A 41,693-nucleotide genomic window follows, 5' to 3' on the forward strand; every position below is an offset into this window, starting at 1 on the left:
TTATAAAACGGCTTAACTTATAATTGCTTTTATAATGAAAATGTCACGAAATATAGAGGAACAGGCGCTAAATCAGCATTAAAAATAAATTTTAAAATTACTATTGTACAATTAAAAAATAGTCTTTACCTTTGCGGCACGAAATCGGGCAGGGTAACAGGCACAATTTCAAAGAAAAATGGCAAAAGCATCAGAAGTAAAAAGTGGAAACATCCTTCGGTTTAACGGAGAATTGGTACAGGTAGAGGAGTTCCTTCATCGTACCCCCGGAAATTTACGGGCTTTTTATCAGGCAAGAATGAGAAATGTGAAATCCGGGAAACTGGTTGAATACAGATTTCGTGTGGATGAGGAAGTAGAGATTTGCCGCGTTGAAACCAGTGATTACCAGTACTTGTATGAAGATGGGGATGCATTGGTGGTGATGGATAACAGTACTTACGAACAGTTTAACATACCAAAGATATTGTTTGGTAAAAGTGTTCGGTTTTTGAAAGAAGGAATGAATGTGATCATTGCGTTTGAAAGCGATGAGCCAATTATGGCACAGACACCTTCTCATGTTGAATTAGAGATTACGTACTCGGAGCCTGCTGTTAAGGGCGATACTTCTACAAATGCGTTGAAATATGCAACTGTGGAGACCGGGGTTGAAATAAAAGTGCCGATGTTTATCAATCAGGGCGATAAGGTTAAGATTGATACACGTACAGGTGATTACGTTGAAAGAGTAAAATAAGAATTTTCATAGTTTAGTTTTAGGTTTAGGTTGATTGAGGCTTCGGAGTGGTTCCCGAAGCCTTCTTTTTTTATGCGGTTTTTTGTGGGGGAAAATTAATTTGCTCTCGGAGACTAACGTTTCTTTGGGGCGCTGCGCGGCCCGCCTCGAAGCTGAGGCCTCCTCTGCAGAATTATTTTTTTGGGTGCAGGGGTAGCCGCAAAAAGAGGTAGGTTCGGTGATTGATGGGGGGACCGGGTATGATGCAGAGGTTTGAGTTTGAGCAGGGATTGTATGGAGTCGTGGGGAGTTAGGGTTGGTGCCATAGGTTTAGGGTTGGGGTGAGTTTAGAGTACAGGGTTGTTGTTGGTTGGCTTAATAATTATCTTTGTTTTGATGACGAAATCTGAGATTAGAAAGATGGCGCTTCAGGAAAGGAAGATGTTGTCGAAGGATGCGCTAAAGTTGCAGAGTATGGGGTTGCTGGAGCAGTTTGCTTTGATGGATTTTTCTGGTGTGGAGGTGGTTCATGTTTTTTTGCCAATGGAACGTAAAGGGGAACCGGATACATTTCTTTTTATTGATTGGTTGGCGCAAAATTATCCTGCTGTGCGCGTTATTGTACCGCGGGCAGACTTTGGGTCGTCTTTGATGACGAACTATGTTTATAGGGGGGCTGAAGGGCTTGTGGAGAGTTTTTATGGGATATTGGAACCGGTTGATGGGGAGGTTTATTTGGGTAAGGTGGATATGGTGCTGATTCCGCTCCTGGCTTTTGATCTCCGGGGTTATCGCGTGGGTTATGGGAAGGGCTTTTATGACCGTTTTCTGGAGGGTTTAGAGACAAAAAAAGTCGGAATCTCTCTTTTTGGACCTGTTGGGGAGATTGCCGACGTTAATGCATTTGATATTCGTATGGATATTTGTTTGACTCCGGATCGGGTTTACAGGTTTAGCTGAGCCTTGATAAAGTCGGTGATCAGATAAACGATCGTTTTTGCGGTATTGGGGTCTTTTCTTCCATCGCTGAGCTCTATTGCGCCTTCACATAGGTGGAGGTAATGGAATTTTTTCTTGCCGTTGAGGACTAATCTTCTCATGTCGTTCAGGGTAAAACCTGAGGGGGTGGAGGCACTGGAAAGTACATTCTCTATACTGTCCAGGTCTATTTCCAGGCCAAGGTTGTAATCCAGGGGTTGAACAAAATTATGGAGCAGCTGGGTTCTGTCCTTGGTTTTGATGAGCTCATCGAAATAAATGCAGTTGATGTGTGGATTTTCTTTGATTTGCTGGAGGACATGATGGTTGTTGTAGTTTTCGTGGAGCCCAAAAATGCTATAGTTTTTTAGGTAGTTGTCTTTGATGGCATAACTGAAGCCATTTCCGCTGTGCCGGCCATTCGTTTCACGCAGATCGGCGTGTGCATCGATATTTACGACATCTATTTCTTTGCCTTTGGCTTGAGAAACGCCCTTGATGATGGGATAGGCATTGTTGTGGCCACCACCGATGACGATTGGTGTTTTTCCAGCCTCAATGATCTTTTGGATCACTGGGTAGACCAGGTCGTCTATAGCTTCTACTTTTTTGCTGAGGGCAGCCGGATCGGTTTCTTTTGGGTCTTTAAACTTAAAATGGCCCAGAACGAGAAGTTCTGCTCCGTTTAGAAAAGAATTGCTTTGGATATTAAGGAGGGACCTCAGGCTGGCTTCCCAGGCGCTTGCTGTTCCGGCAATACCGTAATTGGCGCGCACTCCAATGTCTTCTGGGATACCCAGCAAGACAAATGGGGCACTGGATTGCTTCAGGTCGTTCAGGCTGGAGAGGGTTTGCACTTTTTCTCCTAATTTGACTTCTCCTTCGCGCTGACGGGTGAGTGCCAGTATATCGGCAGGGGAATACAGTTTTAGTCCTTCCATGTGATATGATTTAGGGTGTGTTATTTCTTTATTTGTGCAATTCTAATGTTTTTTACTGGTTTAGGCATTGAGTTCCAACAAGACCGGACAGTGATCGGAATGGACCGCATCGGGCAGGATTCTGACCTGTTTTAAGCGGTCTAGCATTGGTTTTGTAGCCAGGTGGTAATCGATACGCCAGCCAAGGTTCTTTGCCCTGGAGTTGGCCCGGAAACTCCACCAGGTATAATGGTGGGGATCTTTATTGAAATGCCGGAAGGTATCAATAAAGCCGTTGTTGAGGAACAATTCCATCCACTCGCGTTCTTCCGGAAGGAAACCGGAGGAATTGGCATTGGTTTTTGGATTGTGGATGTCTATGGCGGTGTGACAGATGTTGTAATCGCCAGAGATGATCAGGTTGGGACAAGTGATGCGGAGATTTTCTGTATAGGTGTCGAAAAATTTCATGAATTCATACTTTTTAGCCTGCCTGTCTTCTCCGCTGGATCCGGATGGCAAATAGACACTCATCAGGGAAAAAGTGTCAAAGTCGGCCCTTAAAACACGTCCTTCTTTATCGATCCACTCTTCTCCACATCCGTATTCTATATGAATGGGTTTGATTTTACTAAAGATGGCTACGCCGCTGTATCCTTTTTTTTCTGCAGGGAACCAGTAGTTGTGGTAACCCAGTTGTTCAAGAACAGCTATAATGTCGGGAATTTGTGCTGGCAGTGCCTTTACTTCCTGCAGGCAGACCATATCTGGGTTTTCATTTTTTAACCAGTCCAGAAAGTTTTTTGTGGCTGCGGCGCGGATGCCGTTGATGTTGTAGGATATGATCTTCATAATGGGGTGCTGTATTTATGCGTTTCCTGTATTTGTGTTTGTTTGGCCAGCATTTTTTCCAATTTTTTTGCTGCCCGTTTTTTAAGCAGGATTACGGTCATTTTGATATCTTTTAATGGACGGTTGTTCGAATCGGTTGGACTGGAAGCGATCAGATCGACCAGTTCTATTCCTTGCACTACCTCGCCATAGGCGGTATAATTGCGATCCAGATGAGGGGTGCCGCCTATCGTTTTATAGATTTCCCTTTGCCATTGTGGCAATTTGAAATGAAGGCGGTTAGTTTCCAGGGCATCGAGCTGTTCATCGGTAAATTTTTTGCCTTGTACAATGTAGAACTGACATCCGCTGGAAGCTTTCTGCGGGTTATCGTCCCTGGCGGCTGCCAATACACCTTTTTTATGAAACAGACTGTCTCTGAATTCTGCAGGTATGGTATATCCCACATCGCCTTCACCAAGCAGCTTACCTGCCTCCGCTTTTTTAGAGTCGGGGTCACCTCCCTGGATCATGAAGTCTTTGATGACCCGATGGAACAGGGTATTGTTGTAAAAACCGGCTTTGGTGAGCTTGATGAAGTTGTCTCGGTGTAATGGGGTCTCATTGTAAAGCTGGATGATGCATTCGCCCATTTCCGTTGACACCCTGATGTATTGGTGCTTAGGCTTTTTGGCCTGGGCAGAAAGGATAAACAGGGAGAGGAAGATGGAAAACAGGTATTTCATACGAAAGTTAATTTTGTGCTAATTTAGCTAAATCCCATTAATTTCTTACCATACATCAACAGGGCCGAAGACATAAAAAGGTAAATTTGTATACAACAAGGAGGACGATATGTCAAACTTATCAGATCTAAAAACACTTACAGCAAGCCTTCCCGAGCAGGGGTATACGATGCCGGTTCTTTTTATCGGACATGGTTCTCCGATGAATGGGATAGAAGATAATGAGTTCAGTCGAAAATGGGTGGATATCGCAAAGGATATTCCGCAGCCCAGTGCTGTTCTGGTCGTTTCTGCGCATTGGTTTACCCGGGGAACTTTTGTGACCGCAATGGATTTTCCGCCAACCATACATGATTTTGGCGGCTTTCCGCAGGCATTGTTCGATGTGGAGTATCCGGCGCCCGGCAGTCCTGACTTGGCTGCTGAAACAGCTGCATTGGTAAAGGGGACAGAGGTTCATCTGGATCATGAATGGGGTTTGGATCATGGGGCATGGACCGTAGTGAAGCATATGTATCCGCAGGCACAGATTCCTGTTTTGCAGTTGAGTATAGATTATACCCGGGACGCCAGGTTCCATTACGAGCTGGCTGCAGAATTATTTAAGTTGAGGAAGAAGGGCGTTTTGATCCTGGGAAGCGGGAATATGGTTCACAATCTTCGCATGATGAGTTGGGAGATGATCCATGGTGGTGGTTACGACTGGGCGTTGGAGATCAACGAGAAATTTAAGGAACTGATCCTGAACAATGAGCACCGGCCTTTGATGAATTATCAAAGCCTGGGAAAAGAGGCCATGCTGGCCATTCCAACACCTGAGCATTATCTTCCGCTGATGTATACGCTGGGTTTAAAGCAAGATGATGAGCCGGTACTTTTGTTTAACGATAAAGCTGTTGGAGGCTCTTTAACGATGACCTCGGTTCGGGTTGGTTAAGGGTTTACATGAGTTTTTTAAGCAGCTGCAGTATCCATTGCTTTTTTTTATACGGCGGGTAGACCAGACTTGCGGCATTGATGTCTGATTGGAAAACAACCGCTCTTTCGTGGGAAAAGGTTTTAAATCCAAAAAATCCATGTGAGCTGCCCATTCCGCTTTGATTTACGCCTCCAAAAGGTAGGTTGGGGTTAGAGATGTGAATGAGTACGTCGTTGATACAGGCTCCACCGGAGCTGGTGTTTTTGAGGATTTGGCGGATATGAGATTGATCTTCACTGAAAATATACAGTGCAAGCGGCTTATTCTTTCGTTTGATCAGTCCAATTGCTTCTTCCAGGTTGGTGTAAGGGATCAGAGGGAGCACCGGTCCAAAGATTTCCTCTTCCATGATGGTGCAATTTTCGGGCAGGTACCCGAGCAAGGTTGGATGGATGGTCTGGTGCAATAGGTTGGAAGGGCCACCCCAGAGGATTTTTGCTCCTCGGTCTATTGCTTCTTTGATCAAGCCCTGAATACGGTCGTAATGTTTCTGGTTTATGATTTTGGCAAAAGATTTAAAATCAAGTCGTTTGTCGGTTTTGTCAAAGAACATTTCTACAACGGCCTTTTTATAGGCATCTGTAAATTCGTCCATTTTGGAGGCCTGAATCAGGGCATAATCCGGGGCAATGCAGGTTTGCCCGGCATTGATGAGTTTCCCCCAGGCAATTTTTTCTGCTGCTTTTGATATATTTGTGGTTTCATCTATAATGACTGGTGATTTGCCTCCAAGTTCTAGGGTAACGGAGCTGAGGTGTTTGGATGCGGCTTCCATAACAATTTTCCCAACAGCGGTACTGCCAGTGAAGAAAATATGATCGAAGGGAAGTTTTAACAGGCTTGCAGAAACGCTTGCATCGCCTTCAATACAGGCAATTTCCTGTTCTTCGAATGTTTTTTCCAATAGCCGGAATAAGAGGCTGCTGGTGGCCGAACTGTATTCCGACGGCTTGATCATGGCACAGTTTCCGGCAGCGACGGCAGAGATGAGCGGGCTCATGACAAGCTGGAAAGGGTAATTCCAGGGTGCGATAATGAGGCAAACGCCTTTTGGCTCATAATAGATTCTGTTTTTTGCCAGCAGGTTGCTGATGTTTCTGGCTGCATGTTGTGGCTTCATCCACCCAGATAGATTCTTAATGGTAAAGTCTATTTCACTATAGATGAAAAGGACTTCTGTAACAGCAGATTCAAATTTGTTTTTTCGAAGATCCGTATGCAGGGCTTCATAGATGTCGTTTTCATGGGCTTCTATGCAGCTTTTAAGGGCATTTAATTTTTGTATCCTTTCTGCGGCCGTGCTTAGGCGGACTGCATATTGGTTTTTTTGCTGAGCGTCAAAAATAGCATTGAACTTGTGTATCATGACTTGTTTGCTAAGCGTGATGGATCTTAAATATACAAAATGCAAAGCTTATTCTGAAGAATCGGGGAAGCAAAGCAGGAGATAGAATGAAATGAATGAATTTTCGGTCCTCCAATGGCATTGGATATAGTTTTTGTCTATGGGTGTATCGAGATTTAGTATGTATAATTACCTTCGGATGGTTGGTAATTCTCTGGGATAGCCGTACCTTTGCACCAAGAAAAAAAACATAAAATTATGATAAACATAGGTCAACAATTTCCATCATTTTCCAAAACAGCCGTTGTAAGTTTAGAGAAAGGTAAAGAGTTCGAAACAATTACTTCTGATTCTTTAATTAACGATAACAACGAATGGACTTGCCTGTTCTGGTGGCCAAAAGATTTTACTTTTGTTTGCCCTACAGAGATCGCCGAATTTAACAACAACTACAGCGAATTCCGTGACCGTGATACTAAACTGATTGGCGCATCTACTGATTCTGAATTTGTTCACCTTGCCTGGAGAAATAACCATGATGATTTACGTGGTTTAAAATTCCCTATGCTGGCGGATACTTCTAAATCTTTAGCTGAAGCTTTGGATATTTTAGAACCGAACGAAAAAATTGCTTACCGTGCAACTTTCATTATCGATCCTCAGGGTATCGTACGCTGGGTATGTGTAAACGATTTAAGTGTTGGACGTAACGTAAAAGAAGTAATCAGAGTGCTGGATGCTTTGCAAACTGACGAACTTTGCCCTTGTAACTGGGAAAAAGGTCAGGAAACTTTAAGTGCATAAGCTTCCCTTTTAATCTAATTATCCCTGTAAATGCATTTTTGCAGGGATTTTTTTTATCCTAATATTTGAATATTACCATGAGTGAAATCACAGAAACTATCCAGGAAATACTGGCTGTTGTAGGCCTTGAAGCAGATTACAGAAATGAGAGCCTGTATCTTTTAGAAAAAGGGAACTCCAGGTATGCCCGCGATCTTAAATTAAACTTTACAAGTACCTTTACTTCTAATCATTTAACGGAGAAAGAATGTGCTTTAGTGGCTTTAAGTATTGCTATCAATAACAACAATAAGGTTTTAACTGAATTTTATGAAAAACTGGCGCTTTCTAAAGAAGCGACGGCAGAAGAAATTGCAGAAGCAGCAGGTTGTGCTTCTTTGCTGGCCTTAAACAATGTATTCTATCGTTTCCGTCATTTTACAGGGAAAGAGAAGTATACGCAAATTCCGGCCCGGGTAAGGATGCAATTGATGAGCAGTCCGGTAACAGGAAAAGAATTCTTTGAATTGATGAGTATTGCCGTTTCTGCAGTGAATGGCTGCGAAATGTGTGTGAATGCCCATGAGAAGTCGATTCTTGGATTGGGTGCAACCGAAGAAAGGATCTTTGACGCGGTGAGGATCGCTTCAATTGTAACCTCTGCTGGAAAGATCATTTACTAAGGCCTGTTTATATAAAAAAAGCGAAGCAACAGCTTCGCTTTTTTTATGGCTTTATTTTACTTTAAGCAAGGTTACGGCCGGCATTGACGATACCGTAAACGGTCCTGATGGCCAATTTTTCATAAGCCTGCCGTTTATCTTCTGCAAGGTCTTCATTGCCGAGATGTCCCAGGGCATAATGCTGGATCAATACCAAAGGCAATACAATTTTCTCTCTAACGGCAATAGAACGCCGCTCAACAGGATAATTCTCCATCAAGACACTGTGGTCTGATAATTTTAAAAGCATGGCCTTAGAAAGCTCAAATTCCTCATGGAGGGTTTTCCAGAATGGACCAAATTCCTGATCATTTGCGAAATGTGCGGTAATGGCAAAATCGGATTTGCTCATTGACATCATACAGTTGTCAATGATTGTTTTGAAATAGCCAGACTGGTGATAGGTTTGGTGTACGTTTTCCCAGTTGCCTTTTTCCTCCTGACTTTTTAATGCCGTTCCTATTCCATAAAAACCAGGGATGTTTTGTTTGAGCTGGCTCCATGCGGTTACAAAGCTGATCGCCCTCAGATCTTCGAGCTTTAACGGGCCCCCTGAGTTTCTCTTTACCGGCCGGCTGCTGATGTTGATCTTGGACAACAGGGTGAGCGGGGAGAATTTCTCAAGATAGCGTAAAAACAATGGGTGGTTGCGCAGCGCAACAAAGGCTTCATAGCTTTCATTAGCCATCACATCCAGGATGTCTTTATGTATGGGATCAAGCAGGATGTTGTGCTTTTCTCTAATCCCTGCCGAAATACCCGCATTGATCAGCTGGGCTATATTAAATTCTGCACTGTCTATAGAGCCGTATTGTGAGCTGATGGTTTGACCCTGTATGGTCAGCTGGATATTTTTATTGGCAATTTCTTTGCCCATAGAAGCATAAAAACGGTGGGTTTTACCTCCGCCTCTTGCTGGTGGACCACCTCTGCCATCAAAAAAGGCCAGCTTAATGTTGTGTTCATCTGAGGTTTTGGTCAGGGCTACCTTGGCGTTAAAAATGGACCAGTTGGCCATTAAATAGCCGCCGTCCTTGGTGCTGTCTGAGAAGCCGAGCATGATGTCTTGTTTGTTGCCTCTTTTTTCCAGATGTTTTCTATAAAATGGATGGGTATACAGGGTCTCCATAATTTGTGAAGCACCCTCCAGGTCATTTACTGTTTCAAATAAGGGAACAAAATCTATAGTCAGGTTATCTTCATTCCAGCCGTTCCAAAGGAACAGTTCAACCAATTGAAGGATGTCGCTGGCCTGCTGGCAATTGCTGATGATGAAACGGTGACAGGCCAGTTCTCCATTGCTGGTCTGGATTTCCCTGATCTCGGAAATGGTTTGCAGGGTGTCGTTGATCAGTTCATCGGACTGCTCGGGATAAATCACCTTTGCGCTTTTAAAAGAAAGAATTTTGATCTTTTCTGTTTCAGATAATCCCTCATAGTTTTCCGGGAAGAGAGAAATGATGGGTTTGCTTTGACGGCAAAAGGCATGTACGTCCCGTAGTACACGGCTGTCCTGGCGGATATCAAGCGAAGCAAAATGGCAGCCATAAAGGTTCACCTTGCGGATTAAATCATCTACCAGGTCTACAAACAAGCCATCATGGTCCTTGATAAGGGTGGTTTTGATGTTGTTCAGGTGGGACTGGAGTTCTGCTGCGATGTTTTTGGCTTCTATATTGTTGTCAAAAGCATTCTGATATAGGACTTCCTGTACAACGGCAATGGTATCTTCGACGCCCCTGAAGGTAATTCTGCGCTTCAGGTTCCTGAAATCCCTGTAATAGCAGCGGAACAGAATCTGGCGAAGCATTTTGGCTACTTGTATAGTGTCTTGTGCGTGTACATTCGGGTTTCCGTCGCGGTCACCACCCGGCCAGAAGCCAAGTTCAATGATCTTTTTAGATTCCAGCTGAAATTCATTCAGGCTCTGGTCCACTTCCGACTGGATCTGTGCCGCGGCAAAATAAAAGACATTTTCCATATACCAGGCCAGGCTTAAGGCCTCGTCAACCGGGGTAGGGGATTTTTTATTGAAGAAAGGGGTCTTTCCTAATTGCTGTAACAGTTGATTGATGCTTAGTACATCATTTATCTTAATGGCAGCTGTAAGGTCTGTAATGATGGACAAAACGCTGCCAGGGTAAAATTGAGTGGGATGTGCGGTTAATACCAGTCTCAGGGAGAATTCCTCAATCAGCTTCTCGATTTTATGGCTCAGAACCTCATTGTCTACACCCTTGGACAGATACGAATGAAGAGAACTTTGATCGTCCATGGTGTTGAGCTTGTTAAAAGAGGCATCCTCTACGGCGTCAAAAAGAACGACCTGACGTTCAATGTACTGGATAAACCGGAACAAAAGATCTATTACATCCTTTTCGCTGTTGTTTTGGGTGTACTTATCAAAAAAGCTCCTGATGATTTGTCCTGAATTTTCCCGGGCTTTTACGCCGTCTTCACAATGCTTAATAAAAAGCGGAAGAAGGGTGCCGGTGTCTTTTACTTTGTAAAATGGAAGGGTTAGGAATAAGCTATTGTACAGTTCGAACCTCGATACAACTTCGTTGTTAAAGATGGATTCTTTTTGCCCTGTAGCTTTTTGTTTCTGCATCATGATTAACGGCTATTTTTTTCGCGCTTAATCTAGCAAAAATGATTCACATACGGGGTATGCTGACAAAATATTATTTGGAAAAATTTAAACCATCAGGTGTTGCACTGCACAAGCCGATAAGAATAAATGGGGAGTAGCAGATTTTGTACTAATGAAAAAATAAATTAACTTGCTTCTATTAAAGGTTAAATTAAATCTTTTAAACGTATGTGCCTGCTTGATCGCATCAGATGTGAATGCAGGTTTTAATTGTTAATTTTTTGGTCATAAAAAAGCCGTTAAGTTTTCTTAACGGCTTTTTTGTTTTTAGTGTACGTCTGCAGGAATCTCTACATTTTTCTTGAACTTCTGTAAGAAGACCAGTGGAATGGAACATAGAAGAATCAATCCTACGACCCAGTATGCATCACTGTAAGTAAGGAGCAGGGCCTGCTTGGTCACGGTACCATCGATTGCTCTTATGGCCATTGCCTTTGCATCGAGTAAATTATAGCCTTTGGCTACGAAATTACTGATGTAGGCATTGAATCTTGTTGTAAAAGCAGGATTGTAGTCGTTGATATTGGTGAGCAAGTTGCTCCGGTGAAAGCCTTGACGGGTATGGATCAGCGTGGTTAGCGCTGCAATACCGAAGGATCCACCCAATTGTCTCATCATATTGTTCAAACCGGATCCTTGTCCGACCTCTGCGCCTTTTAAGTCCTGTATCGCCAGTGTGGTTAAAGGGACAAATAGCAGAGCCATTCCAATACCTCTTATGATTAAGGGCAGAAAGAAATCACCGGTTCCTGAAGCCAGGGTCGATTTGCTTAGCATGCTGCAGAAAACAAAGAACAGAAACATCCCCATGGAGGCCATAAACTGAGCTGGAATCCCTTTTTTGAGGAAAATCCCAATAAAAGGCATCATAACGATGGTACAAAGACCACCCGGGAACAGCAATTCACCCGTTTGCAGGGGAGAAAAGCCCAGCAAATTCTGACAGAATACCGGGAATACAAATACAGATCCGTATAGACCAAAACCCAGGATAAAGGAGGTAAACATCCCTATGGAGAAGCTCCTATGCCTCATGATCTTGAAATTCACAATGGGATGGTCTGTAGACATTTCTCTCCAGATGAACAACAAGAGCCCAAAAACGGATGTTACAGCCAATACAGTGATGTAAGGTGTTGAAAACCAGTCTTCACTTTCTCCTTTTTCCAAAACGGTTTGAAGACTACCTACTGCAATGGCCAGTAGCGCAATGCCCCACCAGTCTACCGGTTGGCCCTGGCCATCTCTTGGCGTCTTCTTTATATAGGTGTAGGTACAGTAGGCTGCGAGAATCCCGACTGGAATATTTACGTAAAATATCCAGGGCCATGAACTGATATCTAAAATATAACCACCAATTGTTGGTCCTACAGTTGGCCCAACAACAGCGCCTAAACCAAATAATGCTGTTGCGATACCAATATCTTCTCTCGGCCAGGTCTCAATTAGAATGGCTTGTGCGGTAGAGATCAGACCTCCACCGGCGATTCCCTGAAGGATTCTGAACATAACCAGTTCTCCCAGTGATGTTGCATTTCCGCAAAGGAAGGAGGCAATCGTAAACAGGATAATGGAAGTCAGGAAATAATTTTTTCGACCGAAGCGGCTACCGAGCCATCCCGACATAGGGAGCACGATAACGTTCGCTACGGCATAACCAGTAGATAACCAGGCGACATCCTCCAGGGTTGCGCCCAGGTTACCTTGTATCTGTGGCAACGCTACGTTTACGATGGTGGTATCAATCAGCTCCAAAAGGGAGGCTGTGATCACCGTAAAGGTAATGATCCACTTTTTTAAACCTTGCTCGGCCATTTTTTAGTCTTTAATAGAAACTGAAACTTTAACACTCATACCAGGACGTAATTTTTCCATCATGGCTTTGGAGGCTTTGGTAATTTTAATTTTTACAGGGACGCGTTGTACGACTTTAACGAAGTTACCCGTTGCATTATCCGGAGGTAGTAAAGAAGCTTTTGCTCCTGTAATTGGAGAGAAGTTGTAAACTTCGCCCTCGATATCTTCATCAGGATAAGCATCTGCTTCGATCTTTACTTTAAGTCCTGAGTGTACTTTTTCCAATTGGGTTTCTTTAAAGTTTGCAGTTACATACAAGCTGTTGTCGTTCACAATAGAGAACAGGGATTGTCCTGCCTGTACGAGCTGTCCTTTTTGTACATTCTTTTTAGAAACCAGACCTGTTGCAGGTGCCTTGATGTCTGTATAAGACAATTGTAATTTTGCAAAGTCCACATCACTTTGATGCTGGGTAACGCCAGTATGACTAACAGCAAGCTGTGATTGTGTGGTGCTTACTTGTTTAACAGCGGCATTATATTGATCATTAGCGGCAGTAAAGGCAGCTTGTGCAGATTCTTTTTGTGCCTTAGCCTGATCAAACTGCTGCTGGGTAATGGAACCATCTTTTACCAGATTGGCATAACGTTCGTAATCTTTCTGAGCCAGATTCAATTTTACCCTTGCGGCTTCAATATTTGCTTTAGCTGTATTGGTATTGGCTGCAGTAGCGGCAATTTCAGACTGAGATACGTTTACACCTGCACTGGCACCTTTTTGTCCGGCTTCTGCCTGTTCCAGTTTAACTTTGAAATCGCTATCGTCCAGTTTAACGAGGACCTGTCCTTCTGTTACCCGGGTATTTTCTTCAAACAGGATTTCCTTTACATAACCACCTACACGGGATACCACAGGACTGATGTCACCATCGATCTGGGCGTCATCTGTATCTACGTGTTTGCTGTAATAGATATATTCTGTGGTCCCAAAAACGGCACCTATAATTACAAGTACACCTAATATGATAGGAACTACTTTACTTTTCTTTTTTGTTTCAGTTGTCATCGCTGTTTGTCTTATTGTTGAGAAATTTTTCCTGTTGATTTTAATAAAGTGTAATATGCAAGTCCGGCATCGGCTTTAGCCAGTTCCAGATTGATTTTACTTTGGTATAAAAGGGTTTCTGCATCAATTCTGTCTATTGCAGAAGCCACGTTGTTTTTATATTTAGAGGCCAATAATTTGTCGTTTTCTGTAGCCTGTTCAATGGAAGTTTGCAAAACTTTGATCTTGCTGATGGCCAGGGCATATTTTTGATAATTAGAGTTGATTTCTGTTTTCACCTGGTCTGAAAGGATGTCTTTCTGGATTACAATTCCTTTTTGCTGCACTTTAGATTCACTTACCTTATGTTTATTGGTCCATAAGTTTCCAAAGTTCCAGGATACAGTTGCGCCTACGGTAACAGGTAGCAAGTATTCGTTGGTTGAAGGGATGAAGCTTCCGTTTGGATTGATGTAATATAGGTTGGCTCCAACTCCAACAGTAGGAAGGGTATTGGCTTTTACCGATTTGATATTCACTCCGGCTACTTTGTCCTGGATTTCCAGCTGTTTAAGTTCCTGTCTGTTGGCCATGGCCATATCGATGTAAGTGCTCACCGGATCTACGATTTTAAGGTCATTTGACGGCTCCGTAATTTCGATTTCTGTATTTTCAGGTAAACCTAAAAGGATGTCCAGATCGTAATTGATGATTTTACGGTTACTTTCTGCTTCCAGATCGGTTAAGGAAACGTTGGCTTGTTGCAGTTGAAAGCGAAGTACATCATTTTTAGTCACGATACCTTGGTCAAAGAAACGTTGTGCCTGTTTCAGTTGACTGGCAATGGACTCCAGGTTCTGGGCAATTACTTTTTTGCTCTGCATTACTTTGAACAGCGCATAGTAGGTATTAATGACGGCATAACTCACCTCGTCTTTATTTTTGTCTGCATCTAGTAATGCAACCTGCGTAAGTAAACGGGTGGTTTCCTGTGCATATTTTAATTTTCCACCACCATAAACCAATTCTTCTACGGCAGCTGTTCCTATGAAAGCGTCTGCACGTTTAGGTAAAGTAAGTGGGTCCGCACCAGCAAGGGATAATTTGTTGGTTGGGATCTCAGCATGATTGTACATGAAGGAGGCCTTTGCGGTTGGAAGCGCATTATCTTTTACGATGCTCAATTGTGCATTGGCTTCGTCAATTTTGTTCTGCGAGAGTTTCAGGTTCTTGCTGTTTTCTATGCCAAGCTGTACGGCCTCCTGCAGGCTTAGCTTTTTTACGTTTTGAGCGTAGAGCAAACCTGGCAGCAGCAAAACCAGCCCGCTTAATTTGATTGTTTTGTGTATCATTTTTGGGGTGTTAAATACGTTGTTATAAGATCATTTAGGTAGACGATCAGCCTTTCTGTTAAGATTTTCCGGTCTTCAGGAATGTTGATGTCCAGTTTTGAGCCAGCGGTAATTTTTGAAGGAAATACGGCCACATTACTGATGGTTCCTGTAATGGTCGCGATGAGCATGCGCACGTCTATTTTTTTGAAACTGCCATTGTCTATGCCTTCATTAATAATGCCTTCGATCATATTTAAATTAATGGCCATGGCATCTTTCATCCTGCAAAAGATTTCGGGTCTTTGGGCCAATAGGAATTCACGGTGCATCATCCGGTGAAAAGGAATATTGTTTAATATCCTGTACACATAACGGTTAACAACCTTTTTTAATTTTTCCATACTGGAGACCTTATCCTCGTTGATACTGATCAGCTGCATGTTAAAATCTTTAATGCTGTTGGTCATGATTTCTGTGAACACGCCATCTTTGGATCCAAAATAATAATTGATCATAGCCATATTGGCTCCCGCTTCTCTGGCGATCTGGCGGGTGGATGTACCTTCGTAACCCTGTTCAGCAAATAATTTTTCTGCTGCGGTTAAGATACTGGTCCTGGTGTCTACTTTTTCCATTTTAATATTGCGCCACAAAATTAATCAATCGATTGATTAATTTTGTGTATTATTTACCCGGTGTAGGATAATTGACCAAAATCTGACAAGTTTCGTATTTTTAGGCTCATCACTTAATTTTATAAAGACATGAGAAGATTTTTGCTGTTATTGCTCACTGTACCATTATTTTCTTTCGCAATTCTTAAGCCAAAAGAAACAGAAAAGAACAGCTGGATCAGAATTAATCTTCTGGGCTATCAAACTCATTCTGTTAAGGTTGCTGTATGGGTAACCAAAGGAAGTGTTGTTCCAAAAAGCTTTGAATTGGTGAATAAAGGAACGGGCAGAGTAGTCTATAGATCTTCATTGGTTAAAGCTTTTGGTTCTTATGGTCCATTCAAAGCAGGGGCGAGACTTGATTTTTCAGAATTTAAAAAGAAGGGAAGATACCTGATTAAGGCTGAAGGAGTTTCATCTCCCGAAGTGATTATTGGCGATCAGGTCTATAATCATATGGCTGATTTTGCTTTAAAATACATGCGCCAGCAACGAAGTGGGTTTAATCCCTATTTAAAAGACAGCTGCCATGTACAGGATGGATACACCATGTATGGACCGATGCCGGATAGTACACATGTTGACGTAAGCGGTGGATGGCATGATGCTTCTGATTATCTGCAATATTCAACAACGTCTGCAAATGCGACCTATCATTTGCTGGCTGCTTACAGGGATTTTCCACAGGTTTTTGGCGATCAATATGCAGATAATGGTCTGGAAGGCAAAAATGGCCGGGCTGATGTATTGGATGAGGCGAACTGGGGTTTAAAATGGCTGCTTAAAATGCATCCTCAAAAAGACTGGTTGTTTAACCAGATTGCAGATGACCGTGACCATAGTGGAATGCGACTGCCAACAAAGGACGATGCAGATTATGGAAAAGGAAAAGAGCGGCCTGTTTATTTTGCTAATGGTAAGCCTCAGGGACTGGGAAAATTTCATAATCGGGCTACTGGTGCTGCTTCTGTTGCAGGGAAATTTAGCAGTGCATTTGCACTCGGAAGCAAAATTTATAAGCAACAGGAACCGGAGTATGCAACTTTGTTGGCCGATAAGGCTTTGAGTGCTTATGCCTTTGGCCTGGCCAGACCCGGAACACAACAGACTGCCCCCATGCGTGCGCCTTATTTTTATGAAGAAGACAATTGGACAGATGATATGGAGCTGGCTGCTGCAGAATTGTACGGAAACACCCTTGACCGATCTTATTTAAGCGAGGCAGAGACTTTTGCTGCCCAGGAGTCAGTTACTCCGTGGATGGGAGCAGATACGGCAAGACATTATCAATGGTATCCTTTCCATAATTTTGGACACTACGAGCTGGCTAAGACAGCTGAAAAGGAAGAAAGCAGAAAGATGGCCCTTAACTACAAAACGGGACTTGAGAAGGTCTGGAATAAAGCAAAGCTGAATGTTTTTTATCGTGGAGTTCCCTTCATCTGGTGTTCTAATAACTTAACGGCTTCATTTACCATTCAATCCTTTTTATACCATAAATTAACAGGAGATAAAACCTTTGAGGAACTTGGCCAATCTAATTTCGACTGGCTTTTTGGGTGTAACCCTTGGGGAACAAGTTTCGTTTCGGGATTGCCGCAATGGGCTGATAGCCCGCAGGATCCTCATTCCGCTTTTACACATTTAAATCATTATCCGGTAGATGGCGGCTTGGTGGATGGTCCTGTGTATGGGAGTTTATATAAAAATCTTATCGGGATTAAGCTTTATGAGCCGGATGAGTATGAAAAATTTCAGTCTGACCTGGTTGTTTATCATGATGATTACGGGGACTACAGCAGTAATGAACCAACTATGGATGGAACAGCTTCTATGATTTACCTTCTGGCGGCTTTTGACAGCAGGGAGAATTCTGTTGTGAATCGAGTAATGGAGGAAGGAGCAATGGTGCGGGGAGACACATCGGCGAAAAAGATTGCCCTGGTTTTTACAGGTGATGAATTTGCAGATGGTGGCCCAGCGATTAGTGAGGCCTTACTGCGGCAGGGCATCAAGGCTTCTTTCTTTCTGACAGGGCGCTTTTATAGCGAACCTCAGCATAAGAATCTGATTATAAAGTTAAAAAAGAACGGGAATTTAATGGGACCCCATTCTGATCAGCACCTTTTATATTGCGACTGGAAAAACAGGGATAGTTTACTGGTGAGCAAAGAGACTTTTGCAAAGGACCTGGAAGAGAATTACAAAGCAATGGCAGTTTTTGGGATAGAAAAGCCAGAGTTTTTTCTGCCACCTTATGAATGGTACAATAAGACGATTGCCAAATGGGCTGGAGAGGAGGGATTGTCCCTTATTAATTTTACTCCGGGTACGAGGTCTAATGCCGATTATACCTGGCCTGAAATGGGCTCCCGCTATAGAAGTAGTAAAGAAATATACGATTCTATTCTAAATTATGAGGCGTCAAATGGCTTGAATGGATTCATTTTATTGCTGCATATAGGAACCGATCCGAGAAGAAAAGACAAATTTTACAACAAATTAAGCCAGCTCATCACGGAATTGAAACACAAGGGATATCAATTTGTTACGATAAATAAATTACCGGGGCTTTCGGGTGTTCCAATTTTAAAATAAATCAATACCTTTGAGGCATAAGAATTTAATAAGATGACTAAAGAAGAAAATAAAGCAAATTTTGATTGGGTTTATTACGTTTTGGGCCTGTTTTTTGGAATTGTGACCGGTGCTGTTATTTCCGGCAGTTTTGGCTATTCCCTTTTGGGTGGTCTGATCGGGTTCATTTTCTCTGCTATATTCCTGAATAAAATTGTAAAAGGACGTTCATACTAATTGATTAACATATGAAAAGGTTAAGTCTTGTTCTCTGTTCTGCATTATTTGCTTTAACTGTGCATGCGCAGGATGTCAAATTTTCTGCACCTGATGCCAGTCCGGCTGATATTGTGTATTATCCGTTGAATGCGGCAAAGGTAAAGGCGGGCGATAATTCTACTCCAGTGATTAAAGTGGTTTATTCAAGACCAGCAAAAAAGGGCCGGGAGATCTTCGGAGCACTGGAGCCTTTTGGAAAAGTATATCGTCTGGGAGCAAATGAAAGTACGGAGATCCGTTTCTTTAAACCGGTGATGATTGGCAAAAAAGAAATCAAGGCTGGAGCCTATAGTTTATTTGCTATTCCAAATAAAGATAACTGGACCATTATTTTGAACAAGCAGACCGATAGATGGGGTGCTTATACCTACGATGCTTCCAAAGATGAAGTAAGGGTTGATGTACCGGTAAAACCGCTGGAAAATGTAGTAGAAAACTTCTCTATTACTTTTGTTCCCCAGGCAGATGGCGCAAACCTGGTGATTGGATGGGATAAAACCTCTGTTCAGCTGCCAATTCAATTCAAATAACAACGATAAATTATTCAATAAGAAGGCCAGGATACATTCCCGGCCTTTTTAGATTTATGCTTTTTTACGTCGCAGGAAACTGTCCAGGTAAATCAGAGCGAGGACGATATCTACAAAGAAAAAGATCCGGATGGACGTTGGGGTAATGAATTCCTGGGTATTGACTGGGAGTTTTAGGGAAGGTACTTCAAAAGTTTCGTCACTTAAAGTACTATTGGCAATGGTATAAATCATAATGGCCACTATAGACAGCAGAAAAAAGGCAGCAATGGAATAGATAATCGTCTTGCTTACTTTTGTTTTTAAGGCGATTGGGGCGATTTCGAGCTTAACCTGGTCCATTACATTCCTGGTGAAGGACATAGAGGGTTCTTCCAGTTCTGCTCCTTTCATCAGTTGGTGAACTTCCTGTAATTCGGTGAAAACCTCTTGATAAGCCGGGTCTGAGCTGATCTTTGCAGATATTTCCGCCTTCTGATCAGCAGTTAATCCGCCGTCCAGGTAATCCCAAATTTCTTCATCTATAGTTTTCATATCAGCTCCTTTACTTCATCTTTTAACAAATATTGCAATTTTTCTTTTAAGCGGGTCCTGGCCCGGTGCAGTTTTACTTTAATGGTCTTGCTTTCCATGTGCATGGTTTGTGCAATCTCTTCCAGGCTTTGTTCTCCCATGTAAAACAGGGTAATGATCATAGCATCATCGGGCAAGAGCAGGTCAATGGCCTGACTCAGGTAGGCATATCCTGACTTCTTTTCAATGCTATTGGCATTATAGTCAGAAATATGATTTTCAATCTGAACCGTATTTTCATCGTCATTCAGAGAGAGGGTGGAGAGTTTTTTCTTTCTGAGAAAGGTCATGGCCGTGGTATAAGTAATGGTATATAGCCAGGTGCTGAATTTAGAGGTGTACTGGAAGGTGCCCAAGGCTTTATAGGCTTTTACGAAACAATCCTGAGCAATTTCCTCTGCATCCTCTCTATTCTTTGCAAAACGCATGGCCATAGTAAATACAAACCGCTGGTGACGTTTAACCAGATCGGCGTAAACTGTGGTATTTCCTTCCAGTACTGCTGTAATTAATGCGTAATCCGTTTGCTGCTCCTGCATATATCTGTTAAGACGCCTGTTTTCGGTAGCAGGTTACAGCAATGTAAGAAAATATTTAGTGTGCTGCGCCAGCAAAGAATTTTAGCCCGAGTATCGAGGCAATCAGGGTTGCAATAAAAAAGATCCGCCAGAAGTTGGCGGGTTCATTGAAGTATAGAATACCGACAATAACAGTACCCACGGCCCCAATTCCTGTCCATACAGCATAAGCTGTACCCATTGGGAGGGTTTGTGTTGCTTTGTTTAAAAAAAAGAAACTCAGACTGATGCTAATGGCGAAGGCAATGGTCCATTTTAAATTGCTGAAGTTGTTCGATAGTTTTAAACATGTGGTAAAACCAACTTCGAAAAGCCCGGCTATAATGAGAATGATCCAGTTCATAATTGTAAATTTTCGACAAAAATACAACAAGACAGAGCGGGAGTTTTTTACATATGTTAAAAAAACAGAAGGCCTGTATACGATAGGAGTATAACAGGCCTTCTGTAAGTCCGTATAAAATGTTAGCCTTTGGATTTGGCGCCCTATTTTTCAGGATGATTATCCAGCCATTTCCGCTCAATCATATAGGATATAATAAGCCCTATACCTCCAAAAATGGCCAGGCAACCAAAATATACTGCGGTGGCTTGTTCGTCTTCCATGCGGGCTTGCATAGAGATAAAAAGAGCAAGGAGCAAACCTATACCAAGCCCAACCAGGAGCAAGCCAAATTTAAGACTTAGGAAAGGCATGGGAGCTGATGGTCTTGATTTTGCGATACCGGGATCTATGCCGCGTTCTATCATGGCCATTTTTTCTCTGTTGGATAAGTACCGGATGCCGAATGCCAGGGCAAAGGCTCCAAGGAAAACTAAGATTGGGAGTAAGTCGTGCATCTTTTTATGTTTTAATCGTTTGCGATCTGTTAATTATATGTTCTGTATGTTAGGACAACATGTTTTTTAATTAGGTTACACCCTTTGTTAAAAAATCTGCGATGCTTATTTTATCTTTATCAAAAAACACATTTTGGAGCAGATTCTGAATCATATTAAAGAGATATACCCACTGAAAGAGGCTGACCTAAACCTCCTGACAAGGGAATTAAATAGGATAGAGCTACCCAAAAACCATCTGATCATCCGTTCCGACAGCATTGAACGGTCTCTTTATTTTATTGAAAGAGGAGTTGCAAGAGCTTATTGTGATGGTAAAGACAATCAAATCACTTTCTGGTTTGGAATGGAGGGAGATGCTATTTTTTCTTATCACAGTTATATTCATGGGACTAAGGGCTATGAGAATATTGTGCTCCTGGAGAGTAGTGTACTGTACGAGATAAAAACAGAGACCCTGCAAGGTCTTTTCAGTAAACACATAGAGCTGGCCAATTGGGGAAGGAAATTTGCTGAACGGGAGCTGATCAAAACGGAAGAACGCTTTATCGGCCGGCTTTTCACACCTGCCGCGGAGCGTTATGCTGAACTGATCAAAAATACGCCTTCTGTTGTTCAGCGGGTTCAATTGGGCTATATCGCTTCTTATCTTGGCGTTACGCAGGTGACCTTAAGCCGGATCCGCGCAGAGCTGAGATCGGGAGGTTTATAAAGGCTTAGGCAGTATGGCTACAGTTAGCCTGCTTACGCAACTCATTTTGTTTTTATCTGTATAAATCTTAATCTCCCAGACATGTGTTTTGGCTCCAATATGTAATGGTGTACAAATGCCTGTGACCAGCCCATTTTTCACCGGTCTTAAATGATTTGCGTTGACCTCCAGGCCAACAGCAATATATTTCTCCGGGTCTACACACATATAGGAGGCAATGCTTCCAAGGGTTTCTGCCAGGACTACAGAAGCACCGCCGTGCAGGATTCCTGCGGGCTGGTGTGTTCTTTCGTCAACAGGCATGGTTGCCTTTATAAAATTGCCGCCAACTTCGGTAAACTTAATGTCCAGCAGGGCTCCAATATGATTTTTGGGCCGGTCATTTAATGCTTCTGGTGTAAATTCTGAAAACCACATTACAGGTATCGTTCTTTAATGATTTGAGTATGATGAATAAGATGTCCTGCAATGGTGAACAGCAGTGCATTTACAGTCAGCTGTCTTCCTGCAGCGATTCCTCTGCGTTCCAGCTCCTGCTCATTGAGAGAATTATAAAGGTAAAGATTTGCCCGCCTTGACAGGGAAAATTCCTCGGACAGGCTTAACAGGCTTCTGTCTGCAAAATGTGCTTGCTTTACATAGTCATTTTCTTCAAAACCGGGTAGAGGGCTTTGTTCTCCACGGGCTATACAAAGCAACCGATAGGTTAGAATTCTTTCTGTGTCTATGATGTGCCCTGCCATTTCTTTAATGGTCCATTTTCCGGTCGCATAGGCATAATCTGCTTTCTCAATGAGATTGTTCAGGAAATCCGGAAAGTCTATGGTTTGTTGTTTAATAACCTCCAGTACGTTGTTCCCTTCTACGAGGCTGATATATCCGCTAACCATTTCATGATAGTCGTTCGGTTGTGGTCGGTTCATAAGTAATGCTGCTTTTAAGTATAATTCTAAAGGTGGTTCCTTTTCCAAGTTCTGAATCTTTGACAAAGATTTGTCCGCTATGGTAGTTTTCTACGATGCGTCGGGTAAGAGAGAGCCCAAGCCCCCAACCTCTTTTCCTGGTGGTGAAGCCGGGCTGGAATACGGCATCAAATTTTGACCTTGGAATACCTTTACCGGTATCGGTCACGTCTATAAAAACTTCTTCTTTTGCCAGATTTTCGATGATGTTCACAGTGATGCTTCCCTCATTGGCGATGGCATTAGCTGCATTTTTTAACAGATTTTCAATCACCCAGTCAAACAGGGGGACGTTTAACATCGCCCGGACCTGTTCATCTCCGGTAATGTTAAAGATGATCTTGTCTGAAGTCCTCAATTTAAAGTAATCAACGAAATTATGGATCACAACGAAAACCACATGGTCTTCCAGAATGGGTTTGGAGCCGATCTTTGAAAAGCGGTCTGTAATCACTTCCAGACGTTTAATGTCATTTTCCATTTCAGCGATAAGAGGATCGTCTTCTGCATCAAAGCGGGATTTGATCAGTTCTACCCAGGCCATAAGTGAAGAAATCGGCGTGCCCAGCTGGTGGGCAGTTTCTTTAGCCATACCGACCCATACCTGATCCTGTTCGGCTTTTCTGGCAGAACTGAAGGCAACATAGGCGGTGAGAAGAAAAAGGGCAATGACCCCGAGTTGTATATATGGAAAATAACGAAGTTGCGTGAGGATAAAAGAATCTTTATAGTAGACGAGCATCTTTCTGCCCATGTAATTAATAGGCAAAGGAGCATGCTGCTTTTTCATTCTGCTCAGTTCGCGTTGGAAATAGCCCGGATCATAATTCGCCTTGGAGGTGGCATCTACATAATTGGTCTTGGTACTGTCCAGGCGCAGGTAGGTTTCTATTTTTGTTCCGGTAGTATCAGTCAGGATGACAGGTACAGTGCTACTGGAAGTGATCATGTTGAGTACTTCTGCATAGAGTGCATCTTCAAAGATCTGGGAGGATTTTTCGGTTCCTTTGACCCAAAGCTCAAATTGTATTCTTTCTTCCCGTTCCATTTTTTTAACGAAAAAATCGCTGTAAAAAACGGATGCTGCACCGATTACTGCCGCAAAAGCAAGTAAGAATAATTTCCAGCGACGTTTTTTTTCGTAAGGGTTCATAAAATGTGGAGGCAAATTACAAAATAGCATTCAATAACGCATCAATAGAACGGTAACAGTGTAAAAAATATATATTTGCAGGTAAGATTATGGAAAAGAAAGTTAGAGTAAGATTTGCTCCAAGTCCGACAGGAGGACTGCATTTAGGTGGTGTAAGGACCGCATTGTTTAACTATTTATTTGCCAAACAGCATGGCGGAACCTTTGTTTTGCGTGTAGAAGATACAGACCAGACCCGTTTTGTGGCGGGGGCTGAAGAATATATTGTTTCCTGCCTGGAATGGTGTGGCATGTCTCCTGATGAGAGTCCTCAAAAAGGAGGTGCATTTGGGCCATACCGTCAGAGTGAACGGAAAGCGAGTTATAAACAATACGCAGACCAGCTCATTGCGGATGGCTATGCTTATTATGCTTTTGATACCCCTGAAGAACTGGATGCAAAACGTAAAGAATTTCCTAACTTTTTATACGGACAGTCTACCCGTATGCAGATGCGAAATTCATTGACATTACCCGCAGATGAGGTTGAGGTATTACTGGAAAAGCAGACGCCTTTCGTTGTCAGAATTAAAATACCGGAAAACGAACAGGTTTCTTTTATTGATCTGATCCGTGGCCACGTGAGCTTTGATACCAATCTGGTGGATGATAAAGTGCTTTTAAAAGCCGATGGAATGCCAACTTATCACCTGGCTGTTGTTGCAGACGACAAGGCCATGGAGATTAGCCATATTTTTAGAGGAGAGGAATGGTTGCCATCCGCACCAATTCATATTCTGCTTTGGAGATATCTGGGCTGGGAAGACGAAATGCCGCAGTGGGTGCATCTTCCGCTCATCTTAAAGCCAGATGGAAATGGAAAACTGAGTAAACGTGATGGGGATAGACTGGGATTCCCTGTGTATGCTCAAAACTGGACAGACCCTAAAACCGGAGATCTGACTGCAGGATTTAAAGAACTCGGTTTTATGCCTGAGGCATTTGTAAATCTGCTGGCGATGCTGGGATGGAATGATGGAACGGACCAGGAGATTTTTACCATAGAAGAGCTGATCGAAAAGTTTTCTGTGGAAAGGATCAGTAAAGCTGGGGCAAAGTTTGATTTCGAAAAAGCAAAATGGTACAACCATGAATGGATTAAACATGCCGAGGCGAAAAAAATTGCTCCTGTTATAAAAGATGAGTTATTGAAAAGCGGGCTGGAGTCCGTTGAAGCTGGCTATCTGGATAAGGTGATTAATCTGGTGAAAGACCGTTGTCATCTTTTAACAGATTTTATCACACAAAGCCGTTACTTTTTTGTTTCTCCTGAAGCCTATGATCTGGCTGCGGTAAAACCGAAGTGGACAGCAGAGAAGGCTGCCTTTTTTGATGCTTTTATTGCTGTTTTGAAGGACGGGTTAAGTGCTGTGGAGTTGGAAGAAGAGTTTAAAGCCTTAACGTTGACACACAACCTTAAGCCAGGTGAACTGATGCTTCCATTCCGGATTATGCTGGTTGGGGGAAAATTTGGCCCTGGTGTATTTGATATAGCGGTGTTGCTTGGGGCTTCAGAAACTGCAGACAGAATCAGAAAGGCTTTATTGGCGTTTAACTAAATAAAATTAATATGCAATGGTTCGGTAAGGGTAGTGGTAATATCGAAGATAGGAGGGGCGGAAAAGGAGGTCCTGTTCTGGGTGGAGGAATTGGTCTTCTGGTCATCATTGTTGGACTCTTTTTTGGAAAAGATCTTACGGGTCTGGTGAGCCAGATTCCTGCTGGAACTACCCAGCAGGAGGCTAAAAAAGGGGATCCTACAGACGCAGAAGGTAAATTTGTAGACGGTGTGCTGGAATCTACCAATCTGGTGTGGGAGCAGCAGTTTGCTGCAATGAACAAAACCTATGAAAAGCCGGGGATGGTTTTGTTTGATAATATAGTGCAATCTGCCTGTGGTAATGCCAGTTCAGCGGTAGGGCCTTTTTATTGTCCCGGAGATCATAAGGTCTATATCGACCTGAGCTTTTATCAGGAACTGAAAGATCGCTTTGGTGCTGCAGGTGATTTTGCCCAGGCCTATGTGATTGCTCACGAGGTTGGGCATCATGTACAGAACCTTTTAGGAATCTCTGCGAAAATGGAACGCTACAGAAGTCAGCTCAGCGAAAAAGAGTACAACAGGATGTCTGTTAAACTGGAGCTGCAGGCCGATTTTCTCGCCGGTCTCTGGGCCAGGCACGCACAGGATCTAAAGGATTTTCGTCTCGATCCCGGCGATATCGAGGAAGCGATGAATGCAGCCAATGCAATTGGGGATGATAAACTTCAGCAGCAAGGGCAGGGACAGGTGGTTCCCGATGCGTTTACGCACGGAACATCTGCTCAAAGGGTGTATTGGTTTAAAAAAGGATTTGATACTGGTGACATTAACCAGGGGGATACTTTTAATGCAAGGCAACTTTAAGGTGTTAACCAACAGATGAGCGGCTGTACCCAAATTCAATAATCAATAATATAGACGGAAAGCATACATTATTCTTTAAAGTTGTATATCTTAGAAATATTTTAAACGGCTGATTCCAGAAAAACGAAGCTGGTAAGTCCAATTTACCTTAAATAATGATCCTAATTGTAGACGATACACCAGAAAATCTTATTTCTTTAAAAAAAGTTCTCGAAGCACATAATTTTGAGGTAGATACAGCATCGTCCGGGGAAGAGGCCTTGAAAAAAGTTCTCCGGAATGAATATGTTTTGATCATTCTGGATGTTCAGATGCCGGGGATGGATGGTTTCGAAGTTGCAGAAGCGATTTCGGGCTATAGTAAGGCCAGGGAAACTGCGATTATTTTTCTGTCTGCAGCCAATACAGAACTTCGTTTTATTACTAAAGGCTATTCTTCAGGCGGACTCGACTATATCACAAAACCTGTGGATATGGATGTGTTGTTGCTCAAGGTTAAAACATTTTATCGGATTTACGAACAAAGCCGGAAATTGATCGAGATCCAGAAAGCATTGCTGGATGAAATTGAATTTAGAAAGAAGGCCGAAAATAAGAAAGATGAATTTATCAGTATTGCCAGTCACGAGCTTAAAACCCCGCTAACGAGTGTTAAGGGATATATGCAACTGCTGGACAGAAGTATTGACAAGGGTGATGTGACGACGGTTAAGAGGCATTTGCAAAAAGCGCAAACTCAACTGGAAAAATTAAATGAACTGATTGCTGATTTGCTGGACATCTCTAAAATAGAGAGTGGGAAGCTCAAATTCAACAAGAAGAATTTTATGATGCATGAGTTACTGGATGGAGTGATCGAGATTATTCAACAATCTAATCCTGAGTTTAAAATCCTAAAGAATGGATCTGCATCTGCGCCAGTATACGGTGATGAAATGAGGATAGAGCAGGTGATCATCAACTTTATGACCAACGCGATAAAATATTCTCCTGGCACCAGTGAAATCCTGGTTAATTTACGAAATGAAAATGGGCGGCTGTATCTAGGTGTGAGAGATTTTGGTATTGGTATTGATGAAAAACAGCAGCAAAGTGTTTTTGATAAATTTTTTCGGGTAGAAGAAACTGCAATCCAATTTCAGGGATTGGGAATCGGTCTTTACATTTCTGCAGAGATCATTAGGAGGCATGGTGGTGAGGTGGGGGTAAAAAGTACTCCGGGGGAAGGCTCTGAATTCTATTTTTATATTCCATTAACATCCGAGACAGAATAATTTTATGAAGAAAACGATAAAAAATAACCTCAGAATTGGTCTAGGGCTATCTTTACTAGTACTTTTCGTCAGTTCCTCTGCATCTTATTTCAGCATCAGGAACCTGATCAAAAATTCTGAACTTGTTGCGCATAGCAATGATGTCATTTCTAATCTCGATAACATCATATCGACACTTAAGGATGCTGAGACAGGGCAAAGAGGATATTTATTGACAGGAGAGAAAGTTTTTCTTGAACCTTATACAGGAGCGAAAACTGCAGCCCTGGATTTGGTTAATGAGGTCATGAGCCAGACAAGGGACAATGATTTTCAGCAAAAGAACATTAAACGGTTGCAGGATAATATTGAGCACAGGATGGACATCCTGGATAAGACCATTTCGATTAAAAGCCAGGGCGGAAGCGTCAGCATGATAGAGCTTTTAAATGGGAAGCTTTACATGGACAATGCAAGGGCCCTGATTAAAACCATGCAGGTTGAAGAGAAAAGGCTCCTGGAGGAACGCACAGCTGATTTGAATAAAATGGCTCGTTATACGCCGGTGTTAATTGTTATCGCAGCCTGTCTTGCCTTACTGATTACCTTTTTCTTTTATAGAAGGGTTTCTTCGGATTTTAATACGAGAACGAGACTTCAGCAAGCTTTACAAGATAAAAAGGATGAAATGGATACCCGTATTCGGGTAATACAGGAATTGTCGAGTCAGATCTCCAAAGGAAATTACCACATCAGACTTGAGCAGGAAGGGGAAGATGGTTTAGGAAGCCTTGCTGCACATTTGAATGCTATGGCAGAATCTCTGGAATATTCTTTCGGTTTGCTGGCCGATAAAGAATGGCTTCAGGCGAGCATAGCAGGATTGAACGATAAAATGGTGGGAGAAAAAGGAGTGGCTGAACTGGCCCATGAGATTCTGGACTTTACTGTAGAAAGGACAGGAAGTCAAATAGGCGCCTTTTATCTGCTGGAGAATAAGAGCCTTGCCCTTAGTGCAGGTTATGCCCTTACTCGTCAGGAGGAAACTAAACTTATTCCTTTAGGGGAAGGGACTGCGGGGCAGGCGGCACTTTCGGGGAAACAGATTTTGCTGAATGATATTCCGGAGGGGGAACTGACCATTAGTTATGCCTCAGGAAGTACGCGGCCGAGAAACATTGTGGCTGTTCCCGTCATCAGGGATGCCTCTGTTGTTGGCGTTCTGGAATTAGGCTCGCTGGCGACGTATAGCCCTCTTCAACTGGATTATTTGAACAGTATAGGATCAAATATAGGGATCTCAATTCATGTTGCCCAGAACAGGAAACGGTTACAGGAGTTCCTGGAAGAAACCCAGGCCCAGGCCGAAGAGCTTCAGGCCCAGCATAGTGAACTGGAGGGCTTGAATGCAGAATTGGAAGCGCAGACGCAGAAGATCCAGACCTCTGAGGAGGAACTGAGGGTACAGCAGGAAGAGCTGCTCCAGAGTAATCAGGAGCTCGAGGAAAGGACCAGTCTGTTAGAAGAGCGGAATCAGCTGATACAGGAAAGAAACCTGGAAATTCAGCAAAAAGCCCAGCAGCTGGAACTCAGTACTAAGTATAAATCGGAGTTTTTGGCCAATATGTCCCATGAATTGAGAACGCCGCTGAATTCTATTCTGTTGCTGTCTAAATTGATGTCTGAGAATAAAGAGCTGGATAAGGAGTATATTGAATATGCTGAAGTGATTCAAAGTTCCGGACAAGGATTACTTGGGCTGATCGATGAAATCCTGGATCTTTCTAAAATAGAGGCTGGTAAAATGAAACTGGAATTTGCAACGGTAAGCGTAACTGAGGTTGCTACAGATATGCGTTCTTTATTTAATCCGATTGCGAAAAATAAGGGATTGGATCTGGTTGTCGAAGTGGAAGAGAATATTGATGCCATTTATACAGATAAAATGAGACTGGAGCAGATTTTAAAGAATCTGTTGTCGAATGCGATTAAATTCACAGGTCAGGGAAAAGTAAGTTTGACCATTACTTCAGATAAAGAAAATCAAGCCCTGCTGTTCAAGGTGTCTGATACAGGAATAGGGGTGCCCGTAGAAAAACAACAATTAATCTTTGAAGCTTTCCAACAGGCAGATGGTTCTACGAGGAGAAAATTTGGAGGCACGGGATTGGGATTATCTATTAGCCGGGAACTTGCGAAGTTGCTTGGAGGTGAGATTGAATTGACCAGTAAAGAAAATGTGGGCAGTGAATTTACACTATCCTTGTTTTTGAATGGAGCAGAAAAAGGTGAAAGTCTTGCGAAAAAAGAACCTGTTTTCGCTGTGCCAAGCTATGTGGATACGATCCCTGAGGCGCTTCCGGAGAGATTTACTGTTACACAGATCCCCCAGGAAGTAGAAGATGACAGAGATCATATCCTGCCGGAGGATAAGGTGATCTTGATTGTAGAGGATGATACCGCCTTTGCGAAAACGCTGTTGTCATTTACCAGGAAAAGGAATTATAAGGGGATTGTTGCCGTTAGGGGTGATGTTGGTATAGAAATGGCCAATCATTATCATCCACTGGCTATTCTTCTGGATATCCAGCTTCCCGTTAAGGATGGCTGGCAGGTGATGGAAGAACTGAAGGCAAATCCAAAAACCCGGCATATACCAGTACATATTATGTCGTCTCTGGAAGTTAAAAAGGAAAGCCTTTTGAAAGGAGCCGTTGATTTTATCAATAAACCAGTGGCCCTGGAGCACATGAAGCAAATCTTTCAGAAGTTGGAGCATGCACTAAGCAGACACCCTAAAAAAGTGCTGATTGTAGAAGAGAATAAACAACATGCCGAAGCTTTGAGTTATTTTCTCAGCAATTATAGCATTCAAACGGAAGTTGCAACGAATGTAACACAGAGTATCGATGCACTTAAAAAGCAAGAGGTGGATTGTGTGATCCTGGATATGGGTATCCCAGATAAAAATGCCTATGAAACGCTGGAAACGATTAAGAAAAGTGAGGGATTGGAGAATCTGCCGATTATCATTTTCACAGGAAAGAATTTGTCAAAGGGAGAAGAAAACCGGATCAAGCAGTACGCGGACTCTATTGTGGTGAAAACAGCTCATTCTTATCAACGGATATTGGATGAGGCAGGCCTTTTCCTGCATTTAGTGGAAGCCAAAGAAGAAGATAAGAAAAAGCCTGTATCGGAAAAGCTTGGGGGGCTTTATGAGGTACTGAGCAATAAAACAGTGTTGATTGCGGATGATGACGTGAGGAATATCTTTTCACTCACGAAAGCCCTGGAGCAACATAAGATGAAAGTGCTTGCTGCAACTGACGGTAAGGAAGCGTTGCAGATCTTAAAGGAAAATCCATTTGTGGATATTGTACTGATGGATATGATGATGCCGGAAATGGATGGTTATGAAAGTACCAAACAAATCCGGAAAATTCCTGCGTATAAGAATCTTCCTGTACTTGCTGTTACTGCGAAGGCAATGATGGGAGACAGGGAAAAATGTATTGCCGCGGGGGCATCTGATTATATTTCAAAGCCTGTGGATATAGACCAGCTGGTTTCTTTGCTAAGGGTTTGGTTGTATAATAAAGTTTAAAAGACATAACCGTAGAGTTTATGGGGAACACAAAAAAAGTATTAATAGTAGATGATGATAACCGCAATATATTTGCTCTTAAAGCGGTTTTGAAGGCAAAGGGCTATACTTGCTTGTCTGCTACAGGTGCGGAAGAAGGACTTCAGCTTCTAGCTGAAGATGAAGAAATTGGGGTGGTATTGATGGATATGATGATGCCAGGAATGGATGGTTATCAGGCTATGGCAAAAATGCAGCAGATACCGGATCTTAAGGATATTCCTGTAATCGCTGTCACCGCACAGGCTATGGTGGGCGATCGGGAGAGGTGTCTGGAGGCCGGAGCCAAAGGTTACGTCTCTAAACCAATTAACGTAGACAGTTTGACACTGTTACTCTCACAACACCTAAAATAAACAATTTGGAACTGCCTTTAATTAGCGATGAACAAGTTGAGATCTTGTTGTCAGACCTTTTGGAACATTATGGATATGACTTCACAGGCTATTCTAAAGCTTCCTTAAAAAGAAGGGTGATCCGGCTGTATTCCCTGGATAAAATCCCGGGTTTTGCAGAGTTCAGATATAAAATTATTAACGACAACGTATATTTTAAGCGATTTGTAGAACAGATTACGGTAAATGTTACGGAAATGTTCCGGGATCCTGTTTTCTTTAAAACGCTGCGTGATGTTGTGTTGCCCAGATTGGGGACTTATCCCTTTATCAGGATCTGGTTGGCCGGCTGTTCTACCGGAGAAGAGGCCTACTCTATTGCTATTCTGTTAAAGGAGTTAAATTTGCTGCATAAGTCGTTGATTTATGCTACAGATCTTAACCCTTCTGTCCTGGAAAAAGCGGGGCAGGGAATGTTTCAGCTAAGTTATATGAAGCAATATTCAGAGAACTATATACTTTCCGGAGGTAAAAATGATTTTTCAAGCTACTATACTGCAAAGTATTCACTTGCGAAATTTAATGACGAACTGCGGGGCAAAATGATTTTTTCGACACATAATCTGGTTTCAGATCATTCTTTTAATGAATTTCAGTTAATTTTATGTAGAAATGTGTTGATCTATTTTGACCGTGATTTACAACATAAGGTCCTGGAGCTTTTTGATGACAGTCTGGAAGATCTCGGCTATCTTGCCCTGGGAACGAAGGAAACGATAGACTTTTCCAGGATTTCCAGGAAATACAAAAGACTGCAGAGCGAGAAAATCTGGCGAAAAACGAATTAAAATGGAAAACTGTGAAGCTTTAATTATTGGAGGATCTGCCGGAAGCCTGGATGTTCTACTTCGTGTATTGCCAGCGATCAGGCCAGATATAAAATTTCCGGTTATTATCGTGATACACAGAAAGCATGGGGCAGATTCTTTACTACCTGAGTTGCTTTCCGGACGAACGAGAATGGAAGTTAAGGAGGCTGAAGAGAAAGAAGAGATCGTTCCCGGAACAGTATATGTTGCTCCTTCAGATTATCATTTACTGGTGGAACTGAACAGGACATTTTCTTTGGATTACTCCGAAAAGGTAAACTATTCCAGGCCGGCGATCGATGTTACGTTTCAAACCGCCGCCGAAGTATACAAAAGGAAATTGGTATGTCTGCTGCTTTCGGGCTCAAATTCGGATGGCGTTAATGGTTTGAAAACAGTTAAAGAATGGGGTGGAACGGCTATTATCCAGAATCCGGAGACAGCTCAGGTCGCTTTTATGCCGCAGCAGGCAAAACAGCATGTGAAAATAGATCGAATTTTAAACATTGAAGATATGGCAGAATTCATAAATTTGTTGTCCTAAATAATCCCTATAAATGGCTACACCTAAAAAAGTCTTCATTTTTGATGACAATGCGGAAATACTGGAATTATGTACAATTATCCTGGAGGATGCAGGTTACGAAATTAAGACCTCCTCAACTTCCAACGACATTATTGACCAGGTAACGGCATATATACCAGACCTGATCTTTATGGATAACTGGTTGCCGGATGTAGGAGGCATAGATGCGACCAGAGAACTTAAAAGGCACGAGAACCTAAAGCATATTCCTGTCATCTATTTCTCTGCAAATAACGATGTAAAGTCACTTGCAGAGCAAGCGGGAGCGGATGGATACCTCTCCAAGCCCTTTGATATTGAGGAATTGGAGAAGATCGTAAGCAAACATTTATAAGTTTAGTTTTTCATTCGCCCTGTTTCTTCTTCTACACCTGTAGCACGTTTTCGGGCAGGTTTGATTTCATTTTTTCCAAAGCGATAGGTGAGGGTTATCCTGCCAACCTGGCTTTCATTCTTTTGATTCAGGTTGTATTTAAGTCCGGGATAGGCACTGCTGAGCTTAGTGATCTGCGTATTAAAAACATCGCTAAGCGCAAGTTTGACATTCATTTTTTTATCCATAAAAGATTTGCTGAGGCCCATGTCGATACCGTAACGGGCTTTTAGATTTAAGGTTCCGTAAACCAATGGAGACTCATAAGACCCAATTAGTTCTGCGCTTAGATCTTTTCTAATGATAAAGGAGTGTTGAGACTTGAACTGAAAGGAGGTTTTTCCTGTATTGAGGTCCTGTCCACTCAGGTCGGCCTGCTGGAAATTCAAATGAAATACATTTAGGTTATTGTTGGTTTGCCACCATTTTGTGATGGCGACAGGGACATTTAAATTGGCACTGTAAGAGGTATTCTTGTCTACGTTTACACTGGTTTGATACAAGGCCTTTTTCACATTATCTGGCAACAAAACTTCAATAATCGCATCGTGTACGTAGCTGTAGTTTAGGGTAAGGGTGTACTTTTGAAGGAAAGTATAGTTGAATTCGAAATTATCGGTGTACTGGGGTTTCAGGAATTCATTGCCCTGATTATAAGTATACTGATCCAGGTAGAAAATAAAGGGGTTCAGAGCATCATAGCTGGGGCGGTCTATGCGACGGCCGTAGGAAAATCCAATGCTGTGCTGCTCGGATAGTTTCTGATTGACAAACATCGTGGGAAAGAGGTTCAGGTAATTCCTTTTATTGATTTTGTCTTTGTTCACAGAATTGCCCAGAGAGCTGGTTTGTTCTGCTCTTAAACCAATCTGAATGTTTGTATTCTTATATTCTTTACTGAGGTTGAAATATCCGGCATAGATGTCTTCTTTATAGATAAAACGATTGCTCCCTGCCCCGTTGAATTCATCCTGAAAGATAAAGTTGTTGTCTGTTTTTACCCAGCTGCCTTTGACGCCTGTCTCCAGTTTCAAGGATGTACTTAATGGTAAGGTGTAATCGGCCTTTAGGGCTTTGATATCAATATGGGAAGGTGATTGATTGTTCATGTAACTGGTTGGCCGTAGAGGAGAACCATCTGGGTACAGGTGGTTATTGACATAACTGGCATCTTGATTTCCATAATATTTTGAATAATCCAGATCGGCGGTCAGTTCCTGACCTGTAGTATCCAATACTGCCTTATAGTTCAGATTATAGGAAAGATTCTGGTATTTATTTTTAAAATCATTATTCGAAAAAAGCGCCGAATCCACTTTCCCGGCAGCAGAACCTATAAAGGTTTGATTTTCAAAGTTCTGTTTCTCGTTGTTCAAATACCCGTTAAACATAAAGCCCAGCGTGTTGTTCTTATTTAGGAAGATATCAATTCCTGCTTTAAAATTATTGTTATAATTCCTGGTGATGGAATTTCCGGTCTGATTAAAATAAGTATTGGTTGTACCCAGGGTAGAGATGCGGTCTATGGAAGTTTCCTGAAAGCGCTTTACGACCCCGTAGTTGTAATTTCCATAGATGTTGAAGTGTTCTGCCCGGTGGTTAAGGTTAATGCCCGTATTTCCTCTGAAATAACGGCCTTGTGCAGCGCCCAGAATGATACTTCCATTGGTGCCTGCGTTCTGCTGCTTCTTGGTCTTGATGTTAATGATACCAGAGTTGCCTGCAGCTTCATATTTAGAGGATGGATTGGTGATCAGCTCAATAGACTCGATTTGGGAACTTTGCATGTTTCTCAGCATGCTGGTTACATCAGCGGAGCTCATATAGGTTTGTTTTCCATCTATTTGTATCATTACGCCTTGTTTTCCCTGCATAGAAATCTGATCATTCTGATCCACGGAAACGCCAGGTGCTTTTTGAAGGACTTCAAGGGCTGATGAACCAGTCATTACACTGCTGCCTTCTACATTCATAACCAGCTTGTCCAGTTTTCTTTCCAGCAGGGGCTTGGTTGCAACCACACTGACCTCGTTCAGGGCCTTGCTTGTAGAGATGATCTGAAGGTCATTTAAGCTGATGTTCTGATGTGTATTGTCGAGTACGAACGCTTTTGAAGTTAAGAGCGAATAACCCATCATGTTTGCCTTAAGGTAGTAGGCACCAGCTTTGATCTGGTTGAATTGAAATCTTCCCTGCGGATCTGTCAGGGCTGTTTTTATCAGGGTAGAATCGGGGAGGTGAAACAGGGCGACAGTCACATAATCCAGGTTCTTTTTATTTTCATCTGTGATGGTACCAGAAATATTTCCTGTAGCTAAAGGGGTCTGGGCCTGTGATATGGTCGTTGTAATAAACAGCATCAGGAAAAATGCGTAGAGTGTTTTCATGAATTTAGGTTTTATAATGCGCATACCAAGCCCTTGGCATAATGAATTATGTTTTCCATTTGTATCCGGGAAAAATTAAGAGTAGTATCTGCGGTTTTTTTATAGACGAGGAAAAAAAGAAAAGGTTACAGAGAGGTCGAAATTTTCTCACCAAAATCCATAAAAAAAGCCGGAAATATAACATCTCCGGCTTTTCAAAACTTAAAAACGAACGTTACTTAACGCCTAAAACATCTACACCCTGTTCAAAAACAATATCTACAGGAATGCCTTTTTTACTAAGTCTATCCAGGTCAGACTGTAATTCTGCAGGAATGACTGCTTTTTCTTTTTGTACTTTGGCAACAGCATTGTAATCCCCATTTCCCTGAAGGGTGATGATGACATTGCTCAGTTCGTTCATCGCAGTTGCAAATTTGTCAAAATCAACTTTATAGGCCCCAGTTTCTGTTCTTAAAAAAGCGCCTTTTTCTTTGAAGAAATTAAAACACTGCATATTGGCTTTTCCATGTGCGCTGGCGGCACCAAATCTTACAGAACGCAGGATACCTGCCATAAAGGTGGTATAGTAGTCTTTGATGTCTCCGGAGAGCTCTCCTTTTTTATGTAAACCAGTCACCATATAAAGGCCCAGGATATCTGCTTTTCCTTCTTCCAGCCAGGAATACTGTTCTTTTAACGCTTCTTTAACAAATCCTTTACCGGTAATGGTTTTCTTGATCCCTAGTCCGTGGGCAACTTCATGGAACATCACATTAGCGAAGAAAGCATCAAATTTGATGTATTGCTGCTGGTCTTTATCAATCAGTTCCTTTGCGATAGGGATAAGGATTTTATCAAATTTCGCCTTCATGGCATTTTTTAGCTGAGAACGGCGTGTACCTTTCTTTTGCTGGATAATCTCATCATTTGGAAGGTTTACCGCGATGGTTTTTGATCCGGCATTACAATCGCCCGCATAATAAACCACATCATAGGCATTCAGTTCGCTATCGGTACCCGGTGTTTCTGTTTTGTATTTTTCTGCAACCGGCAGTCCTTTTTGCAATTCTGGCAACATACTTACATATTTTGCAAGACGTTTACTCCAGACCCTATCTTTCACGAGTACATAAGATTCATAAGAAGTACGGGCATTAAACATTTTGTCTTCGTAATTCTCAATCGGCCCGATAATGATATCTAAACCATTGTTTTTCATGTCGAGCCAGGCATAGTCGCTGGCCGAATAATTATCCGTAACCAGGGCTTCTGATCTTAAATTAAGGTATTTCTTTAGCCCCGGGTCTTCTGCCAGTAAAGCTGCCTGTTTGAGCAAACTTGAGGCTTGCTGAAGTTCGGTGGCGAAAAGTACATGATAAGGAACGACACTTAATTTGCCTGTACCATCTTTTCTAATTACAGAATAAGGGTTGAACTTATCTTTGAGATTGGCTTTTTCAATCTCTTCTTTGGTCATACCTTCCGGGTAGAAAGTGGCACCATCTGGTTTAGGGCCAATTCCTGTAATAAAAGGTTTATCTCCGTTTAACCTGTCCCAGGGACCGTAATTGATTTTTATAAATGACCTTGAATTTTCATCTTTAACGGTATTGAGAAGGCTGTCTGCTTTTGGGTAGGTTTGTTTCCAGAACAGGTCGTCCATGATCTGGGCAGCCTGAATCAGTAAGGGAAGTATTTTTCTTTCATTAATACTCAGGTCATTCAGGTTGGTGGTTAGTTTCACGGTCTCATAGATACCGATACGGTGATTTACATAGTCTTGCAAGCTGTCTTGTGCGGAAGTTGATTTTCCCGTTTTTGCCGTTTTTTTGTCCGGATTGCCCGTACATGATGCCATGCCTGCGACTACAGCACAGCCGATGAGGAGATGAGTTGCCTTTTTTATGTTCTTCATCTTGGATGTTTTTGTTTTATTGTGTTTTTCAGGCATGTGTTACTTGCCTGGTCCACAATTGTTTTTCATGAATATTCTTTAATTACCCGGGAACGCGAAATTTAAATTTCTCCGCATTTAAGAGTGCAACTAAATTAGTAAAAAAATGCAGGGCACAAACAAAGTTTAAGGTATTCCAAACCATTTAGATAAATATTGGTTAATTTCACAGGGTGATTAAGAAATTGAAAATGTCAAACCAAAGCTTCCCGGCAAATATTTTGCTGATCTGCAGTATTGTTCTTTTTTTGAGTGCGTGTTCCTCAGGCAGGTATGCTGCAACGAATAAGGTTTACAAACAGCAGGCGAAATCTTTTGCCGAAACGATACAGGCTTTTCCTCCGGAAAATCAGCGGATAGATTCTTTAGGTGAAGGTTTACAGTCATTTATCGGGACCGTGAATTTCGGTATCAGAAAGCCTAATTTCGTGATTATTCATCATACGGCTCAAAATTCGCTGGAAGAAACAATAAAAACATTTACGCTGACCAAAACGCAGGTTAGTGCGCATTATGTGGTCAGCAGGGATGGTAAAGTGGTGCAAATGGTTAACGATTATTTAAGAGCGAACCACGCTGGTGTAGGGCGTTGGGGAAATGATACTGATCTGAATTCTTCCTCTATTGGAATTGAGCTGGATAATAATGGAAATGAACCATTTTCCGATGCGCAGATCAACAGTTTATGTTATTTGTTGGCCACGCTGAAGAAAAAGTATAGTATTCCAACTGCAAATTTTATTGGTCATGCGGATATTGCGCCGAAACGGAAACCAGATCCGAATAAATTTCCCTGGAAAAAACTGGCGGAAAAGGGTTTTGGCTATTGGTATGACCCTGTGCTGAAATTACCTCCTTCTGATTTTAACACAGATGTGGCGCTTCGTTTGATTGGATATGATGTCAGTAATATTGGAGCTGCTATAACTGCTTTTAAGCGACACTTTGTTCAAAATGATATTACTCCAAAGCTAACGCCTGCCGATAAACTGATTCTGTATAATTTATACACAAAGTATTTGTAGGAAGAAGAGCAATGTTTCCATAACAAAAAGGGGCTGATTCAAAGAATCAGCCCCTTTTTGTTATGGGTTTTATTTATTCCCTTTTGCCCAGGCATCTTTAAGACCAACTGTCCGGTTAAAGATCAGGTTGTCAGAGGTGGATTCTTTATCAAAACAATAGTACCCTTTGCGAATGAACTGATATTTTGAGTTTACATCTGCATTGGCAAGATAAGGTTCTATGTAGGCGTTTTTGATCACTTCTATACTGTTTGGATTTAGGTAATCTTTAAAATCACCTTCCTCGTTATCTGGAGACTCTACACTGAATAAGCGATCGTAAACGCGTATTTCGGCTGTTTTAGCGTGTGCTTTACTTACCCAATGGATTGTTCCTTTAACATGGATACCACTGGTGTCTTCGCCGCTTTTGGATTCTGGAATGTAGCTGCAATGGATCTCGGTTACATTTCCGTCTGCATCCTTTACAAAATCTTCACATTTTACAATATAGGCATGTTTAAGCCTTACCATCGCTCCCGGAGCAAGTCTGAACCATTTTTTTGCCGGTTCCTCCATAAAGTCTTCACGTTCTATCCAAAGTTCATTGCTGAAAGGGATTTCCCTGTATCCGCCTTTATCTTCTGCCTCTGGATTGTTTTCGCCAACGAGTATTTCTTCCTGGTCAGCCGGATAATTGGTTATAACCATTTTGATAGGGTCTGTAACGGCCATAACCCGGTTGGCTGTTTTATTCAGGTGTTCGCGGATGCAGAACTCTAAAAGGCTTAGCTCTATCAGATTTTCTCTTTTAGCGATTCCGATTCTTTCACAAAATTCACGAATGCTTTCTGGAGTGTATCCGCGGCGTCTCAGTCCGCTGATGGTTGGCATGCGGGGATCGTCCCAGCCACTAACCACTCCCTCGTTAACCAGTTGCAGGAGTTTACGCTTACTCATGACCGTGTAGGTCAGGTTTAGACGGGCGAATTCATACTGGTGTGAGGGAAAGATTTCCAGTTTTTCTATGAACCAGTCGTAGAGTTCGCGATGTGACACATATTCCAATGTGCAGATGGAATGGGTGATCTCCTCGATGCTGTCACTTTGGCCATGGGCAAAGTCGTACATTGGGTAAATGCACCATTTGTTGCCAGTTCTGTGATGTTCTGCGTGTTTGATGCGATATACAATCGGATCACGCATGAGCATGTTAGGGCTTGACATATCAATTTTTGCCCTTAAAGTGCAGGCCCCGTCTTCAAATTCCCCGTTTTTCATGCGGGTAAAAAGGTCTAGATTTTCTTCGATGCTGCGGTTTCTGTATTGACTGTCTACACCAGACTCTGTAGGTGTCCCTTTTTGTGCTGCAATTTCTTCAGCAGTATTGTGGTCAACATAAGCCAGATTGTTTTGAATCAGTTTGACTGCAAAATCATACAGTGTGTCAAAATAGTCGGAGGTATAGAGTTCATTTTTCCATTGAAATCCGAGCCATTTGATGTCTTCCTGCTGGCTGTCTACATATTCGGTTTTCTCTGTAACCGGATTTGTATCGTCAAACCTTAAATTGGTATAGCCGCCATACTTTTGGGTCAAGCCAAAATTCAGGCAAATTGCCTTGGCATGACCAATGTGCAGGTAGCCGTTCGGCTCCGGGGGAAAACGAGTTACCAAGGTCTTGTATTTTCCGCTGTTTAAATCGTTTTCAATGATCTCTTCAATAAAGTTCAATGATCTTTCCTCACTCATAAAAACTGTAAATTTAGACTCCAAAGTTAACATAAAACCGCTAAATTAATTACTTTTACCTTTCACAATTCGCATAATTTATGAGCAATACATTAAACAGGCCAGTACGTGTTTTAGTGGCTAAAGTTGGGTTGGACGGACATGACAGGGGAGCAAAAGTGATTGCAACCTCGTTGCGAGATGCAGGAATGGAAGTGATCTATACCGGTCTCCGGCAAACCCCTGAAATGGTTGTGAATACAGCTCTGCAGGAAGATGTGGATGCAATTGGCATTTCGATCTTGTCTGGTGCACATATGACGGTCTTCCCGAAGATTATTGCTGTGATGAAAGAAAAAGGATTGTCTGATGTATTGTTAACGGGTGGAGGGATTATTCCTGAAGGAGACATGCAGAAGCTTAAAGCACTAGGAGTGGGTGAATTGTTTGCGCCAGGCACAACCATGGTGACAATTGTTGATTATATTAAAAACTGGGTAGCTGAAAACAGAAATTTCTAAACTATGAATTATCAAAATATTATCTCAGAAATAAAAGAACAGGTTCTGCACCTGACGATTAATCGCGAATCAAAATTAAATGCTTTAAATAAAGATACGCTGGCCGAACTTGCAGATGCGATTTCTTTTGCAGAACATCATGAGGATATTAGAGCGGTATTACTCACCGGAGCTGGAGAAAAAGCTTTTGTAGCGGGGGCTGATATTTCTGAATTCGCTCATTATAATGCCCGGGAGGGAGCTGAGCTCGCTGCTCATGGCCAGGCTACTGTATTTAACGCCATTGAGAACTGCTCTAAAGTTGTTTTGGCAGCCATCAACGGTTTTGCTCTCGGTGGAGGTCTTGAGCTTGCAATGGCCTGTCATATCCGTATTGCTTCCGAAAGTGCGAAGTTAGGCCTGCCAGAGGTGACACTGGGATTGATCCCTGGTTATGGAGGAACCCAAAGGCTGTCCCGCCTGGTTGGGAAAGGCCGTGCGATCGAGATGATTGCTACAGCAGATATGATCACTGCCGCAAGGGCGGCAGAAATTGGCCTGGTTAATCACGTCGTTGCGGCATCAGATTTAAAAGCGAGGGCCTTGGAAATTTTAGATAAAGTTAAACTACGTGCCCCACTGGCTATAGCCAGTGCCATAAAGGCGATTAATGCGTCTGGAGATTCCAAATTAGATGGATTTGAAATTGAAATCGGTGAATTTGGCAAGTGCTTTGGCACTGCTGATTTTAAAGAGGGTGTTGGAGCCTTCCTCGAAAAGAGAAAGCCATCTTTCAGCGGGAAGTAGATTTCATGGCATTAGAATTGAGTAGGAAAAAGTGTAGAAAATATTACACGATAAATTTATTTTTCTATATTTAAATATTAATAATATAGATC

39 protein-coding genes are annotated in these 41,693 nt (G+C 42.3%); 20 read left to right on the forward strand and 19 right to left on the reverse strand.

Translation table 11 applies throughout. The features are described 5' to 3' along the window. Positions 1-178: 178 nt before the first annotated feature. Positions 179-739 (forward strand): elongation factor P, encoded by a 561-nt coding sequence (efp, locus tag DBR11_RS02680; protein ID WP_108550071.1) that lies wholly within the window; start codon positions 179-181, stop codon positions 737-739. A gap of 375 nt (positions 740-1,114) precedes the next feature. Then, positions 1,115-1,678 (forward strand): 5-formyltetrahydrofolate cyclo-ligase, encoded by a 564-nt coding sequence (locus DBR11_RS02685; RefSeq protein ID WP_108550072.1) that lies wholly within the window; start codon positions 1,115-1,117, stop codon positions 1,676-1,678. Here the strand turns inward: DBR11_RS02685 and DBR11_RS02690 are convergent. From DBR11_RS02690 to DBR11_RS02700, 3 genes are read right to left on the reverse strand one after another with little or no spacing between them, the layout of a single operon-like run. After that, complete coding sequence (locus DBR11_RS02690) at positions 1,663-2,637, reverse strand: formimidoylglutamase (RefSeq protein WP_108550073.1); 975 nt, start codon at positions 2,635-2,637, stop codon at positions 1,663-1,665. The genes DBR11_RS02685 and DBR11_RS02690 overlap by 16 nt on opposite strands. Before the next feature lie 60 nt (positions 2,638-2,697). Next, complete coding sequence (locus DBR11_RS02695) at positions 2,698-3,468, reverse strand: exodeoxyribonuclease III (protein ID WP_108550074.1); 771 nt, start codon at positions 3,466-3,468, stop codon at positions 2,698-2,700. After that, entirely contained in the window at positions 3,465-4,193 is a 729-nt protein-coding gene (locus DBR11_RS02700) for a peptidylprolyl isomerase (protein WP_108550075.1), read from the reverse strand. The genes DBR11_RS02695 and DBR11_RS02700 overlap by 4 nt, the downstream gene beginning before the upstream one ends. A gap of 109 nt (positions 4,194-4,302) precedes the next feature. Here DBR11_RS02700 and ygiD point away from each other — a divergent pair, with 109 nt between their 5' ends. Beyond that, positions 4,303-5,130, forward strand: coding sequence for a 4,5-DOPA dioxygenase extradiol (gene ygiD / locus DBR11_RS02705; RefSeq protein WP_108550076.1), 828 nt, complete (start codon positions 4,303-4,305; stop codon positions 5,128-5,130). Positions 5,131-5,134: 4 nt separating this feature from the next. On the opposite strand, the gene DBR11_RS02710 is transcribed toward ygiD, so the two are convergent. Next, entirely contained in the window at positions 5,135-6,538 is a 1,404-nt protein-coding gene (locus DBR11_RS02710; protein WP_108550077.1) for an aldehyde dehydrogenase family protein, read from the reverse strand. Between the two features lie 237 nt (positions 6,539-6,775). Between DBR11_RS02710 and DBR11_RS02715 the strand changes: the two genes are divergently transcribed. Together DBR11_RS02715 and DBR11_RS02720 are read left to right on the forward strand one after the other, a co-directional pair. Then, positions 6,776-7,321, forward strand: a complete 546-nt coding sequence (locus DBR11_RS02715) for a peroxiredoxin (protein WP_108550078.1) — start codon at positions 6,776-6,778, stop codon at positions 7,319-7,321. Between the two features lie 77 nt (positions 7,322-7,398). Beyond that, complete coding sequence (locus DBR11_RS02720; protein ID WP_108550079.1) at positions 7,399-7,983, forward strand: carboxymuconolactone decarboxylase family protein; 585 nt, start codon at positions 7,399-7,401, stop codon at positions 7,981-7,983. Between the two features lie 61 nt (positions 7,984-8,044). On the opposite strand, the gene DBR11_RS02725 is transcribed toward DBR11_RS02720, so the two are convergent. The 5 genes from DBR11_RS02725 to DBR11_RS02745 all read right to left on the reverse strand — a co-directional run bounded on the left by DBR11_RS02725 (position 8,045) and on the right by DBR11_RS02745 (position 15,485). Next, positions 8,045-10,636, reverse strand: coding sequence for a phosphoenolpyruvate carboxylase (locus DBR11_RS02725; protein ID WP_108550080.1), 2,592 nt, complete (start codon positions 10,634-10,636; stop codon positions 8,045-8,047). 306 nt (positions 10,637-10,942) lie between these two features. Beyond that, positions 10,943-12,490 carry a DHA2 family efflux MFS transporter permease subunit gene (locus tag DBR11_RS02730; protein ID WP_108550081.1) on the reverse strand — a complete coding sequence of 516 codons (1,548 nt, stop codon included), beginning with the start codon at positions 12,488-12,490 and terminating at the stop codon, positions 10,943-10,945. Positions 12,491-12,493: 3 nt separating this feature from the next. After that, on the reverse strand, positions 12,494-13,537 hold the full coding sequence (locus tag DBR11_RS02735; protein WP_108550082.1) for an HlyD family secretion protein: 1,044 nt from the start codon (positions 13,535-13,537) through the stop codon (positions 12,494-12,496). Between the two features lie 11 nt (positions 13,538-13,548). Continuing rightward, positions 13,549-14,868 (reverse strand): TolC family protein, encoded by a 1,320-nt coding sequence (locus tag DBR11_RS02740; protein WP_108550083.1) that lies wholly within the window; start codon positions 14,866-14,868, stop codon positions 13,549-13,551. Continuing rightward, on the reverse strand, positions 14,865-15,485 hold the full coding sequence (locus DBR11_RS02745) for a TetR/AcrR family transcriptional regulator (RefSeq protein ID WP_108550084.1): 621 nt from the start codon (positions 15,483-15,485) through the stop codon (positions 14,865-14,867). Before DBR11_RS02745 ends, DBR11_RS02740 begins: the two co-directional genes overlap by 4 nt. A 129-nt stretch (positions 15,486-15,614) precedes the next feature. Between DBR11_RS02745 and DBR11_RS02750 the strand changes: the two genes are divergently transcribed. From DBR11_RS02750 to DBR11_RS02760, 3 genes are read left to right on the forward strand one after another with little or no spacing between them, the layout of a single operon-like run. Next, positions 15,615-18,122, forward strand: coding sequence for a glycoside hydrolase family 9 protein (locus DBR11_RS02750; RefSeq protein WP_108550085.1), 2,508 nt, complete (start codon positions 15,615-15,617; stop codon positions 18,120-18,122). Positions 18,123-18,155: 33 nt separating this feature from the next. Then, complete coding sequence (locus DBR11_RS02755) at positions 18,156-18,338, forward strand: hypothetical protein (RefSeq protein ID WP_108550086.1); 183 nt, start codon at positions 18,156-18,158, stop codon at positions 18,336-18,338. An 11-nt stretch (positions 18,339-18,349) separates the two neighbouring features. After that, complete coding sequence (locus DBR11_RS02760; protein WP_108550087.1) at positions 18,350-18,910, forward strand: DUF2911 domain-containing protein; 561 nt, start codon at positions 18,350-18,352, stop codon at positions 18,908-18,910. 54 nt (positions 18,911-18,964) lie between these two features. On the opposite strand, the gene DBR11_RS02765 is transcribed toward DBR11_RS02760, so the two are convergent. The 4 genes from DBR11_RS02765 to DBR11_RS02780 form a co-directional block, all read right to left on the reverse strand. Beyond that, positions 18,965-19,444, reverse strand: a complete 480-nt coding sequence (locus DBR11_RS02765; protein ID WP_108550088.1) for an anti-sigma factor — start codon at positions 19,442-19,444, stop codon at positions 18,965-18,967. Next, positions 19,441-20,022: an RNA polymerase sigma factor gene (locus DBR11_RS02770; RefSeq protein WP_108550089.1), complete on the reverse strand. Its 582-nt coding sequence runs from the start codon at positions 20,020-20,022 to the stop codon at positions 19,441-19,443. Before DBR11_RS02770 ends, DBR11_RS02765 begins: the two co-directional genes overlap by 4 nt. Positions 20,023-20,077: 55 nt before the next feature. Then, complete coding sequence (locus tag DBR11_RS02775) at positions 20,078-20,404, reverse strand: multidrug efflux SMR transporter (RefSeq protein ID WP_108550090.1); 327 nt, start codon at positions 20,402-20,404, stop codon at positions 20,078-20,080. A gap of 143 nt (positions 20,405-20,547) precedes the next feature. After that, the gene (locus tag DBR11_RS02780; protein ID WP_108550091.1) at positions 20,548-20,901 is read right to left on the reverse strand and encodes a DUF6249 domain-containing protein; all 354 of its coding nucleotides are present in this window, start codon (positions 20,899-20,901) and stop codon (positions 20,548-20,550) included. A 133-nt stretch (positions 20,902-21,034) separates the two neighbouring features. Here DBR11_RS02780 and DBR11_RS02785 point away from each other — a divergent pair, with 133 nt between their 5' ends. Continuing rightward, positions 21,035-21,613, forward strand: coding sequence for a Crp/Fnr family transcriptional regulator (locus DBR11_RS02785; RefSeq protein WP_108550092.1), 579 nt, complete (start codon positions 21,035-21,037; stop codon positions 21,611-21,613). Here DBR11_RS02785 and DBR11_RS02790 read toward each other — a convergent pair. From DBR11_RS02790 to DBR11_RS02800, 3 genes are read right to left on the reverse strand one after another with little or no spacing between them, the layout of a single operon-like run. Next, positions 21,608-22,030 (reverse strand): hotdog fold thioesterase, encoded by a 423-nt coding sequence (locus DBR11_RS02790; RefSeq protein ID WP_108550093.1) that lies wholly within the window; start codon positions 22,028-22,030, stop codon positions 21,608-21,610. The genes DBR11_RS02785 and DBR11_RS02790 overlap by 6 nt on opposite strands. Further along, positions 22,030-22,536 carry a DinB family protein gene (locus DBR11_RS02795; RefSeq protein WP_108550094.1) on the reverse strand — a complete coding sequence of 169 codons (507 nt, stop codon included), beginning with the start codon at positions 22,534-22,536 and terminating at the stop codon, positions 22,030-22,032. Before DBR11_RS02795 ends, DBR11_RS02790 begins: the two co-directional genes overlap by 1 nt. Further along, positions 22,505-23,728 (reverse strand): HAMP domain-containing sensor histidine kinase, encoded by a 1,224-nt coding sequence (locus tag DBR11_RS02800; protein ID WP_108550095.1) that lies wholly within the window; start codon positions 23,726-23,728, stop codon positions 22,505-22,507. Before DBR11_RS02800 ends, DBR11_RS02795 begins: the two co-directional genes overlap by 32 nt. An 89-nt stretch (positions 23,729-23,817) precedes the next feature. Here DBR11_RS02800 and gltX point away from each other — a divergent pair, with 89 nt between their 5' ends. The 8 genes from gltX (at position 23,818) to DBR11_RS02840 (ending at position 33,197) form a co-directional block, all read left to right on the forward strand. Further along, the gene (gltX, locus tag DBR11_RS02805) at positions 23,818-25,326 is read left to right on the forward strand and encodes a glutamate--tRNA ligase (protein ID WP_108550096.1); all 1,509 of its coding nucleotides are present in this window, start codon (positions 23,818-23,820) and stop codon (positions 25,324-25,326) included. A gap of 11 nt (positions 25,327-25,337) precedes the next feature. Continuing rightward, on the forward strand, positions 25,338-26,174 hold the full coding sequence (locus tag DBR11_RS02810) for a neutral zinc metallopeptidase (RefSeq protein WP_108550097.1): 837 nt from the start codon (positions 25,338-25,340) through the stop codon (positions 26,172-26,174). Positions 26,175-26,329: 155 nt separating this feature from the next. Next, complete coding sequence (locus DBR11_RS02815) at positions 26,330-27,448, forward strand: hybrid sensor histidine kinase/response regulator (RefSeq protein ID WP_108550098.1); 1,119 nt, start codon at positions 26,330-26,332, stop codon at positions 27,446-27,448. Positions 27,449-27,452: 4 nt separating this feature from the next. After that, entirely contained in the window at positions 27,453-31,034 is a 3,582-nt protein-coding gene (locus DBR11_RS02820) for a response regulator (RefSeq protein ID WP_108550099.1), read from the forward strand. Between the two features lie 20 nt (positions 31,035-31,054). After that, positions 31,055-31,429, forward strand: a complete 375-nt coding sequence (locus tag DBR11_RS02825) for a response regulator (RefSeq protein ID WP_108550100.1) — start codon at positions 31,055-31,057, stop codon at positions 31,427-31,429. A gap of 5 nt (positions 31,430-31,434) precedes the next feature. Continuing rightward, the gene (locus tag DBR11_RS02830; protein ID WP_108550101.1) at positions 31,435-32,256 is read left to right on the forward strand and encodes a protein-glutamate O-methyltransferase CheR; all 822 of its coding nucleotides are present in this window, start codon (positions 31,435-31,437) and stop codon (positions 32,254-32,256) included. A gap of 1 nt (position 32,257) precedes the next feature. Then, positions 32,258-32,821 (forward strand): chemotaxis protein CheB, encoded by a 564-nt coding sequence (locus DBR11_RS02835; protein WP_108550102.1) that lies wholly within the window; start codon positions 32,258-32,260, stop codon positions 32,819-32,821. A gap of 13 nt (positions 32,822-32,834) precedes the next feature. Continuing rightward, positions 32,835-33,197: a response regulator gene (locus DBR11_RS02840; RefSeq protein ID WP_108550103.1), complete on the forward strand. Its 363-nt coding sequence runs from the start codon at positions 32,835-32,837 to the stop codon at positions 33,195-33,197. A gap of 2 nt (positions 33,198-33,199) precedes the next feature. On the opposite strand, the gene DBR11_RS02845 is transcribed toward DBR11_RS02840, so the two are convergent. Continuing rightward, the gene (locus tag DBR11_RS02845; RefSeq protein ID WP_158275189.1) at positions 33,200-35,623 is read right to left on the reverse strand and encodes an outer membrane beta-barrel family protein; all 2,424 of its coding nucleotides are present in this window, start codon (positions 35,621-35,623) and stop codon (positions 33,200-33,202) included. Between the two features lie 214 nt (positions 35,624-35,837). Next, positions 35,838-37,520 carry a Zn-dependent hydrolase gene (locus tag DBR11_RS02850; RefSeq protein WP_199233741.1) on the reverse strand — a complete coding sequence of 561 codons (1,683 nt, stop codon included), beginning with the start codon at positions 37,518-37,520 and terminating at the stop codon, positions 35,838-35,840. Between the two features lie 230 nt (positions 37,521-37,750). On the opposite strand from DBR11_RS02850, the gene DBR11_RS02855 reads away from it, so the two are divergent. Then, positions 37,751-38,584 (forward strand): N-acetylmuramoyl-L-alanine amidase, encoded by an 834-nt coding sequence (locus DBR11_RS02855; protein WP_108550105.1) that lies wholly within the window; start codon positions 37,751-37,753, stop codon positions 38,582-38,584. 69 nt (positions 38,585-38,653) lie between these two features. On the opposite strand, the gene DBR11_RS02860 is transcribed toward DBR11_RS02855, so the two are convergent. Beyond that, complete coding sequence (locus DBR11_RS02860; protein WP_108550106.1) at positions 38,654-40,315, reverse strand: glutamine--tRNA ligase/YqeY domain fusion protein; 1,662 nt, start codon at positions 40,313-40,315, stop codon at positions 38,654-38,656. Positions 40,316-40,395: 80 nt separating this feature from the next. Here DBR11_RS02860 and DBR11_RS02865 point away from each other — a divergent pair, with 80 nt between their 5' ends. Both DBR11_RS02865 and DBR11_RS02870 read left to right on the forward strand, forming a co-directional pair. Beyond that, entirely contained in the window at positions 40,396-40,815 is a 420-nt protein-coding gene (locus tag DBR11_RS02865) for a cobalamin B12-binding domain-containing protein (protein ID WP_108550107.1), read from the forward strand. Positions 40,816-40,818: 3 nt separating this feature from the next. Further along, complete coding sequence (locus DBR11_RS02870; RefSeq protein WP_108550108.1) at positions 40,819-41,601, forward strand: enoyl-CoA hydratase/isomerase family protein; 783 nt, start codon at positions 40,819-40,821, stop codon at positions 41,599-41,601. The last annotated feature ends 92 nt before the right edge of the window (positions 41,602-41,693 follow it).

Origin of the sequence: Pedobacter sp. HMWF019 (genome assembly GCF_003061025.1) — a bacterium.
Lineage (GTDB): Bacteria > Bacteroidota > Bacteroidia > Sphingobacteriales > Sphingobacteriaceae > Pedobacter.

Coding starts and splice junctions, on each gene's coding strand:
- efp (WP_108550071.1), top strand. CDS start 179: ATGGCAAAAGCATCAGAAGTAAAAAGTGGAAACATCCTTCGGTTTAAC.
- DBR11_RS02685 (WP_108550072.1), top strand. CDS start 1,115: ATGACGAAATCTGAGATTAGAAAGATGGCGCTTCAGGAAAGGAAGATG.
- DBR11_RS02690 (WP_108550073.1), bottom strand. CDS start 2,637: ATGGAAGGACTAAAACTGTATTCCCCTGCCGATATACTGGCACTCACC.
- DBR11_RS02695 (WP_108550074.1), bottom strand. CDS start 3,468: ATGAAGATCATATCCTACAACATCAACGGCATCCGCGCCGCAGCCACA.
- DBR11_RS02700 (WP_108550075.1), bottom strand. CDS start 4,193: ATGAAATACCTGTTTTCCATCTTCCTCTCCCTGTTTATCCTTTCTGCC.
- ygiD (WP_108550076.1), top strand. CDS start 4,303: ATGTCAAACTTATCAGATCTAAAAACACTTACAGCAAGCCTTCCCGAG.
- DBR11_RS02710 (WP_108550077.1), bottom strand. CDS start 6,538: ATGATACACAAGTTCAATGCTATTTTTGACGCTCAGCAAAAAAACCAA.
- DBR11_RS02715 (WP_108550078.1), top strand. CDS start 6,776: ATGATAAACATAGGTCAACAATTTCCATCATTTTCCAAAACAGCCGTT.
- DBR11_RS02720 (WP_108550079.1), top strand. CDS start 7,399: ATGAGTGAAATCACAGAAACTATCCAGGAAATACTGGCTGTTGTAGGC.
- DBR11_RS02725 (WP_108550080.1), bottom strand. CDS start 10,636: ATGATGCAGAAACAAAAAGCTACAGGGCAAAAAGAATCCATCTTTAAC.
- DBR11_RS02730 (WP_108550081.1), bottom strand. CDS start 12,490: ATGGCCGAGCAAGGTTTAAAAAAGTGGATCATTACCTTTACGGTGATC.
- DBR11_RS02735 (WP_108550082.1), bottom strand. CDS start 13,537: ATGACAACTGAAACAAAAAAGAAAAGTAAAGTAGTTCCTATCATATTA.
- DBR11_RS02740 (WP_108550083.1), bottom strand. CDS start 14,868: ATGATACACAAAACAATCAAATTAAGCGGGCTGGTTTTGCTGCTGCCA.
- DBR11_RS02745 (WP_108550084.1), bottom strand. CDS start 15,485: ATGGAAAAAGTAGACACCAGGACCAGTATCTTAACCGCAGCAGAAAAA.
- DBR11_RS02750 (WP_108550085.1), top strand. CDS start 15,615: ATGAGAAGATTTTTGCTGTTATTGCTCACTGTACCATTATTTTCTTTC.
- DBR11_RS02755 (WP_108550086.1), top strand. CDS start 18,156: ATGACTAAAGAAGAAAATAAAGCAAATTTTGATTGGGTTTATTACGTT.
- DBR11_RS02760 (WP_108550087.1), top strand. CDS start 18,350: ATGAAAAGGTTAAGTCTTGTTCTCTGTTCTGCATTATTTGCTTTAACT.
- DBR11_RS02765 (WP_108550088.1), bottom strand. CDS start 19,444: ATGAAAACTATAGATGAAGAAATTTGGGATTACCTGGACGGCGGATTA.
- DBR11_RS02770 (WP_108550089.1), bottom strand. CDS start 20,022: ATGCAGGAGCAGCAAACGGATTACGCATTAATTACAGCAGTACTGGAA.
- DBR11_RS02775 (WP_108550090.1), bottom strand. CDS start 20,404: ATGAACTGGATCATTCTCATTATAGCCGGGCTTTTCGAAGTTGGTTTT.
- DBR11_RS02780 (WP_108550091.1), bottom strand. CDS start 20,901: ATGCACGACTTACTCCCAATCTTAGTTTTCCTTGGAGCCTTTGCCCTG.
- DBR11_RS02790 (WP_108550093.1), bottom strand. CDS start 22,030: ATGTGGTTTTCAGAATTTACACCAGAAGCATTAAATGACCGGCCCAAA.
- DBR11_RS02795 (WP_108550094.1), bottom strand. CDS start 22,536: ATGAACCGACCACAACCGAACGACTATCATGAAATGGTTAGCGGATAT.
- DBR11_RS02800 (WP_108550095.1), bottom strand. CDS start 23,728: ATGAACCCTTACGAAAAAAAACGTCGCTGGAAATTATTCTTACTTGCT.
- gltX (WP_108550096.1), top strand. CDS start 23,818: ATGGAAAAGAAAGTTAGAGTAAGATTTGCTCCAAGTCCGACAGGAGGA.
- DBR11_RS02810 (WP_108550097.1), top strand. CDS start 25,338: ATGCAATGGTTCGGTAAGGGTAGTGGTAATATCGAAGATAGGAGGGGC.
- DBR11_RS02815 (WP_108550098.1), top strand. CDS start 26,330: ATGATCCTAATTGTAGACGATACACCAGAAAATCTTATTTCTTTAAAA.
- DBR11_RS02820 (WP_108550099.1), top strand. CDS start 27,453: ATGAAGAAAACGATAAAAAATAACCTCAGAATTGGTCTAGGGCTATCT.
- DBR11_RS02825 (WP_108550100.1), top strand. CDS start 31,055: ATGGGGAACACAAAAAAAGTATTAATAGTAGATGATGATAACCGCAAT.
- DBR11_RS02835 (WP_108550102.1), top strand. CDS start 32,258: ATGGAAAACTGTGAAGCTTTAATTATTGGAGGATCTGCCGGAAGCCTG.
- DBR11_RS02840 (WP_108550103.1), top strand. CDS start 32,835: ATGGCTACACCTAAAAAAGTCTTCATTTTTGATGACAATGCGGAAATA.
- DBR11_RS02845 (WP_158275189.1), bottom strand. CDS start 35,623: ATGAAAACACTCTACGCATTTTTCCTGATGCTGTTTATTACAACGACC.
- DBR11_RS02850 (WP_199233741.1), bottom strand. CDS start 37,520: ATGAAGAACATAAAAAAGGCAACTCATCTCCTCATCGGCTGTGCTGTA.
- DBR11_RS02855 (WP_108550105.1), top strand. CDS start 37,751: ATGTCAAACCAAAGCTTCCCGGCAAATATTTTGCTGATCTGCAGTATT.
- DBR11_RS02860 (WP_108550106.1), bottom strand. CDS start 40,315: ATGAGTGAGGAAAGATCATTGAACTTTATTGAAGAGATCATTGAAAAC.
- DBR11_RS02865 (WP_108550107.1), top strand. CDS start 40,396: ATGAGCAATACATTAAACAGGCCAGTACGTGTTTTAGTGGCTAAAGTT.
- DBR11_RS02870 (WP_108550108.1), top strand. CDS start 40,819: ATGAATTATCAAAATATTATCTCAGAAATAAAAGAACAGGTTCTGCAC.